Origin of the sequence: Pseudomonas sp. 2957, from assembly GCF_031456345.1 — a bacterium.
Classification (GTDB): domain Bacteria; phylum Pseudomonadota; class Gammaproteobacteria; order Pseudomonadales; family Pseudomonadaceae; genus Aquipseudomonas; species Aquipseudomonas siliginis.
Map to the genome: position 1 here is coordinate 284,632 of NZ_JAVDUL010000007.1, position 56,955 is coordinate 341,586.

At 60.2% G+C, this 56,955-nt stretch carries 50 protein-coding genes and 4 tRNA genes (1 of these 54 only partly in view); 28 read left to right on the forward strand and 26 right to left on the reverse strand.

The features are described 5' to 3' along the window. The first annotated feature begins 180 nt into the window (after positions 1 to 180). The 3 genes from cgtA to J2Y39_RS24405 all read left to right on the forward strand — a co-directional run bounded on the left by cgtA (position 181) and on the right by J2Y39_RS24405 (position 3,138). Entirely contained in the window at positions 181 to 1,404 is a 1,224-nt protein-coding gene (cgtA, locus tag J2Y39_RS24395; protein WP_016773122.1) for an Obg family GTPase CgtA, read from the forward strand. Between the two features lie 137 nt (positions 1,405 to 1,541). Next, on the forward strand, positions 1,542 to 2,660 hold the full coding sequence (gene proB, locus J2Y39_RS24400; protein ID WP_039761700.1) for a glutamate 5-kinase: 1,119 nt from the start codon (positions 1,542 to 1,544) through the stop codon (positions 2,658 to 2,660). 10 nt (positions 2,661 to 2,670) lie between these two features. Next, positions 2,671 to 3,138: a CreA family protein gene (locus J2Y39_RS24405; RefSeq protein ID WP_039761698.1), complete on the forward strand. Its 468-nt coding sequence runs from the start codon at positions 2,671 to 2,673 to the stop codon at positions 3,136 to 3,138. A 184-nt stretch (positions 3,139 to 3,322) separates the two neighbouring features. Here the strand turns inward: J2Y39_RS24405 and rpsT are convergent, their stop codons facing one another. Beyond that, positions 3,323 to 3,595 (reverse strand): 30S ribosomal protein S20, encoded by a 273-nt coding sequence (gene rpsT, locus J2Y39_RS24410; RefSeq protein WP_003228351.1) that lies wholly within the window; start codon positions 3,593 to 3,595, stop codon positions 3,323 to 3,325. Positions 3,596 to 3,847: 252 nt separating this feature from the next. Between rpsT and murJ the strand changes: the two genes are divergently transcribed. The 6 genes from murJ (at position 3,848) to ispH (ending at position 11,401) form a co-directional block, all read left to right on the forward strand. After that, positions 3,848 to 5,386, forward strand: coding sequence for a murein biosynthesis integral membrane protein MurJ (gene murJ, locus J2Y39_RS24415; protein ID WP_310220174.1), 1,539 nt, complete (start codon positions 3,848 to 3,850; stop codon positions 5,384 to 5,386). 129 nt (positions 5,387 to 5,515) lie between these two features. Further along, complete coding sequence (gene ribF / locus J2Y39_RS24420) at positions 5,516 to 6,454, forward strand: bifunctional riboflavin kinase/FAD synthetase (RefSeq protein WP_016773125.1); 939 nt, start codon at positions 5,516 to 5,518, stop codon at positions 6,452 to 6,454. 13 nt (positions 6,455 to 6,467) lie between these two features. Next, positions 6,468 to 9,299: an isoleucine--tRNA ligase gene (gene ileS / locus J2Y39_RS24425; RefSeq protein ID WP_056790497.1), complete on the forward strand. Its 2,832-nt coding sequence runs from the start codon at positions 6,468 to 6,470 to the stop codon at positions 9,297 to 9,299. Beyond that, positions 9,292 to 9,804, forward strand: a complete 513-nt coding sequence (lspA, locus tag J2Y39_RS24430; protein WP_150742253.1) for a signal peptidase II — start codon at positions 9,292 to 9,294, stop codon at positions 9,802 to 9,804. The genes ileS and lspA overlap by 8 nt, the downstream gene beginning before the upstream one ends. Further along, positions 9,797 to 10,249, forward strand: a complete 453-nt coding sequence (gene fkpB, locus J2Y39_RS24435; protein ID WP_056790492.1) for an FKBP-type peptidyl-prolyl cis-trans isomerase — start codon at positions 9,797 to 9,799, stop codon at positions 10,247 to 10,249. The genes lspA and fkpB overlap by 8 nt, the downstream gene beginning before the upstream one ends. A 207-nt stretch (positions 10,250 to 10,456) precedes the next feature. Next, the gene (gene ispH, locus J2Y39_RS24440; RefSeq protein WP_016773129.1) at positions 10,457 to 11,401 is read left to right on the forward strand and encodes a 4-hydroxy-3-methylbut-2-enyl diphosphate reductase; all 945 of its coding nucleotides are present in this window, start codon (positions 10,457 to 10,459) and stop codon (positions 11,399 to 11,401) included. Here the strand turns inward: ispH and J2Y39_RS24445 are convergent. Further along, positions 11,358 to 11,927, reverse strand: coding sequence for a GspH/FimT family protein (locus tag J2Y39_RS24445; protein WP_056790489.1), 570 nt, complete (start codon positions 11,925 to 11,927; stop codon positions 11,358 to 11,360). The two genes, ispH and J2Y39_RS24445, sit on opposite strands and share 44 nt — an antisense overlap. A 130-nt stretch (positions 11,928 to 12,057) precedes the next feature. On the opposite strand from J2Y39_RS24445, the gene J2Y39_RS24450 reads away from it, so the two are divergent. Genes J2Y39_RS24450 through thiO form a run of 7 tightly spaced genes read left to right on the forward strand, consistent with a single transcriptional unit; the run spans position 12,058 to position 18,828 of the window. Continuing rightward, positions 12,058 to 12,531: a GspH/FimT family pseudopilin gene (locus tag J2Y39_RS24450; protein ID WP_041477800.1), complete on the forward strand. Its 474-nt coding sequence runs from the start codon at positions 12,058 to 12,060 to the stop codon at positions 12,529 to 12,531. Further along, a complete protein-coding gene (gene pilV, locus J2Y39_RS24455; RefSeq protein ID WP_024014356.1) occupies positions 12,528 to 12,977 on the forward strand; it encodes a type IV pilus modification protein PilV in 450 nt (149 codons plus the stop codon). The genes J2Y39_RS24450 and pilV overlap by 4 nt, the downstream gene beginning before the upstream one ends. Beyond that, positions 12,974 to 13,687, forward strand: coding sequence for a prepilin-type N-terminal cleavage/methylation domain-containing protein (locus tag J2Y39_RS24460; protein WP_310220182.1), 714 nt, complete (start codon positions 12,974 to 12,976; stop codon positions 13,685 to 13,687). The genes pilV and J2Y39_RS24460 overlap by 4 nt, the downstream gene beginning before the upstream one ends. 10 nt (positions 13,688 to 13,697) lie before the next feature. After that, a complete protein-coding gene (locus tag J2Y39_RS24465; protein ID WP_095181844.1) occupies positions 13,698 to 14,177 on the forward strand; it encodes a PilX N-terminal domain-containing pilus assembly protein in 480 nt (159 codons plus the stop codon). After that, entirely contained in the window at positions 14,164 to 17,253 is a 3,090-nt protein-coding gene (locus J2Y39_RS24470) for a PilC/PilY family type IV pilus protein (protein ID WP_310220185.1), read from the forward strand. The genes J2Y39_RS24465 and J2Y39_RS24470 overlap by 14 nt, the downstream gene beginning before the upstream one ends. Before the next feature lie 15 nt (positions 17,254 to 17,268). Continuing rightward, the gene (locus tag J2Y39_RS24475; protein ID WP_310220187.1) at positions 17,269 to 17,670 is read left to right on the forward strand and encodes a type IV pilin protein; all 402 of its coding nucleotides are present in this window, start codon (positions 17,269 to 17,271) and stop codon (positions 17,668 to 17,670) included. A 57-nt stretch (positions 17,671 to 17,727) separates the two neighbouring features. Beyond that, a complete protein-coding gene (gene thiO, locus J2Y39_RS24480) occupies positions 17,728 to 18,828 on the forward strand; it encodes a glycine oxidase ThiO (RefSeq protein WP_310220189.1) in 1,101 nt (366 codons plus the stop codon). A 92-nt stretch (positions 18,829 to 18,920) separates the two neighbouring features. Here the strand turns inward: thiO and J2Y39_RS24485 are convergent, their stop codons facing one another. From J2Y39_RS24485 to J2Y39_RS24500, 4 genes are all read right to left on the reverse strand, one after another. Then, positions 18,921 to 20,267, reverse strand: coding sequence for a sigma-54 dependent transcriptional regulator (locus tag J2Y39_RS24485; protein WP_310220191.1), 1,347 nt, complete (start codon positions 20,265 to 20,267; stop codon positions 18,921 to 18,923). Further along, positions 20,264 to 21,853, reverse strand: coding sequence for an ATP-binding protein (locus tag J2Y39_RS24490; RefSeq protein WP_310220193.1), 1,590 nt, complete (start codon positions 21,851 to 21,853; stop codon positions 20,264 to 20,266). Before J2Y39_RS24490 ends, J2Y39_RS24485 begins: the two co-directional genes overlap by 4 nt. After that, positions 21,843 to 22,076, reverse strand: coding sequence for a PP0621 family protein (locus J2Y39_RS24495; protein WP_236168696.1), 234 nt, complete (start codon positions 22,074 to 22,076; stop codon positions 21,843 to 21,845). The genes J2Y39_RS24490 and J2Y39_RS24495 overlap by 11 nt, the downstream gene beginning before the upstream one ends. 126 nt (positions 22,077 to 22,202) lie before the next feature. Then, on the reverse strand, positions 22,203 to 23,219 hold the full coding sequence (locus J2Y39_RS24500; RefSeq protein WP_056790462.1) for an outer membrane protein assembly factor BamD: 1,017 nt from the start codon (positions 23,217 to 23,219) through the stop codon (positions 22,203 to 22,205). 151 nt (positions 23,220 to 23,370) lie between these two features. On the opposite strand from J2Y39_RS24500, the gene rluD reads away from it, so the two are divergent. From rluD to J2Y39_RS24540, 8 genes are all read left to right on the forward strand, one after another. Beyond that, positions 23,371 to 24,333: a 23S rRNA pseudouridine(1911/1915/1917) synthase RluD gene (rluD, locus tag J2Y39_RS24505; protein ID WP_016773140.1), complete on the forward strand. Its 963-nt coding sequence runs from the start codon at positions 23,371 to 23,373 to the stop codon at positions 24,331 to 24,333. Next, complete coding sequence (pgeF, locus tag J2Y39_RS24510; RefSeq protein WP_310220195.1) at positions 24,330 to 25,052, forward strand: peptidoglycan editing factor PgeF; 723 nt, start codon at positions 24,330 to 24,332, stop codon at positions 25,050 to 25,052. The genes rluD and pgeF overlap by 4 nt, the downstream gene beginning before the upstream one ends. A 130-nt stretch (positions 25,053 to 25,182) precedes the next feature. Continuing rightward, on the forward strand, positions 25,183 to 27,747 hold the full coding sequence (gene clpB, locus J2Y39_RS24515; RefSeq protein WP_056790458.1) for an ATP-dependent chaperone ClpB: 2,565 nt from the start codon (positions 25,183 to 25,185) through the stop codon (positions 27,745 to 27,747). Between the two features lie 297 nt (positions 27,748 to 28,044). Further along, a tRNA-Asn gene (locus tag J2Y39_RS24520) sits at positions 28,045 to 28,120 on the forward strand. A 9-nt stretch (positions 28,121 to 28,129) separates the two neighbouring features. Continuing rightward, positions 28,130 to 28,206 (forward strand) — tRNA-Pro (locus J2Y39_RS24525). A gap of 5 nt (positions 28,207 to 28,211) precedes the next feature. Then, positions 28,212 to 28,287 (forward strand) — tRNA-Lys (locus J2Y39_RS24530). 97 nt (positions 28,288 to 28,384) lie between these two features. Beyond that, a tRNA-Pro gene (locus J2Y39_RS24535) sits at positions 28,385 to 28,461 on the forward strand. A 161-nt stretch (positions 28,462 to 28,622) separates the two neighbouring features. Beyond that, positions 28,623 to 30,248, forward strand: a complete 1,626-nt coding sequence (locus tag J2Y39_RS24540; protein ID WP_310220197.1) for a methyl-accepting chemotaxis protein — start codon at positions 28,623 to 28,625, stop codon at positions 30,246 to 30,248. 208 nt (positions 30,249 to 30,456) lie between these two features. On the opposite strand, the gene J2Y39_RS24545 is transcribed toward J2Y39_RS24540, so the two are convergent. The 4 genes from J2Y39_RS24545 to J2Y39_RS24560 all read right to left on the reverse strand — a co-directional run bounded on the left by J2Y39_RS24545 (position 30,457) and on the right by J2Y39_RS24560 (position 33,194). Next, complete coding sequence (locus J2Y39_RS24545) at positions 30,457 to 31,755, reverse strand: NAD(P)/FAD-dependent oxidoreductase (RefSeq protein WP_016773144.1); 1,299 nt, start codon at positions 31,753 to 31,755, stop codon at positions 30,457 to 30,459. Between the two features lie 63 nt (positions 31,756 to 31,818). Next, positions 31,819 to 31,992: a DUF3094 domain-containing protein gene (locus J2Y39_RS24550; RefSeq protein ID WP_007909875.1), complete on the reverse strand. Its 174-nt coding sequence runs from the start codon at positions 31,990 to 31,992 to the stop codon at positions 31,819 to 31,821. Between the two features lie 51 nt (positions 31,993 to 32,043). Then, positions 32,044 to 32,571 carry an MOSC domain-containing protein gene (locus J2Y39_RS24555; protein WP_256811015.1) on the reverse strand — a complete coding sequence of 176 codons (528 nt, stop codon included), beginning with the start codon at positions 32,569 to 32,571 and terminating at the stop codon, positions 32,044 to 32,046. Continuing rightward, a complete protein-coding gene (locus J2Y39_RS24560) occupies positions 32,568 to 33,194 on the reverse strand; it encodes a DUF1780 domain-containing protein (protein ID WP_007909887.1) in 627 nt (208 codons plus the stop codon). Before J2Y39_RS24560 ends, J2Y39_RS24555 begins: the two co-directional genes overlap by 4 nt. A gap of 190 nt (positions 33,195 to 33,384) precedes the next feature. On the opposite strand from J2Y39_RS24560, the gene J2Y39_RS24565 reads away from it, so the two are divergent. After that, positions 33,385 to 34,074 (forward strand): energy-coupling factor ABC transporter permease, encoded by a 690-nt coding sequence (locus J2Y39_RS24565; protein WP_041477814.1) that lies wholly within the window; start codon positions 33,385 to 33,387, stop codon positions 34,072 to 34,074. A gap of 65 nt (positions 34,075 to 34,139) precedes the next feature. Then, entirely contained in the window at positions 34,140 to 34,355 is a 216-nt protein-coding gene (locus tag J2Y39_RS24570; RefSeq protein ID WP_016773148.1) for a hypothetical protein, read from the forward strand. A gap of 7 nt (positions 34,356 to 34,362) precedes the next feature. On the opposite strand, the gene yacG is transcribed toward J2Y39_RS24570, so the two are convergent. The 5 genes from yacG to pilB are packed head-to-tail and all read right to left on the reverse strand — an operon-like array spanning position 34,363 to position 38,974. Next, the gene (gene yacG / locus J2Y39_RS24575; protein WP_016773149.1) at positions 34,363 to 34,563 is read right to left on the reverse strand and encodes a DNA gyrase inhibitor YacG; all 201 of its coding nucleotides are present in this window, start codon (positions 34,561 to 34,563) and stop codon (positions 34,363 to 34,365) included. Further along, positions 34,560 to 35,183 carry a dephospho-CoA kinase gene (gene coaE, locus J2Y39_RS24580; protein ID WP_122610924.1) on the reverse strand — a complete coding sequence of 208 codons (624 nt, stop codon included), beginning with the start codon at positions 35,181 to 35,183 and terminating at the stop codon, positions 34,560 to 34,562. Before coaE ends, yacG begins: the two co-directional genes overlap by 4 nt. Further along, positions 35,180 to 36,052, reverse strand: coding sequence for an A24 family peptidase (locus J2Y39_RS24585; protein ID WP_217865200.1), 873 nt, complete (start codon positions 36,050 to 36,052; stop codon positions 35,180 to 35,182). Before J2Y39_RS24585 ends, coaE begins: the two co-directional genes overlap by 4 nt. Position 36,053: 1 nt before the next feature. Then, positions 36,054 to 37,271 carry a type II secretion system F family protein gene (locus J2Y39_RS24590; RefSeq protein WP_252876913.1) on the reverse strand — a complete coding sequence of 406 codons (1,218 nt, stop codon included), beginning with the start codon at positions 37,269 to 37,271 and terminating at the stop codon, positions 36,054 to 36,056. 2 nt (positions 37,272 to 37,273) lie between these two features. After that, positions 37,274 to 38,974 carry a type IV-A pilus assembly ATPase PilB gene (gene pilB / locus J2Y39_RS24595; protein WP_056790439.1) on the reverse strand — a complete coding sequence of 567 codons (1,701 nt, stop codon included), beginning with the start codon at positions 38,972 to 38,974 and terminating at the stop codon, positions 37,274 to 37,276. Positions 38,975 to 39,200: 226 nt separating this feature from the next. On the opposite strand from pilB, the gene J2Y39_RS24600 reads away from it, so the two are divergent. Both J2Y39_RS24600 and J2Y39_RS24605 read left to right on the forward strand, forming a co-directional pair. Further along, positions 39,201 to 39,617: a pilin gene (locus tag J2Y39_RS24600; protein ID WP_056790436.1), complete on the forward strand. Its 417-nt coding sequence runs from the start codon at positions 39,201 to 39,203 to the stop codon at positions 39,615 to 39,617. Between the two features lie 294 nt (positions 39,618 to 39,911). Next, on the forward strand, positions 39,912 to 40,265 hold the full coding sequence (locus J2Y39_RS24605) for a BON domain-containing protein (protein ID WP_236168693.1): 354 nt from the start codon (positions 39,912 to 39,914) through the stop codon (positions 40,263 to 40,265). Positions 40,266 to 40,529: 264 nt separating this feature from the next. On the opposite strand, the gene J2Y39_RS24610 is transcribed toward J2Y39_RS24605, so the two are convergent. The 11 genes from J2Y39_RS24610 to J2Y39_RS24660 all read right to left on the reverse strand — a co-directional run. Then, positions 40,530 to 40,829: a DUF2845 domain-containing protein gene (locus tag J2Y39_RS24610; RefSeq protein ID WP_039761633.1), complete on the reverse strand. Its 300-nt coding sequence runs from the start codon at positions 40,827 to 40,829 to the stop codon at positions 40,530 to 40,532. Beyond that, positions 40,826 to 43,777 carry a DUF748 domain-containing protein gene (locus tag J2Y39_RS24615; protein ID WP_252868296.1) on the reverse strand — a complete coding sequence of 984 codons (2,952 nt, stop codon included), beginning with the start codon at positions 43,775 to 43,777 and terminating at the stop codon, positions 40,826 to 40,828. The genes J2Y39_RS24610 and J2Y39_RS24615 overlap by 4 nt, the downstream gene beginning before the upstream one ends. Before the next feature lie 222 nt (positions 43,778 to 43,999). Continuing rightward, entirely contained in the window at positions 44,000 to 45,016 is a 1,017-nt protein-coding gene (locus J2Y39_RS24620) for a class I SAM-dependent methyltransferase (RefSeq protein ID WP_310220209.1), read from the reverse strand. 135 nt (positions 45,017 to 45,151) lie between these two features. After that, entirely contained in the window at positions 45,152 to 47,089 is a 1,938-nt protein-coding gene (acs, locus tag J2Y39_RS24625; protein ID WP_150638513.1) for an acetate--CoA ligase, read from the reverse strand. Between the two features lie 201 nt (positions 47,090 to 47,290). Next, positions 47,291 to 48,955: a glucose-6-phosphate isomerase gene (gene pgi, locus J2Y39_RS24630; RefSeq protein WP_016773160.1), complete on the reverse strand. Its 1,665-nt coding sequence runs from the start codon at positions 48,953 to 48,955 to the stop codon at positions 47,291 to 47,293. A gap of 358 nt (positions 48,956 to 49,313) precedes the next feature. Further along, positions 49,314 to 50,174: a pantoate--beta-alanine ligase gene (gene panC / locus J2Y39_RS24635; RefSeq protein ID WP_310220211.1), complete on the reverse strand. Its 861-nt coding sequence runs from the start codon at positions 50,172 to 50,174 to the stop codon at positions 49,314 to 49,316. Then, positions 50,171 to 50,971 (reverse strand): 3-methyl-2-oxobutanoate hydroxymethyltransferase, encoded by an 801-nt coding sequence (gene panB / locus J2Y39_RS24640; RefSeq protein WP_041477826.1) that lies wholly within the window; start codon positions 50,969 to 50,971, stop codon positions 50,171 to 50,173. The genes panC and panB overlap by 4 nt, the downstream gene beginning before the upstream one ends. A gap of 436 nt (positions 50,972 to 51,407) precedes the next feature. Further along, complete coding sequence (folK, locus tag J2Y39_RS24645; RefSeq protein WP_310220213.1) at positions 51,408 to 51,893, reverse strand: 2-amino-4-hydroxy-6-hydroxymethyldihydropteridine diphosphokinase; 486 nt, start codon at positions 51,891 to 51,893, stop codon at positions 51,408 to 51,410. Positions 51,894 to 51,896: 3 nt separating this feature from the next. Then, complete coding sequence (locus J2Y39_RS24650; RefSeq protein ID WP_056790418.1) at positions 51,897 to 53,297, reverse strand: polynucleotide adenylyltransferase PcnB; 1,401 nt, start codon at positions 53,295 to 53,297, stop codon at positions 51,897 to 51,899. 733 nt (positions 53,298 to 54,030) lie between these two features. Then, on the reverse strand, positions 54,031 to 55,467 hold the full coding sequence (locus tag J2Y39_RS24655) for a sigma-54 dependent transcriptional regulator (RefSeq protein WP_039761623.1): 1,437 nt from the start codon (positions 55,465 to 55,467) through the stop codon (positions 54,031 to 54,033). A 22-nt stretch (positions 55,468 to 55,489) separates the two neighbouring features. Further along, a protein-coding gene (locus J2Y39_RS24660) for an ATP-binding protein (RefSeq protein ID WP_310220217.1) crosses the window boundary here: on the reverse strand, positions 55,490 to 56,955 show its final stretch. The gene runs 1,489 nt beyond the window's last position; the window shows 1,466 of its 2,955 coding nt (coding positions 1,490-2,955); its start codon lies off the right edge, out of view; the stop codon is at positions 55,490 to 55,492.

A 56,955-nucleotide genomic window follows, 5' to 3' on the forward strand; every position in this document is an offset into this window, starting at 1 on the left:
GGAGAAGCCCTGTCTTGCGACGGGGCTTTTTCGTTTGTGGGGTGAGTCTCTTGCAAAGCTGTTTGTATGGGCTGTCGGCGTGCGATGCAGGTCGTGTCTTGGGGTCGCTGCGCTCATTTTTGCAAGAGTCTTATGTCTTGATTGTTTTTCGGCTCGTCCGTACGGCGAGAGGCGTTGGTTATGAAGTTTGTTGATGAAGTATCGATTCGCGTAAAGGCCGGTGACGGTGGCAACGGTGCCATGAGTTTCCGCCGGGAAAAATTCATTGAAAACGGCGGTCCGAACGGCGGTGATGGCGGTGACGGCGGTTCCATCTACATGATGGCCGACGAAAACCTCAACACCCTGGTCGACTACCGTTACACCCGTCACTTTGATGCCGAGCGTGGCTCCAACGGCGGCAGCACCGACTGCACCGGCAAGAAGGGCGAAGACCTGATCCTGCGCGTGCCGGTCGGCACCACCGTGATCGACTCTGCCACCCAGGAAGTCATCGGCGACCTGACCAAGGCCGGTCAGAAACTGATGGTAGTGCAGGGCGGCTGGCACGGTCTGGGCAACACCCGTTTCAAATCCAGTACTAACCGTGCACCGCGTCAGACCACGCCAGGCAAGCCGGGCGAGCAGCGCGACCTGAAACTGGAAATGAAAGTGCTGGCCGACGTCGGTCTGCTGGGCTTGCCGAACGCCGGTAAAAGTACCTTTATCCGTTCGGTCTCGGCGGCCAAGCCGAAAGTCGCCGACTACCCGTTCACCACGCTGGTGCCGAACCTGGGTGTGGTCAGCGTCGATCGTTGGAAGAGCTTCGTCATTGCCGACATTCCGGGTCTGATCGAAGGCGCTTCCGACGGTGCCGGCCTGGGCATTCGCTTCCTCAAGCACCTGGCGCGTACGCGTCTGCTGCTGCACCTCGTCGACATGGCGCCGCTGGATGATTCCAGTGCTCCGGACGCGGCTGAAGTGATCGTCAACGAGCTGATCAAATTCAGCCCGTCGCTGGCCGAGCGTGATCGCTGGCTGGTGCTGAACAAGTGCGACCAGATTCTTGAAGAAGAGCACGATGCTCGCGTCAAGGAAATCGTTGATCGCCTGGAATGGACCGGTCCGGTGTACGTGATCTCGGCCATCGCCAAGATCGGTACCGAGCGTCTGTGCCACGACATCATGCGTTACATGGAAGACCGTGCCGATCGCCTCGCCGCAGATCCTGCATACAAGGAAGAGCTGGCCGATCTCGATCAGCGCATCGAAGACGAAGCCCGTGCGCAGTTGCAGGCGCTGGACGACAAGCGTGCCCTGCGTCGCAGTGGCGTGAAGTCGGTCCATGACATCGGCGACGATGACTGGGACGAAGAAGATGTGGATGACGAAGACGGTCCGGAAATCATTTACGTGCGTGACTGATCCGTTGCGATAAACTTGAACGCCGCTCAATCGAGCGGCGTTTTAGTATCCGGAAATCGATCGTTGGTCAGCAATCGCCACGATTAACGTCACGGGCAGTGCCAGGTCGCGCTGCCCTCAAGCTAAGGTTGAAGATGATGCGGAGCAAGGTGACAGGTGCGCAGCGTTGGGTCGTGAAGATCGGCAGCGCTTTGCTGACAGCTGACGGCAAAGGGCTGGATCGCGCGGCAATGAGTGTCTGGGTCGAGCAGATGGTGGCGCTGCATGAGGCGGGCGTCGAGCTGGTGCTGGTGTCCTCCGGGGCGGTAGCGGCCGGCATGAGTCGCTTGGGCTGGACCGCACGACCCAGTGCCATGCACGAGCTCCAGGCGGCCGCTGCAATCGGTCAGATGGGGTTGGTGCAGGCGTGGGAGTCGAGCTTCGCCGAGCATGGCCGGCACACTGCACAGATTCTCCTGACCCACGACGACCTGTCCGACCGCAAGCGCTACCTCAATGCCCGAAGCACCTTGCGTGCACTGGTCGAGCTGAAAGTCATTCCGGTGATCAACGAAAACGACACTGTGGTCACCGATGAAATCCGTTTCGGCGACAACGACACGCTGGCGGCGCTGGTGGCCAATCTGGTCGAGGCCGATCTGCTGGTGATCCTCACTGATCGCGACGGCATGTTCGACGCCGATCCGCGCAACAATCCCGATGCGCAGCTGATTTATGAAGCGCGCGCCGATGATCCGACGCTCGATGCGGTTGCAGGTGGTACCGGCGGTGCGCTGGGGCGTGGCGGCATGCAGACCAAGTTGCGTGCGGCACGCCTGGCAGCGCGTTCCGGTGCGCACACCATCATCGTCGGCGGGCGCCTTGAGCGTGTGCTCGATCGCCTGAAGGCGGGCGAGCGCATTGGCACGCTGCTATCGCCGGAGCGTGGCATGCTCGCGGCGCGCAAGCAGTGGCTAGCCGGTCATCTGCAAACCCGTGGAACTCTGGTGCTGGATGAGGGGGCGGTGTCGGCGTTGTCCAAGGGCAACAAAAGTCTGCTGCCGGTGGGGGTGAAACTGGTTCAAGGCAGTTTCCGTCGCGGTGAGATGGTCGTCTGTGTGGCGCCGGACGGTCGGGAGATCGCTCGGGGTCTGGCCAATTACAGCGCCCTGGAAGCGCAAAAAATCATCGGTCAGTCGTCGGATGCGATTGTCGGTTTGCTCGGTTACATGGCGGAGCCGGAACTGGTTCACCGTGACAACCTGATTCTGGTCTAAGGAAAATTCGATGCGTGTAGCGAAAGGATTGTTGGGTCTGCTGATGGCCATGCCATTGCTGGCCTCGGCCGAGGAAATCGGTCAGGTGTCGACGGTGTTCAAGTTTGTCGGGCCGAATGACCGGATCGTGGTCGAGGCCTTCGACGATCCGAAAGTCGAGGGCGTGACCTGCTACCTGTCGCGCGCCAAGACTGGTGGAGTGAAGGGTGGTCTTGGTCTGGCCGAGGATCGCGCAGAAGCGTCGATCGCTTGTCGCCAGGTCGGGCCGATCAAATTCAAGGGTGAGCTGAAGGATGGCGATGAGGTGTTCAAGGAGCGCACTTCGCTGGTGTTCAAGACCATGCAGGTGGTGCGTTTCCTCGACAAGAAGCGCAACACGCTGGTGTACCTGGTCTACAGCGATCGCTTGATCGAGGGTAGTCCGCAGAATGCGGTGACTGCCATCCCGATCCTGCCGTGGGTGCCGGTCCAGCAATAAGCGCCACCAATCCGAACTGTGGGAGCGAGCCTGCTCGCGAAGAGGTCATGTCGGTCGATAGAAGTATCAACTGGCAGATCGCATTCGCAAGCAGGCTCGCTCCCACACTTTTTTGCCTGTAGCTTGTTAAATCACAGGCAATAAAAAACCGACCCTGAGGTCGGTTTTTTAATGACTACGTCGATTAAGCGGCTTCTTTCAGCGCTTTGACGTGGCCATTCAGACGGCTCTTATGACGAGCAGCCTTGTTCTTGTGGATGATGCCTTTATCGGCCATACGGTCGATAACTGGCACAGCCAGAACGTATGCAGCTTGAGCTTTTTCAGCGTCTTTTGCGTCGATGGCCTTAACTACATTCTTGATGTAGGTACGAACCATGGAACGCAGGCTGGCGTTGTGGCTGCGACGCTTCTCAGCCTGTTTTGCACGTTTTTTGGCGGAAGGTGAGTTGGCCACCGTCGAGCTCCTCGAAAGACTTTTTAGGAAATAGCAAACAAAATAGGCCGCGAATCATGCCGATGAAGACTTGTCTTGTCAAGGGCACTTGAATCGTTCCGCTAAGTGGTAGGTATAAAGAGGCGGGATATTTATTTCCGGCGCTTGACCTGTAAACTCGCGAGCTTTGGCTCTGTGCTGTTGCGGCGCGGAGTATCGCACAAGTAGGCGCATTGTTCGCCTGCTGTTTATCGACAGGCACAAACTCTCTCAATGAATCTGCTCAAATCGTTGGCCGCCGTCAGCTCTATCACGATGCTTTCCCGGATTCTGGGTTTTGTTCGTGACACGCTGATCGCGCGGATATTCGGCGCCGGGATGGCCACGGATGCCTTCTTTATTGCGTTCAAACTGCCCAACCTGCTGCGGCGCATCTTTGCCGAAGGGGCTTTCTCCCAGGCGTTCGTGCCGATCCTGGCCGAATATAAAAGCCAGCAGGGCGAAGAGGCGACGCGTACCTTTATTGCCTATGTATCGGGCCTGTTGACGCTGGTGTTGGCGGTTGTGACTGCACTGGGCATGATCGCCGCCCCTTGGGTGATCTGGGCCACGGCGCCCGGTTTTACCGATACCCCGGAAAAATTCCAGCTCACCTCCGATCTGTTGCGGGTGACCTTTCCTTATATATTGCTGATCTCGCTGTCGTCGCTGGCCGGCGCGATTCTGAATACCTGGAACCGCTTCTCGGTGCCGGCCTTCGTACCGACTCTGCTCAACGTCAGCATGATCGTGTTTTCGCTGTTCCTCACGCCGTATTTCGATCCGCCGGTCATGGCTCTTGGCTGGGCGGTGCTGGTAGGTGGTCTGGCGCAGTTGCTGTATCAGCTGCCGCACCTGAAAAAGATCGGCATGCTCGTGCTACCACGCCTGAACCTGCGCGACAGCGGCGTGTGGCGGGTGATGAAGCAGATGCTGCCGGCGATTCTCGGCGTGTCGGTCAGTCAGATTTCGCTGATCATCAACACCATCTTCGCCTCGTTTCTGGTCGCAGGTTCGGTGTCGTGGATGTATTACGCCGACCGCTTGATGGAATTGCCGTCGGGCGTATTGGGCGTGGCGCTCGGCACGATTCTTCTGCCAACGCTGGCCAAGACCTACGCCAGCAAGGATCGCCACGAATACTCGCGGATCCTCGATTGGGGGCTGCGCCTGTGCTTTGTGCTGGTGTTGCCGTGCGCGCTGGCACTGGGGATTCTTGCCGAGCCGCTGACTGTTTCGTTGTTCCAGTACGGTCAGTTCAGTGGCTTTGATGCCGAGATGACCCAGCGCGCGCTGATTGCCTATTCGGTCGGCCTGCTCGGGATTATCGTGATCAAAGTGCTGGCGCCGGGCTTTTATGCGCAACAGAACATTCGCACCCCGGTGAAAATCGCAATTTTCACGCTGGTCTGCACGCAGTTGTTCAACCTGGCGTTGATCGGCCCACTAGCCCACGCCGGCCTTGCCTTGGCGATCAGTGCCGGTGCTTGCCTGAACGCCGGGCTGCTGTTCTATCAACTGCGCAAGCAAAAGATGTATCAACCGCAACCGGGCTGGGGCAAATTCGGCTTCAAGCTGGTCGTTGCGGTGACCGTGATGTCGGCGGTGTTGCTGGCCGGCATGCATTTCATGCCCGCCTGGGATGAGGGCCATATGCTTGAGCGCTTCTTGCGCCTGGGTGCGCTGGTGGTGGCCGGTGTGGTGGCGTATTTCGGTATGTTGCTGCTGCTGGGTTTCCGTCTGCGCGACTTCAATCGCAAGGCCTTGAGCTGAGGTTTCAGCCTTTATGAGCAGGCATGGGCCGGCGGTTTTGTCGGCTCGTTCACTTTGCGTTACGGTGTTGCCTGTCGTCGGCCGTCGGGTGTGGTTATAATCGACCACTTTATGAGCAAGAAGCGCGTTATGCAGCTGGTTCGAGGCCTCCACAACTTGCGCCCCCAGCATCGGGGCTGCGTCGCCACTATTGGCAACTTTGACGGTGTTCACCGTGGTCACCAGGCTATCCTGGCCCGGCTGCGTGAGCGTGCGCTCGAGTTGGGCGTACCCAGCTGCGTGGTGATTTTCGAGCCGCAGCCACGGGAGTTCTTTGCGCCCGACACCGCTCCGGCGCGTCTGGCGCGGTTGCGCGACAAGCTGCAATTGCTGGCCGCTGAAGGCGTCGACCGGGTCTTGTGCCTCGCTTTCAACCAGCGGCTGAGCAAGCTCAGCGCCAGTGAGTTCGTCGATACCATTCTGGTCGATGGCCTTGGCGTGCAGCATCTGGAGGTCGGTGACGATTTCCGTTTCGGTTGCGACCGCCTCGGCGATTTCGATTTTCTGATGCAGGCCGGGCAGGTTCACGGTTTCACCGTCGAAGCGGCGCAAACCGTCGAGCTGGACGGCATTCGCGTCAGCAGCACGCAGGTGCGCAACGCCTTGGCTGCGGCCGATTTTGCCTTGGCCGAACGCTTGCTCGGCCGTCCGTACCGCATCGCCGGTCGCGTGCTGCATGGGCAGAAACTGGCCCGGCAACTGGGCACGCCCACTGCCAACATTCAACTCAAGCGTCGTCGCGTGCCGTTCACCGGGGTGTATCTGGTGAATGTCGATATCGACGGCAAGACCTGGCCCGGCGTCGCCAATATCGGCGTGCGCCCAACGGTGCAAGGGGATGGCAAAGCCCACCTCGAGGTCCATCTGTTAGATTTTGCCGGCGATCTGTATGACCGGCGTTTGACGGTGGTTTTCCACCAAAAGCTGCGTGAAGAGCAGCGCTTCGCCTCTCTGGAGGCATTGAAAACGGCGATCAATGCGGATGTCGCCACCGCCCGTGCACTAGCCGCACCTAGCGCCCATCGCTAATGAAGAGCCTTAAATGACCGACTATAAAGCCACGCTAAACCTTCCGGACACCGCCTTCCCAATGAAGGCCGGCCTGCCACAGCGCGAACCGCAGATCCTGCAGCGCTGGGACAGTATTGGCCTGTACGGAAAGTTGCGCGAGATTGGCAAGGATCGTCCGAAGTTCGTCCTGCACGACGGCCCTCCGTACGCCAACGGCACGATCCACATCGGTCACGCACTGAACAAGATTCTCAAGGACATGATCATCCGCTCGAAAACCCTGTCGGGTTTCGACGCGCCGTATGTCCCGGGCTGGGATTGCCATGGCCTGCCGATCGAGCACAAGGTTGAAGTGACCCACGGCAAGAACCTCGGCGCGGATAAGACCCGCGAGCTGTGCCGTGCCTACGCCACCGAGCAGATCGAAGGGCAGAAGTCCGAGTTCATCCGTCTCGGCGTGCTCGGCGATTTCGCCAACCCGTACAAGACCATGGACTTCAAGAACGAGGCCGGTGAAATCCGCGCCCTCGCCGAAATCGTCAAGGGCGGTTTCGTCTTCAAGGGCCTCAAGCCGGTGAACTGGTGCTTCGATTGCGGTTCGGCTCTGGCTGAAGCGGAAGTCGAGTACGAGAACAAGAAGTCCTCGACCATCGACGTTGCGTTCCCGATCGCTGATGAAGCCAAACTGGCTGCCGCGTTCGGTCTGGCCTCGCTGAGCAAACCTGCTGCGATCGTGATCTGGACCACCACCCCGTGGACCATCCCGGCCAACCAGGCGCTGAACGTGCACCCTGAATTCAACTACGCCCTGGTCGATATCGGCGACAAGCTGCTGGTGCTGGCTGAAGAGCTGGTCGAAGCCTGCCTGGCGCGCTATGGCGTGGAAGGTTCGGTCATCGCCACCACCACCGGTAAAGAGCTGGAGCTGATCAACTTCCGTCACCCGTTCTACGATCGTCTGTCGCCGGTGTACCTGGCTGACTACGTCGAACTGGGCGCAGGCACCGGCGTGGTTCACTCCGCCCCCGCTTACGGCGTGGACGACTTCGTGACCTGCAAGAAATACGGCATGGTCAACGATGACATCCTCAACCCGGTGCAGAGCAACGGCGTATACGTGCCGTCGCTGGAATTCTTCGGCGGCCAGTTCATCTGGAAGGCCAACCCGGCTATCGTCGAAAAACTGACCGAAGTCGGTGCGCTGATGCACACCACCGTCATCGAACACAGCTACATGCACTGCTGGCGCCACAAGACCCCGCTGATCTACCGCGCTACTGCGCAGTGGTTCATCGGCATGGACAAGGAGCCAACCAGCGGCGACACCCTGCGCGTGCGCTCGCTCAAAGCCATCGAAGACACCAAGTTCGTTCCGGCCTGGGGCCAGGCGCGTCTGCATTCGATGATCGCCAACCGTCCGGACTGGTGCATCTCGCGTCAGCGCAACTGGGGCGTGCCGATCCCGTTCTTCCTCAACAAGGAAAGCGGCGAGCTGCACCCGCGTACCGTCGAGCTGATGGAAGAAGTCGCCAAACGCGTTGAAGTCGAAGGCATCGAAGCCTGGTTCAAACTCGACGCCGCCGAACTGCTGGGCGATGAAGCGCCGCAATACGACAAGATCAGCGACACCCTCGACGTCTGGTTCGACTCCGGCACCACGCACTGGCACGTTCTGCGCGGTTCGCACCCGATGGGCCACGAGAGCGGCCCGCGTGCCGACCTCTACCTGGAAGGTTCCGACCAGCACCGTGGCTGGTTCCACTCCTCGTTGCTGACCGGTTGCGCCATCGACAACCACGCGCCGTACCGCGAACTGCTGACGCACGGCTTCACCGTGGACGAGTCCGGCCGCAAGATGTCCAAGTCGCTGAAAAACGTGATTGAGCCGAAGAAGATCAACGATACGCTGGGCGCCGACATCATGCGTCTTTGGGTCGCGTCGACCGACTACTCTGGCGAAATCGCTGTGTCGGATCAGATCCTGACCCGCAGCGCCGATGCCTATCGTCGTATCCGTAACACCGCGCGCTTCCTGCTTTCCAACCTGACCGGTTTCAACCCGGCCACCGACCTGCTGCCGGCCGAAGACATGCTGGCGCTGGATCGCTGGGCGGTGGATCGCACGCTGCTGCTGCAACGCGAGTTGCAAGAGCATTACGGCGAATATCGTTTCTGGAACGTCTACTCGAAGATCCACAACTTCTGCGTGCAGGAGCTGGGCGGTTTCTACCTCGACATCATCAAGGACCGCCAGTACACCACCGGTGCCGACAGCAAGGCCCGTCGCTCGTGCCAGACCGCGCTGTTCCACATCTCCGAGGCGCTGGTGCGCTGGATCGCGCCGATCCTCGCCTTCACTGCCGACGAGCTGTGGCAATACCTGCCGGGCGAGCGTAACGAGTCGGTCATGCTCAACACCTGGTATGAAGGCCTGACCGAGCTGCCGGAAGGCTTCGAGCTGGGGCGCGCCTACTGGGATCGCATCATGGAAGTGAAAGTCGCGGTCAACAAAGAGATGGAAATCCAGCGTGCGGCGAAAGCCGTCGGTGGCAACCTGCAGGCCGAAGTGACGCTGTTTGCCGAAGAGGCGCTGAGCGCCGACCTGGCCAAGCTGAGCAACGAGCTGCGCTTTGTCCTGATCACCTCGACTGCCAGCGTTGCACCATTCGTGCAGGCTCCGGCCGATGCAGTGGCCACCGAAGTCAGCGGTCTGAAACTGAAGATCGTCAAATCGGCGTTCCCGAAATGCGCGCGGTGCTGGCATTGCCGCGAAGACGTCGGCGTGAACCCGGAGCATCCGGAAATCTGCGGTCGTTGCGTCGACAACATCAGCGGTGCTGGCGAGGTTCGTCACTATGCCTGATGCCATTGGCCGTTTCGGACGGCTGAGCTGGCTGTGGTTGAGCCTGCTGGTCCTGGTCATTGACCAGGCCAGCAAGTTCTACTTCGAAGCCAGGCTCGAAATGTTCCAGCAGATCGTGATCATTCCCGATCTGTTCAGCTGGACGCTGGCCTACAACACCGGCGCTGCGTTCAGCTTCCTCGCCGACAGCTCCGGCTGGCAGCGCTGGCTGTTTGCGCTGATCGCCATTGCCGTCAGTGCCGTGCTGGTGGTCTGGCTCAAGCGTTTGGGGCGCAACGACACCTGGCTGGCCGTCGCCCTGGCACTGGTGCTGGGTGGCGCGCTGGGCAACCTGTATGACCGCATTGCCCTGGGCCATGTGATCGACTTCATTCTGGTGCACTGGCAGAACCGCTGGTATTTCCCGGCGTTCAACATTGCCGACAGCGCGATCACCGTTGGCGCGATCATGCTGGCACTGGACATGTTCAAATCGAAGAAAACCGAAGAGGCTGCTCATGACTGAACCGCAATCGACTGAGCAACGCATCGGCCAGAACACCGAAGTCACCCTGCACTTTGCCTTGCGCCTGGAAAACGGTGACACCGTCGACAGTACCTTCGACAAGGCCCCGGCGACCTTCAAGGTCGGCGATGGCAACCTGCTGCCGGGTTTCGAAGCCGCACTGTTTGGCTTCAAGGCCGGCGACAGGCGCACAGTGACCGTTGAGCCGGAAAACGCTTTCGGACAGCCAAACCCGCAGAACGTGCAGACCATCCCGCGTTCGCAGTTCAACGACATGGAGTTGTCGCCGGGTCTGCTGGTGATCTTCAACGATGCGGCCAATACTGAATTGCCAGGTGTAGTGAAGGAATTCGACGACACGCAAGTCACCGTCGACTTCAACCATCCACTGGCGGGCAAGACGTTGACCTTTGACGTGGAAATCATTTCCGTCAAAGCGATCTAAAAATGCAGGAGTGAGCTTCTGTGGCGAGGGGATTCATCCCCGCTGGGGTGCGAAGCGCCCCCAGACCAGTCAACGGATTCTGAGATAAGTCCGTTGAAGGTCTGCGACTGCTACGCAGCCGAGCGGGGATGATTCCCCTCGCCACAACAAGCAGGTCTCCACAGTCTGTTTTTCCATTGTTTTCGCGCGCAAGACACGAGGCACAGCATGCAAATCAAACTCGCCAACCCCCGTGGCTTCTGCGCCGGTGTGGACCGGGCGATCGAAATCGTCAACCGCGCCCTGGAAGTCTTCGGGCCGCCGATCTATGTGCGTCATGAAGTGGTGCACAACAAGTTCGTCGTCGAAGACCTGCGCAGCCGTGGCGCGATTTTCGTCGAAGAGCTCGATCAGGTGCCCGATGACGTGATCGTCATCTTCAGCGCCCACGGTGTTTCCCAAGCCGTGCGCAACGAAGCTGCAGGTCGTGGCCTGAAAGTCTTCGATGCAACCTGCCCGCTGGTGACCAAGGTGCACATCGAGGTCGCCAAATACAGCCGCGACGGTCGCGAGTGCATCCTGATCGGCCACGCCGGTCACCCGGAAGTTGAAGGCACCATGGGCCAGTACGATGCCAGCAACGGCGGCGCGATCTACCTCGTCGAAGACGAAAAGGACGTGGCCGCATTGCAGGTGCGCGATCCGGAAAGACTCGCCTTCGTCACCCAGACAACCTTGTCGATGGACGATACCAGCCGTGTGATCGATGCCCTGCGCACGCGCTTCCCGGCCATCGGTGGTCCGCGCAAGGACGACATCTGCTACGCCACACAAAACCGCCAGGATGCCGTCAAGCAACTGGCCGACGAGTGCGACGTGGTACTGGTGGTCGGCAGCCCGAACAGCTCCAACTCCAATCGCCTGCGCGAATTGGCTGAGCGCATGGCGACTCCGGCGTACCTGATCGACGGTGCCGAGGACCTGCAACAGAGCTGGTTCGACGGCGTCGAGCGTATTGGCATTACCGCTGGCGCCTCGGCACCGGAAGTGCTGGTCCGGGGCGTGATCCAGCAATTGCAGGCCTGGGGCGCGACCGGTGCCGATGAGCTGGCTGGCCGTGAGGAAAACATCACGTTCTCGATGCCGAAAGAGCTGCGCGTCCGTTCGATCTGACGCTTCTGCCTTTGTCGCACAGCGCCTGTTCAGTCTCCTGACTGCCCAGGCGCACGCGACCGGTCGCCGCCAGCACGATCTGCCGCTGGCTGACCGGTTCGCGCGGCGAGCAGATGTGTATTGTCCCCGCCTGAAATCGCCGTCCCGGCATCAGCGGTTGCCCCAAATGACTGAACCGCACGTAGCGGCTCACCCACCAATTGCCGACAATCGCCACCTTCGCCTCACTGGCGCGCTCCACCAGCAGCGGATTGCTGCTGTCCTCCGGCCCCTTGCCGCTAAGATCCAGAATGATTCGCCAACCCTGACTCCAGTCGCCGTCAATGCCATGGATCACCACACTTTGATTGTGGGTCATAGCCAGGGTGCGAGCGTGGCGGATGCCCTCGAGCAGCGACTGCGCTGCGTGGTCGCGCTGAGTCGCTTGCTTGAGCGCGGCGAACGCCGGGCTGACCAGCAGCAGAACAATTGCGCCAATCGCCAGTCCCATAAGCAGTTCAATCAGGCTGAAACCGTGTTGCGGCATGAAAAATCCCTCCGTGGAATGGTATGAGCAGCGCAATCCGTGCGCCGCGCAGGGCAAATCAGTCGGCGCGTGCCGAGCGAATGTTCTAGCGTGTAAAAGCAGGTATAGCCGACGGCAACGGAGGGCACCGATGGATCTTCGTACAAAAGGTTTCACGCTGGTCGAGTTGCTGGTCGCCATTGCGGTGTTCCTGATACTGATCACGCTGGCGGTGCCGGCCTTTACCCGTACGATCCAGAGCAGCAAGGCGGATACCGAAGTCGGCGACTTGCAGCGGGCAATCAATTTCGCTCGCCTCGAGGCAATCAATCGCGGCGTGACCACGCGTCTGCGTCCGACCGCTGGCGGCAGTGTCTGGACCGGTGAACTGGCGGTCTACGACAGTACTGGCAATCCGGCCAATGTGTTGCGGGTTGTTCCAGCAATGAGCAGTGGCGCGACTCTGACGCTACCCTCAGGAGTGACCGCACTGGATTTCAACAACCTCGGCGGTCTGGCGGCACCGTCGACGGCGGTGGTCATCGGTTACACGCTGGGCACGCAAAGCAGGACGCTGAACGTGTGTTTGAACGGACGCATTCAACTGGGTGGAAATTGCGGATGAGGGCAGGGAGCAAAAACGCACAGGAGGGCATGACGCTGATCGAAGTGCTGGTCGCGTTGCTGATTCTTACCGTCGGGCTGTTGGGCGCAGCGGCGGTGCAGCTCAATGCGCTGAAGTACACCGACAGTTCGCGGATGACCAGTCAGGCCAGTTTCATCGCCTATGACATGATGGATCGCATCCGCGCCAATTCCGGCGCCAACTACACCGTTACGCCGCCGACCTCGGGCAATCTGAGTAATGCGCGGGACCAGGACCTCTACGACTTCACCACCAATATCGCCAACTTCGGCGGCCCGACCGCGACGGGCAGCATCACCCTCAATCAGCGGGTCTACACCATCACCATTACCTGGAGCGATGCGCGCGCGGCCAACTCTGCCAGTGCCCAGCGCAGTTTCGTCCTGACCAGCCGGGCGGCGGTCGATCCGGTGGCCACGCCATGAAGCACACCAGCCGTGGTTTCGGCCTGATCGAGTTGCTGATTGCCCTGGCTTTGGGGCTGATCGTCGTGCTCGGCGTGGTACAGATTTTCATCGCCGCAAAAAACACTTACGTCAGTCAGAACAGCGCCGCAGCGATGCAGGAAGATGCGCGCTTCGTCCTCAGCAAAATGATTCAGGAAATCCGTATGGTCGGCATGTTCGGCTGCCTCGGCACCATCGTCGACTCCAGCTCAGCAGGGGATTTCAACACTGCGCAACTCATCCCGATCAGCTGGGATAACGCCAGTCTCAAGCTGACCATGGTCACCGCCGATGTCGGCAGCGGCGGGGGAACGCCGACCTGGACAGTGATTTCCGATTGTCGTAACAGCGCGGTCGCCTACAGCGGATTGCGCAGCCCGACCACGGGGCAGATCGCGTTCCCGATCCGGCGCCTGATCTACAGCTTCAGCAATAACCAGATCCTCATGGGCACCGGCAGCGGCAATCCGGCGCAGCAAGTGCTGGTGAACAACGTCAGCGCCTTCAACGTCACATTCGGTCTGGCCAGCTCCGCGACCGACGTCGCAGCTTCAACGTACAGCAGCAACCCCGGCGATCCGGCGCGCATCCGCAGCGTGCGCCTGAGCCTGACCCTCACCGACCCGAACAATCGGGTGCGCAATCAAACCTTCAACGTGGTTGCGGCATTGCGCAACCGCTTGCCATGAGGGGGCGGCGATGAGGATTTCCTTGCAACAACGTCAGGCCCAGCGCGGCATGGTCCTGTTGGTGAGCCTGGTGTTTCTGCTGTTGCTCACATTGATCGGTTTGTCCTCGATGCAGAGTGCCAACCTGCAAGAGAAAATGGCCGGCAGCGTAAGCCTGCGCAATCAATCGTTTCAGGCTGCGGAAGCGGCGTTGCGTATCGGCGAAAGTGCGGTGCAGCTGGACAGTTACTCGTTGGCGGTGTGCAGCGGCACGACCCAATGTCTGCCGCCGGCGGAGTCGTCAGTGGTCAGCTCGGCCGGCTTCAATTCGACCTCCGGGGTGACCTGGATCGCCGCCGGTAATGGCTTTTATGGCGTGCAGAACATCGGCACGACCCTGACGGCGGTGAACGTACCAAGTAACACTTCGGCGACGTTGTATCGAGTCACTGCGGTCGGCATCGCCGGCAATTCGCGTAGCGTGGTGGAGAGTGTCTATGCGAAGTATTGAGCGCGGCCTGTCGCTGCTGATCGGCATGCTCCTGAGTTGCTACCTGGCGGCACCGGCCTGGGCTTTCACGCCTTCCGATTCGCCATTGCTGAGCGCGGCTGCGGTGGCGCCAAACGTGATGCTGCTGATCGACGACTCCGGCAGTATGAACAGCATCATCTACGCCGCCGGATTCGACCCGAACGTCAACCGCACTCCCGCCCGGCAGTGCAATGCCTTCCTCGGCTTGTGCTCTGCACTCAACGCGCCGCAGATTACCGGCGACACGGTGTTTCTATCGAGCCTGCCGACTTCCGGGTGCTCGGGAGGCGCCTATGCGTTCTACAACAACAGCGTGGCGCCGTTGTGCCTCAAGCTCCCAGACCCGGTAGGCAACGAGAACACTCGGTATTCCGCCGATTACATTTCCTACATAGTCAGCCTCGCCAACAGCACCGGCACCCGCGACTTCACTACGGGGGCGATTCCCAACGATTACCGGATGAACGTGGCGCGCAACGTTTCCACCGCACTGGTGAGCAGCAACCGCACCTTGCGCATGGGCCTGTCGACATTCAATCCGGCGACCAGCAGCAACCCGGGCAACGGCGGTTTCATCGCTCGCTCGATCACCGATTTGTCACCCGTCGCGGGCAGCGTCACCCAGGCCCAGGCAGACACCAACTACAACGCGCTGATCTCATCGATCAACGGCTTGAACGCCGTGGCCAACACGCCATTGGCCGAGAGCTATTACGAAGTCACGCGCTACATGCGTGGGTTGGCGCCTTACTACAACGGCACGCCGGCGAGCTATACCAGTCCGATTCAATACCGCTGCCAGAAAAACTACGGCGTGGTGATTACCGATGGCTTGCCAACCTATGACCGTACCTTCCCGACCAACGATCCGCTGGGAGGCAGCCGGCTACCGAACTGGGATGGCGTGAATAACGATGGCGACAACCTCAACGGTGACGGTGAAGGCGACACGCTTTATCTGGATGACATCGCCAAATTCGCCTTCGACATCGACATGCGTACGACCGGTACTGACGCAGCAGGCAAGAGCTGGAACGCGGTGGATTTTCCCCGGCAGAACATGAACACCTACACCGTGGGTTTCGCGGCGGATAACGACATGTTGTCCGACGCCGCCAGTTACGGGCAGGGCAGGTACTACCAGGCGACCGACAGCTCCGGGCTCAATGCGGCGTTATCGTCGGCATTGAGCGATATCACTTCCAAGGCCGGCTCCGGTGGTGCCGGTGTTGCCAGCAGCAGTACGTTGACCAGTGGCAGCAGTTTTTACCAGTCAACCTACGATCCCAAGGATTGGCGCGGCACGATCAGGTCGTTCGGCTTTACCTCGACTGGCACGGTAAATACCTCGGCGGCGCAATGGTCGACCGACACCACCATCGTGCCCTCTGCCACAGCGCCGACTTTCCAGTCATGGAACACCTTGAGCAACACGCCCATTGCTCTGGCATTCGGCAACTTTTCCCCAGCCCAGCAGAACACGCTGAATCAGGGCCTGCCCACCGGTATCAGCGGTACTGAACTGGTGGAGTGGAGCAAGGGGACCAACAAGGCCGGGCTCAAAGTGCGCACTGCGCTGCTGGGCGACATCATCAATTCGCCGCTGGTGCTCGCGTCGCCTTCAGACAAGACCGCATCCGATCTGACGGGTGACAGCAGTTACACCAACTACCTGACGACCAAGGCTGCGAACATGAACACCAGTCTGGTGGTGAACGCCAACGACGGTTTCGTCAACGTGATCAATTCGACGAACGGCACCCGCCGTTATGCCTATATGCCCTCCAGCGTGCTGCCTTTCCTGCGACTGATCGCGGACACCAACTACATCAACGGCGTCAGCCACAAATTTCTGGTGGATGGTCAGGTCGGCGTGTTCGATGCGCAGGCCGGTACCACCTGGAAAACCCTGGCCATTGGCGGAACGGGGGCCGGCGGCAAAACCTTCTATGGGCTGCAACTGTTCGATGCCTCGGCAGGTAACGTGATCAGGGCACTGTGGGAAGTCAGTGCGCCGGCCACGGCCAACACGGCGAATGCTTTCAATGATCTGGGTTACGCCTACGCGCGTCCGGAAGTGGCACGCTTGGCCAATGGTCGCTGGGCGACATTCATCGCCAATGGTTACGGCAGCAATTCGGGGGTTGCAGCGTTGTATGTGCTGGATGCGCTGGATGGTTCGCTGATCAGGAAAATCGTCATCGACAGCACGGAAACCGGCAACGGTCTGTCTTCGGTAAAACTCAGGGTCAATTCCTCGAACGTGGTGCAGGCTGCCTACGCTGGTGACCTGAAGGGGCGTATGTGGAAATTCGACTTGAGCGCACCCGGGGCAGAAAACTGGGGCGTGGCGTTTGCCGGCAAGCCTTTGTTTACAGCCCCGGGTGGGGCAACGCAGCCGATCACTGCGCAACCGCTGCTGGCGGATAACCCACAGGGCGGCAAGCAGGTGTTTTTCGGCACCGGCAAGTTCAACGAAACCGCCGACAAGACCAACAAGGATCTGCAGGCGTTCTATTCGATCTGGGATGCGGAAGGAGGCTCAGGGCAAATCACCGTTAGCAGCTTGCAGGCACAGGCGATTACCGGCTCGTTCTCCGGCAGTTCCGGGCAGTTTCTGACCACCAGCCAGAATGAAACGACGTATCCGGCAGAGAAAGGCTGGTATCTGCCGCTGGTGTATAACAACGTGCAGACCGGTGAACGCGTGATCAATCAGGCCAGTATTGTATTGGGGCGAGTTGTTTTCACCACTGCCAGCGTCGATACCACCGACCCTTGTTCGAGTTTTGGTACGGGCCGACTGGTCGAACTCGATGCGTTCAACGGTAAGATGCTCAACTACGCCGTGATCGACACCACCGGTGACCGTTTGGTCGACAGCAACGATACGATATCCAGTGGCGTGATTTTTACCGGCGGCATTCCGACCCTGAACTTCATCTCCGCTAACGGCGAGCGCAAGGGCACGACTGACACCAGCGGCGCGGTCACGGTCATTGTGGAAAAAGGTGGCGGCGGCAGCCGTCGTATCATGTGGCGACAAATCCAGTAAGCGAGAATTTGAGGCATGCGCAGAACCAGCCGAGGTTTTACCCTGATCGAGATCATGATCGTCATCGCGATTATCGGGATCATCCTCACCATCAGTATCCCCAGCTACAACGAATACGTGAGGAAGGGCCGTCGCGCCGAAGTGGTCTCGCTGCTCTCGGAGCAGGCGCAGACCCTCGAACGCTTCTACACCCGCAACAATGTCTACACCGGCGTCACCGGACTGAGCCCGGGCAATGATTTCTACACCATCACCCCGACGCTGACCGACCAGACCTTTGTGCTGACCGCGGTGCGTAAAACCGGCTCGGCCATGGCCACCGACAAATGCGGGGATTTCACCCTGACCAATACCGGCGTGCGAAGCATGAACAACGCGACCACCGGAGTGACCGCCAAGGATTGCTGGGGCCGCTGACGCATTCTTTTTCGGGCGCCTTTTGCGCCCACTGTCTTTTTTACGGTTGGATCAAACATGACCAGGCAACAGCAAGTGGTGATTGTCGGCGGCGGGGTGATTGGCCTGCTCACTGCCTACAATCTCGCCTCCGAAGTGCGCAGCGTGGTGCTGCTGGATCGCTCGAATGTCGGCCAGGAATCGTCCTGGGCTGGCGGCGGCATCGTCTCGCCGTTATACCCGTGGCGCTACAGTCCGGCAGTCACCGCGCTGGCGCATTGGTCGCAGGATTTTTATCCACAGCTCGGCGAGCGGTTGTTTGCCGACACTGGGGTTGATCCTGAGGTGCACACCACTGGTCTGTATTGGCTGGATCTGGACGATGAAGCCGCAGCCCTGGCCTGGGCCGCGCGGGAAAATCGGCCGCTGCGGGCTGTGGATATCTCGGCGGCACATGACGCGGTGCCGGTGCTCGGCAGCGGTTTCAGCCGAGCGATCTACATGGCCGAAGTCGCCAACGTGCGCAATCCACGGCTGGTCAAATCGCTGAAAGCCGCGCTGCTGGCGCTGCCGAACGTGACGATTCACGAGCAATGCGAAGTCAGTGGTTTCGTCCGCGAGGGCGAGCGCGTGGTTGGCGTGCAAACCTCCACTGGGGTGATGAGCGGCGACGAGTTTGTGCTGACGGCGGGGGCGTGGAGCGGCGATCTGCTCAAGACGCTGAGCCTGACGTTGCCGGTCGAGCCGGTCAAAGGCCAGATGATTCTCTATAAGTGCGCGGCTGATTTCCTGCCGAGCATGGTGCTGGCCAAGGGACGTTATGCGATCCCGCGTCGCGACGGTCACATTCTGATCGGCAGCACGCTGGAGCACGAAGGTTACGACAAGACCCCGACCGATGTAGCGCTGCAAAGCCTCAAGGCCTCGGCGATCGAATTGCTGCCGGCGTTGGCGGATGCCGAGGTAGTCGGGCACTGGGCCGGGCTGCGGCCGGGGTCGCCGGAAGGGGTTCCCTTTATTGGCCGGGTGCCGGGGTTCGAGGGGTTGTGGCTGAACTGCGGGCATTACCGCAACGGGCTGGTGCTGGCGCCGGCATCGTGTCAGTTGTTTGCCGATGTGATGTTGGGGCGAGCGCCGATTATTGATCCGGCGCCGTATGCGCCTGAGGGCCGGATTTAGTCAGAGGCTGGTAGACCGCCTTCGCGAGCAGGCTCGCTCCCACAGGAATACTCATTCCAAATGTGGGAGCGAGCCTGCTCGCGAAGGGGCCTTCAATCCAGTCCCAATTTCTTCAGCCGATAACGCATCGACCTGAACGACAGACTCAACCGCTGCGCCGCCGCCGTGCGGTTCCAGCGGGTTTCCTCCAGCGCCTGCAAAATCAGCTTCCTCTCGACGCTCTCCAGATAATCCTCGAGATTGTCGATCTGCGTCAGATCGGCCATCGCCCCGTCCGCCGTGCAATTGCCTTCGCTCAAACGCAGATCCTGCGCTTCGATCGTGCGGTTTTCACACAGGGTGTGCGCGCGTTCGAGAACATTCTCCAGTTCGCGCACGTTGCCGGGAAAGCGATAGTTCTTCAGCGCCTCCAGCGCTTGCGGGTGCAGGCGCGCTTCGGGTTGTCCGGTGTCTTTGGCCAGGCGCTTGAGTACGTGCATGGCAAGCGCCTCGATGTCGTCGCGGCGTTCGCGCAGGGACGGCACGCGCAGTTCGATGACGTTGAGCCGGTAATACAGATCCTGGCGGAAGCGTTCGGCCGAAACTTCGGCTTCAAGGTCTTTGTGCGTGGCGCAAAGGATGCGTACGTCGACCACCGTTTCTTGCTGGCCGCCGACGCTGCGCACGGCTTTTTCCTGAATCGCCCGCAGCAGTTTTACCTGCATCGACAGCGGCAGGTCGGCGACTTCATCGAGAAACAGAGTGCCGCCATGGGCCGCCTGGAATAGCCCCGGCTTGTCTTCGACGGCACCGGTGAAGCTGCCTTTGCGGTGGCCGAAAAATTCGCTTTCCATCAGTTCCGACGGAATTGCCCCGCAGTTCACCGGCACAAACGGCTGGCTGGCGCGCGGGCCTTGTTCGTGAATCAGACGCGCGACCAGTTCTTTGCCGCTGCCGGATTCACCACTGATGTACACCGGCGCCTGACTGCGTGCGAGCTTGTCGATCTGCTTGCGCAGATTGGCCATCGGCGGCGAATCGCCCAGCAAGCGTCGCTCGATTGCCGTGCTCAAGCCGACCGCTGTCGGCAGGCGCAGCGCCGAGCTGACCAGTTCACGCAGGCGCGGCAGCTCCACCGGTTTGGTGAGGAAATCGAACGCCCCGGCCTTCAATGCATTGATGGCCGTTTCCAGGCTTCCGTACGCAGTGATCATCGCCACTGGCAGGTTTGGATCGCGTTGCTGAATGTGTTGCACCAGCTCCAGCCCGGTGCCGTCGGGCAGGCGCATGTCGGTCAGGCACAGGTCAAAGTGCTCGCGCTGCAACAGCGCCTGAGCCTCGCCCAGATTGCGTGCGCTGAAGGTCTCGAGTTTCATCCGTCCCAGGGTGATTTCCAGGAGCTCGCGGATATCCGGTTCGTCGTCGACGATTAGAATTTTTTGCCGTGGGCTTGTATTCAACTTTGTTTCCGTCCGTGAGCAAAAGTGATGCAAAAGCAGCCGCCGCCTTGGCGTGATTTGAAGTCTAGGCGTGCCTGGTTGCTTTCGCACAGCTCACGGGACAGATAAAGGCCAAGACCGGTGCCCTGACTGCTCGTAGTGAAGAACGGCTCAAACAGATGCGCCTGTTCATCGGCCGACACGCCGGGGCCGTTGTCCTGCACTTCGAGCACTGCCAATTGGCTGTCGGGGTCGACGAACAGTGCCAGCCAGACGTCGGCCTGCTCGTGCAGTTGGGCACTGTGACGCCAGGCGTTGCGGATCAGATTGTCGAGAATCTGCCGCAGCTGGTTGGGGTCCATCAGTGTGGTGAAATCGCCGGAATTGATTCGCAGATGAATGTGCTGGCGTTCGGTGGCCTGCTCGCGGGTTTCGCCGACGAAGTCTTCCAGCCACGGCTTGAGGTCCAGCCGTTGCGGCGCGCTTTGCTGGCGGCGGGACAGTTGCAGGACGTTTTCGATGACTCGGTTCATGCGCTGGGAGTGGTCTTGAATAATCTGCGTCAGACGTCGATCTGCGCTATCGAGTTCCTCGGACTCGGCCAACAGCTGCGCGGCATGACTGATCGCGCCCAGTGGATTGCGAATTTCATGGGAGATGCCGGCGGTCAAACGCCCGAGCGCAGCGAGCTTGAGTTGCTGGGCTTGTTGGGTGATTTGCGCGAGGTCTTCGAGAAACACCAGCGTCTGCTGGTTCGGACTCTGCTCGAGAGCGATGAAGCTGGGTTGCAGCTCAAGGCCATTGCCGGGGATTTTCAGACTCTGCGGGCGCAAGGTCGGGTTGTTGCGCCACAGTTGCAGGCGCTCGACGAGTGCTGGCGAATATTCGTCGATCAAATGACCTTGCAGGTGACTATGGCCGAGCAGACTCTGCGCACTGTGATTGGCCAGTTGTACCCGGCGTTGTTCGTCGAGTACCAGAATGCCGGTGCGCATGCGTTGCAGGATCAACGCATTCAACGCCTCCAGGCTGACCACCTCGCTGGCGCGTTGTTCGGCCAGGGTCTCGCTGACTTCGAGGCGACGAATCAGCCCTTGCACCAGCAATGAGGCGGCGAAGCACAGCGCGCCGAGGGTGCCGGCTTGCAGGTACGCGTTGGCGCTCAAGGGGCGGCTGAGCCCCAGCAGAAAACTCAGGCCGACAATGCCGATCGCCGCGATGGCGGCAATCAGCAGGCCGATGCGTCGGCGCAGCAGGGTGTTGCTGATTGCCACCGAGACCACCAGCAGATTGCCCAGCGCACTGGCCACGCCGCCGGCCGCATAGAACAGGCCGCACAACAGCAGCACGTCGACGAGGGCCAGGGTGAACAACTGCGCCGGGCGCCGGGTGTTTTCGAGAAACACCACCAGCAGCATATTGATGATCAGGTACAGCCAGCTGCCACCGCGCAGCAGATCGTCGTTGGCCGACGTCAGCAGGCGGTTGTCCATGTTGCTGGAGATCAGCAACACCAGAGTGATGCCGACACTTAAACGGTACAGGTGATAAAGGCGCAGCAGACGCTGCGCCTGTTTCTGGTCGGCGTTGACGGCCTCAGCGACCACTGGCGCCCGGGCCTTGCTCGAGATGAGCCTGGCTGCAATACCACAGTTGCTGGTTGCCCAGCGCGCGGTCGCGCGGCAGGTGCACGCCGCAGTGGGCGCAACGCACCATCGGCGGCGCGTCCTGTTCGCGCGGCGATCGGGCGGACGAGGCGGGGGCCTTGAGTTTGCGCCAGAGCCAGATGGCGGCGAAGATCAGGGCAATCCAGAACAATAAACGAAGCATGATGAGCGGCTTTTCGACTGATGATCCGGCAGTTTAGCCAAGGACCCGATCAGCGCACAGCCTATTAAAGTGCGGCAATAAAAAAGGGAGATCCGCAGATCTCCCTTTTTCGTACAGCCGGTGTGATCAGTCGAACACGCCGAAGGTCATGTAGCTGAACCACGAGCGATCGGTGTCGCTGGATTCCGGCTCTGGCTCTTCGATCACGTCGCCGTTTTCGTCTTTAGGCTTGAGCTCGTTCGGGATCGCATCTTTCGCGTCCTGGAACTGCTTCTGCACGTCCTGGTTGGCGCGGGTTTCGCCCGGCGGCAGCGGTGGACGCGATTCGATCAGGCCCAGAGTCGCCTTGCTCAGGAACGAACGGTTGTCAGCTTCGGCTACGCGTGGCACGAACTGGCCATCTTCCAGGCTCGGGTGATCCGGGTAGTTGAGCTTCAGGGTTTCCAGGCTGGTGGCTGCCAGATCGTCGAGGTGCAGACGCTGGTAGGCTTCGGTCATCACCGCCAGGCCGTCGCCGACCGATGGGGTTTCCTGGAAGTTTTCCACGACGTACTTGCCACGGTTGGCAGCCGCTACATAAGCCTGACGGGTCAGGTAGTAGTCGGCGACGTGGATTTCGTAGGCGGCCAGCAGGTTGCGCAGATAGATCATGCGCTGCTTGGCGTCCGGCGCGTAGCGGCTGTTCGGGTAGCGGCTGGTCAGCTGCGCGAACTCGTTGTACGAGTCGCGGGCGGCGCCCGGGTCACGCTTGGTCATGTCCAGCGGCAGGAAGCGCGCCAGCAGGCCGACGTCCTGGTCGAACGAAGTCAGACCCTTGAGGTAGTACGCGTAATCCACGTTCGGATGCTGCGGATGCAAACGAATGAATCGCTCGGCGGCAGACTTTGCAGCTTCCGGCTCGGCGTTCTTGTAGTTGGCGTAGATCAACTCCAGCTGAGCCTGATCGGCGTAGCGACCGAACGGATAACGCGACTCCAGAGCCTTCAGCTTGGCTGTGGCGCTGGTGTAGCTGTTGTTGTCCAGGTCAGTCTGAGCCTGCTGATACAGCTCGGCTTCGCTGAGGTTTTCGTCTACGACTTCCTTCGATGAGCAAGCAGCGGTCAATGCGAGGATGGCGATCAGCAGCAGGTGTTTCACTTGCATGGCGGCTTGCGTCCCTATGACGGCCGCTGTCTTGGGCGGGGCCGTCCTGTTATGATGAGCGCCCCGTTGAAAAGCCTCGGGGCAAAAGACGCCGTATTTAACCACAAGCGCGCAGCCGAAACCAAAGGCTGTGCCGACGCCCAGTCCGAGCATGTCCGATAAAATTGAACTTCGCGCAGAGGTGCCGTCCGAATTGGGCGGCCAACGCCTCGATCAAGTCGCCGCCCAACTCTTCGCTGAGCACTCACGCTCGCGCCTTTCCGCCTGGATCAAAGAAGGTCGCCTGACTGTGGACGGGGCGGTGATCCGCCCGCGCGACATTGTGCATGGCGGTGCCGTCCTTGAGCTGACTGCCGAGCAGGAAGCCCAGGGCGAGTGGATCGCCCAGGACATCGAGCTCGACATCGTCTATGAAGACGACGACATCCTGGTGATCAACAAGCCTGCGGGTCTGGTGGTTCACCCGGCCGCCGGTCACGCCGATGGCACCCTGCTCAACGCTTTGTTGCACCATGTGCCGGACATCATCAATGTCCCGCGCGCCGGTATCGTGCATCGTCTGGACAAGGACACCACCGGTCTGATGGTGGTGGCCAAAACCATTCAGGCGCAGACCAAACTGGTTGCGCAATTGCAGAGCCGCAGCGTTAGCCGCATCTATGAGTGCATCGTCATTGGCGTGGTCACCGCCGGTGGCAAGATCAACGCACCGATCGGTCGTCACGGCCAGCAACGCCAGCGCATGGCAGTGATGGAAGGCGGCAAGCCTGCCGTCAGCCACTACCGCGTGCTCGAACGCTTCCGTTCGCACACCCACGTTCGGGTGAAGCTGGAAACCGGTCGGACCCACCAGATCCGCGTGCACATGGCGCACATCAACTTCCCATTGGTCGGCGATCCGGCGTACGGCGGGCGTTTCCGCATTCCGCCTGCGGCCAACCCGACCATGGTGGAATCGCTCAAGCACTTCCCGCGTCAGGCGCTGCACGCGCGTTTCCTTGAACTCGATCACCCGACGAGCGGTGAGCGCATGAGCTGGGAATCGCCGCTGCCGGAAGATTTCGTCTGGCTGCTGACCCTGCTCAAGCAGGATCGCGAGGCCTTCGTCGGATGAACTGGCTGACGCCGGACTGGCCTGCGCCGGCCAGCGTCAGGGCCTGTGTCACCACCCGCGAGGGCGGTGTCAGCGAGGCGCCGTTCGACAGCCTGAATCTGGGCGATCATGTCGATGATCGTCCGCAGGACGTCGCTGAGAACCGTCGACGCTTGACCGATCACTTCTCCATACAGCCTGCCTGGTTGCAGCAAGTGCACGGGATCACCGTTGCCCATGCTGATCCGGGCATCGTTGCGACTGCAGATGCCAGTTGGACGGCAACGCCGGGTATTGCCTGTGCGGCGATGACGGCAGACTGTTTGCCGGCATTGTTCTGCGATCGTGCCGGCACGCGTGTCGCGGCCGCTCATGCCGGTTGGCGTGGTCTGGCGGCGGGTGTGCTTGAGGCAACTCTCGACAGCCTCGATGTTCCTGCTGACGAGGTACTGGTCTGGCTCGGCCCGGCCATTGGCCCCAAAGCCTTTGAAGTCGGTCCGGAAGTACGGGAAGTCTTCATCAATCAACTGCCTGAAGCAGCAGAAGCGTTCGTACCGAGCAACAATGCCGGCAAGTTCATGGCTGATATCTATCTGCTGGCGCGCCTGCGTCTGGCTGAACGGGGTGTCACGGCTGTTTATGGTGGCGGTTTCTGCACCGTGACCGATCCGCGCTTCTTCTCCTATCGCCGTGCGTCGCGCACCGGTCGTTTCGCCTCCCTTGTTTGGCTCACCCGCTAAACTCTCTGATCTGCATCAACTCTCCGACGCTTGAATCTCCCAGAATCGACCGCATCTACAGTGGTATCTGGCAGGTTTCTTTATTCAGGATGGTTTCTTAGGTCCGGCCTGCTCAAAAGGAAGGTGACCCATGCGTATTGACCGTTTAACCAGCAAATTACAGTTGGCCCTGTCCGACGCCCAGTCGTTGGCGGTTGGCCACGATCATCCGGCCATCGAGCCGGCGCACTTGATGCAGGCCATGCTTGAACAGCAGGGCGGTTCGATCAAGCCGTTGCTGATGCAAGTAGGCTTCGACGTCAACAGCTTGCGTAAAGAGCTGACCAAAGAGCTCGATCAACTACCGAAAATCCAGAACCCGACCGGCGACGTCAACATGTCGCAGGATCTGGCGCGCCTGCTCAATCAGGCTGACCGTCTGGCTCAGCAGAAGGGCGACCAGTTCATTTCCAGCGAACTGGTGCTGCTCGCCGCGATGGACGAGAACAGCAAGCTCGGCAAGTTGCTGCTCGGCCAAGGCGTGAGCAAGAAAGCCCTGGAAAACGCGATCAACAACCTGCGTGGTGGCGAAGCGGTAAATGACGCCAACCACGAAGAGTCGCGGCAGGCGCTGGACAAGTACACCGTCGACCTGACCAAGCGCGCCGAAGAAGGCAAGCTTGATCCGGTGATCGGCCGTGACGACGAGATCCGCCGCACCATTCAGGTTCTGCAACGCCGTACCAAGAACAACCCGGTGCTGATCGGTGAACCTGGCGTGGGTAAAACCGCGATCGCCGAGGGGCTGGCGCAGCGCATCATCAACGGCGAAGTGCCGGACGGCCTCAAAGGCAAGCGCCTGCTGTCGCTGGACATGGGCGCGTTGATCGCCGGCGCCAAGTATCGCGGTGAGTTCGAAGAGCGCCTGAAATCGTTGCTCAACGAACTGTCGAAGCAGGAAGGGCAGATCATTCTGTTCATCGACGAACTGCACACCATGGTCGGCGCCGGTAAAGGCGAAGGCTCGATGGACGCTGGCAACATGCTCAAGCCTGCGCTGGCTCGCGGCGAGCTGCACTGCGTCGGCGCGACCACGCTCAATGAGTACCGCCAATATATAGAGAAGGACGCGGCGCTCGAGCGGCGTTTCCAGAAAGTTCTGGTGGACGAGCCGAGCGAAGAAGACACCATCGCGATTCTGCGTGGCCTCAAGGAGCGTTACGAGGTCCACCACAAGGTGGCGATCACCGACGGCGCGATCATCGCTGCGGCCAAGCTCAGCCATCGCTACATCACGGATCGACAGCTGCCGGACAAGGCCATCGACTTGATCGATGAGGCAGCCAGCCGTATCCGCATGGAGATCGACTCCAAACCGGAAGTGCTCGATCGTCTGGAGCGGCGCCTGATTCAGCTGAAGGTGGAATCCCAGGCGCTGAAGAAAGAAAGCGACGACGCGGCGAAGAAACGCCTGGAAAAACTCCAGGAAGAAATCGAGCGTCACGAGCGTGAGTATTCCGATCTGGAGGAAATCTGGAACTCGGAGAAAGCCGAGGTGCAGGGTTCTGCGCAGATTCAGCAGAAGATCGAACAGTCGCGCCAGGAACTGGAAGCCGCGCGCCGTAAAGGCGACCTGAATCGCATGGCCGAGTTGCAATACGGGGTGATCCCCGATCTGGAACGCAGCCTGCAGATGGTCGACCAGCACGGCAAGAGCGAAAACCAGTTGCTGCGCAGCAAGGTGACTGAAGAAGAGATTGCCGAAGTCGTGTCGAAGTGGACCGGCATCCCGGTGTCGAAAATGCTCGAAGGCGAGCGCGACAAGCTGATGAAAATGGAGAGCCTGTTGCACAAACGGGTAATCGGTCAGGAAGAAGCGGTCGTGGCTGTGGCCAATGCCGTGCGGCGTTCCCGCGCCGGACTGTCCGACCCGAATCGTCCGAGCGGCTCGTTCATGTTCCTCGGCCCGACCGGTGTCGGTAAAACCGAGCTGTGCAAGGCGCTGGCCGAATTCCTTTTCGATACTGAAGAGGCGATGGTGCGGATCGACATGTCCGAGTTCATGGAGAAACATTCCGTGGCTCGTCTGATCGGTGCGCCACCAGGCTACGTCGGCTATGAAGAGGGCGGTTACCTGACCGAAGCGGTGCGTCGCAAGCCGTACTCGGTGATCCTCATGGACGAAGTCGAGAAGGCGCACCCGGATGTGTTCAACATCCTCCTGCAAGTGCTTGAGGATGGCCGTCTGACCGACAGTCACGGGCGTACGGTGGACTTCCGCAACACGGTGATCGTGATGACGTCCAACCTCGGGTCGATGCAGATCCAGGAACTGGTCGGTGATCGTGAGGCGCAGCGTGCTGCTGTGATGGACGCGCTGACCTCGCACTTCCGTCCTGAGTTCATCAACCGCGTTGACGAAGTGGTGATCTTCGAGCCGCTGGCGCGGGATCAGATCGCCGGCATTACCGAGATCCAGTTGGGCCGCCTGCGCAGCCGCCTGGCGGAGCGCGAGCTGAAGCTGGAGCTGAGCCCGGAGGCGATGGACAAGCTGATCGCCGTCGGTTACGACCCGGTGTATGGCGCACGTCCTTTGAAACGGGCGATCCAGCGCTGGATCGAAAACCCGCTGGCGCAGTTGATCCTGTCGGGTCATTTCATGCCGGGCGACACCGCCACCGGCAAGGTCGAGAACGACGAAATCGTTTTCGGCTAAGCCTCAGCGGCAATGAAACCGGGAAGGCCTCGCATTGCGAGGCCTTTTTTTCGCCAGGCTGTTGAACTCAAAGGAAAAGGCTTGTAAAGTGCGCCCCGCAGTCAGTCACCGGCAGCGTTTCAACCCACCGGGTTGGAATCTGAAATAAGTTGCAAATCATTAACTTGAAAGCAATTTAGGGGGTTGACAGAGGTGTTCTAGGTTGTAGAATAGCGCGCCTCAGACACACGAACGCAGCGATGCGAACGGGTGGCGAGATGCAACAAAGCTTCACCGTTGTAAATTGAAATATGTAGTTCCGTGATAGCTCAGTCGGTAGAGCAAATGACTGTTAATCATTGGGTCCCAGGTTCGAGTCCTGGTCACGGAGCCAATTTCAAACCGGGGTATAGCGCAGTCCGGTAGCGCGCCTGCTTTGGGAGCAGGATGTCAGGAGTTCGAATCCCCTTACCCCGACCATATTTGGGTCGTTAGCTCAGTTGGTAGAGCAGTTGGCTTTTAACCAATTGGTCGTAGGTTCGAATCCCACACGACCCACCATTTTTGAAACCAGTTTGCGCTGGGATCGAATCTTAAGATCAGAGGCCAAAAGCGCTGATCGAAGAAGGCGATCTTTGAAAGGTCGCCTTTTTTTTACCGGGGTATAGCGCAGTCCGGTAGCGCGCCTGCTTTGGGAGCAGGATGTCAGGAGTTCGAATCCCCTTACCCCGACCATATTGAAAATCCTCGTATCGAAAGATACGGGGATTTTTTTTGCCTGCCGAAAGCTGAATCCCTTCAAGTCGTCATACAACCTGCCGATAGCCCGCTAACACGAGGGGACTGCCAACGCTTCGCCCCTTGATCTGGCCATTACAAGAATAAGGGCGTTCGTCATGTTGCTTCGTCAGTTGAATATTGCTCCCCGGGCTGCCCTGGGATTTGCCCTGATCGCGGTGTTGGTGGCCTTGCTCGGCGTGTTTGCGCTGGGGCAGATGTCGAGCATCCGCGACAGTGAGTTGGCGGTGGAGAACCGCTGGTTGCCGAGCATTCGTGGCGGCGACGAGATCCGCGAGCTGATGTTGCGCATCCGCACCATCTCCCTGCGCATGGCGCTCGATCAGGATCCGGCCAATATCGCCACCTATCGCGGCCAGATGGACACCCGCGACAAGGAACTGAGCGAGAAGATCGCCGCCTACGACAAACTGGTCGACACTGCCGAAGGTCAGCAGCTGTATGACCAGTTCAAGAAAACCTTCGCCGCCTATCGCACCGGCATCGCCCAGTCATTCACCCTTGCCGAGCAAGGCAAGCGTGACGAGTTGACCAAATTGTTGCTGGTTGACATGAAGACCGTGGTCGACGGCTCCGGCAAGCAACTCAACGATCTCGCCGATCTGTTCGCCCGCCAGGTCGCCGCCGAAAGCGAGAAGTCCGCCGCGCATTATGAAACCTCGCGGACCATCGTCAGCCTGTTCATTGGTCTGGCAGCGCTGGCCACGGTGGCGCTGGCGATGTTGCTTACGCGCAGTATCGTGCGCCCGCTGAGCAGCGCCGTGGATGCCGCAGAAAGTGTCGCCAAGGGCGATCTCACGCGGCCGATCGAAACCCATGGCAACGACGAAGTCAGCCGCTTGCTCAAGGCCTTGGCAACGATGCAACAGAACCTGCGCGAGACGCTGCAAGGTATCAGCGGCTCAGCCACACAACTGGCCACCGCCGCTGACGAACTGAGCGCCGTCACCGTCGACAGCACCCAAGGCCTGCAGGAGCAGAACAACGAAATCGAACAAGCTGCCACTGCGGTCAACGAGATGACCGCTGCGGTGGAGGAGGTCGCGCGCAACGCGGTGTCGACGTCCGATGCCACGCGCCAGTCCAGTCAATCGGCGCAATTGGGCCAGGAGCGCGTCAGCGAAACCGCCAGTGCGATCAACGCCCTGGCCAGTGATGTACAGAACACCGGCGAACTGGTGCAGTCGCTGGCCAATCAATCGCAAGACATCGGCAAGGTTCTGGACGTGATTCGCGCAATCGCCGAGCAGACCAATCTGCTGGCGCTCAACGCTGCCATCGAGGCAGCACGTGCGGGCGAAAGCGGTCGAGGTTTTGCGGTGGTAGCCGATGAGGTGCGCGCGCTGGCGTATCGCACCCAGCAATCGACGCAGGAAATCGAACAGATGGTGCAAGGCATGCGCAGCGGTTCGAGCCAGGCGCTGGAGTCAATGCAGGCCAGCGCATCTCGTGCGGCGAGTACGCTGGTTCTCGCAGAGCGGGCAGGTGAGGCGTTGGTGACGATCACGGCGTCGGTGCACGAGATTCACGAGCGCAACCTCGTGATCGCCAGCGCCGCCGAGGAGCAGGCGCAAGTGGCGCGGGAAGTGGATCGCAATCTGGTGAACATTCGCGACCTGTCGGTGCGTTCGGCTGCGGGTGCTGATCAGACAAGCGCGTCGAGCCATGAGCTGTCGCAACTGGCCAATGCGCTACAGGGCATGGTGCGACGCTTCCAGCTCTGATCGACAGCCAATAAAAAGCCCCGCGCGATGCGGGGCTTGGAATAAAGATCAAAGGTGGGAGCGAGGCTGCTCGCGAATGCGCCGGATCTTCGAGCAGCACGAAAACCTGTGGGAGCCGGGCTTGCCCGCGATAGCGGTGGGTCAGGCGACAGAAATATCAACTGACCCGGCGCCATCGCTGGCAAGCCAGCTCCCACAGATGTTGGCCCTAGTGCAGTTTCAGACGCGGTTCGGTGCCACGACCAATCTTGCTGCCCAGCATCAACATCGCCGTGCGGAACGGCCCGTACAGCGCCATCTGGTGCATGCGGTACAGCGACACATAGAACATCCGCGCCAGCCAGCCTTCGAGCATGACGCTGCCGGTCAGGTTACCCATCAAGTTACCCACAGCAGAAAAACGCGACAGTGAAATCAGCGAGCCGTAGTCGGTGTACTTGTACTCCGGCAGGGTCTTGCCTTCGATGCGCAGTTTCAGCGACTTGGCCAGCAACGAGGCTTGTTGATGCGCCGCTTGTGCCCGTGGCGGCACGTTGCGATCGGTGCCCGGTTGCGGGCAGGCCGCGCAGTCGCCGAAGGCAAAGATGTTTTCGTCGCGAGTGGTTTGCAGAGTCGGCAGCACTTGCAGCTGATTGATGCGGTTGGTCTCCAGACCGTCGATGTCCTTGAGGAAACCCGGCGCGCGAATGCCGGCAGCCCAGACCTTCAGGCTGGCCTTGATCTCGTTGCCATCGGCGGTGATCAGGCTGTCGGCAGTCACTTCGCTGACTGCTGCGTTGGTCATCACATTGACCCCGAGCTTCTCCAGGGTCTTGTGCACCGGCCCGCTGATGCGCTCCGGCAGGGCAGGCAGCACCCGTGGGCCGGCTTCGATCAGCGTGATGTGCATGTTTTCCGGTTTGATCCGGTCCAGACCATACGCGGCCAATTCATGGGCGGCGTTGTGCAACTCTGCCGCCAGTTCGACGCCAGTGGCGCCAGCGCCGACGATGGCCACGCTGATCTGCTCGACCACGTCGGTCTGCCCGGCGTGGGCGCGCAGATAATGGTTGAGCAATTGCTGGTGGAAGCGCTCAGCCTGTTTGCGCGTATCAAGGAACAGACAATGCTGCGCCGCGCCCTGGGTGCCGAAATCGTTGGTGGTGCTGCCGACGCTGATCACCAGCGAGTCATAAGCCACTTCACGCGCCGGCACCAGCTCGACGCCGTTTTCGTCATAGGTCGCGGCCAACTGGATTTTCTTCTGCGCGCGATCGAGCCCGCTCATGCGCCCGAGCTGGAACTCGAAGTGGTTCCATTTCGCCTGCGCGACATAGTTGAGTTCGTCTTCGGAGGAGTTCAGGGAACCGGCGGCCACTTCGTGCAGCAGCGGCTTCCAGATGTGGGTCAGGTTCGCGTCGACCAGCATCACGCTGGCCGTGCCGCGCTTGCCCAGAGTCTTACCCAGGCGGGTAGCCAACTCCAGACCGCCGGCGCCGCCGCCGACAATGACAATACGATGGGACATAGGGATAACTCGCAAGGTTTTTAAAGGAAATCGGTGCGGTTACCCGAGGGAGCGCAAGGCAGCTCATAACGTCAGGTAACTGATAAATCGGCTCAACAGGCCCAGACCAATGGTCACTGCCAGCACCAGCACCAGGAGCATCCACGGCCGGAAAGGCCGGCGCTCGACACGGTGTTGGGACAATTGCAGGTACTCTTCGACATGCTTTTGGTCTTCGGGGTTCAGGCGGCTGGTCATATTTGCCTCGTCAGGTAGACGTTACTGAATGAGCACAGGCTACAGCGGTTTTCAGCCCGGATTGAACGCAGCGTAGCCGCTGTCCGGAACCGGTTCGACGCACACGCTATCGTCGAGGCGAATGATGCCGCTTTGTAACACCCGGGCGGTGATCCCGCCATGCCCGCGCACGGCTTGAAACGTGCCCGGCCCGAGATTGTCCTGCAAGCGTGCGCAGGGCTGACACCAGCCAGTGGTTTCGAGTATCGCTTGCCCGATGCGAAAGCGCCGCCCCTTCAGGCTAAACAAATTGATTCCGCTTATAACGAGATTGCGCCGCAGATCTTCAGGCCGGACCGGCTGGTCATCGGGACGGCCCATCAATGCGCTGATCACCGCCAGGTGCTCCCACTGAATCAGCGTCACCTGTCGCGCATTGCGAACGCCCGGGCGGGCGTGGTCGCCGGTGAGCCCGGCTTCCAGCCGCGCCTCGACCGCGTCCAGCTCAAGCATCGGCCCACGGGATTCTGGACGCACACCGATCCAGCGCACACGACCGGTTTGCGGAACCTCGGCGATCAACTGCTGCAGCGGCGTCACAGGCTGATGCCCACGTCGAACACAATGCTGCGGCCGAGGTTGCTGCGCAGAAAGTCCGGTGCGTCGGGATGGGCGAACAGCACACGGGCGAATGTCGGGCCGACCAGCGACAGCGAGCGCCAGCCCTGACGCAGATATTCGGTCGGTGGCGGGAAATGACTGTTGAGGTCGAGCACTTCGCGCTTGAGGCTGGCGAAGGCGATGATGTCCAGTTCACCCAGATCCATTCCGCGTTCCTTGTAGTTGTGCGCCTTCTTGCGCAGGGTCGGCGCCAGACGCAGGAGAAATTCGTTGGCCGGGATGCGTTTGGGCTTGGCTTCGCGGCGCACCAGTTGGCTCAGGGAGAACGCACTGCGCCGACGCTGCAATTCGTCGCGCCATTCATCATTGAGACGGCGGCCTTCGTCGAGGACGAAAAAAACTTCGAAATTGGCATCGCGGAACAACACGTCCGGCGGCTCACCGGCCGGGGCGAATTCGTCGGCGCGGTAGGGGATGTTCAGACCTTGCAGCAGGCGCTGGCAGACCCAACGCTCACGCTCCCATTTGCGGGCATTGGACAGGAACGCGTTGGCTTGCTCGGCCGCGATGGTCAGCAGGCGTAAATAATCTGAATCATCCATAAGCCCAAGCTTAGCGTCCAAATGCGACAAGCAGATAGCTTTGCATCGGCTCAGACATAAACGTCGCGCGATTGCGCCCTTGTAGGAGCTGCCGAAGGCTGCGATCTTTTGCTTTTATAAACAAGATCAAAAGATCGCAGCCTTTGGCAGCTCCTACAAAAAAGCGTGTCGAGTAGCAGGTGAGGGAATCATGATCGGTGCCGAACTGCTTTCAACGGCAAGCCTGACACTCGGCTGGCTGATTTATCTGCCGGCGCTGCTCTGGGCGATCATGCGTGCGCCATGGGTCGAGCTGTTCAGCGACAGTCGTCGGCAGCACTTGCTGTTCGGCACGGTGTTCGCGCTGTTTCTGCTGTGGCTGGTGCGCAGGGATTTCGACACCGGTGTGTCTTACCACTTTATCGGCATGACGGCGGTGACGCTGCTGCTCGATTGGCCGCTGGCGATCGTCGGCGGGCTGGTTGCGCAGATCGGCCTGGTGTTGTTGGGTCGACAGGATCTCGCAGCGGTCGGTGTCAATGGCGCGTTGCTGATTCTGCTGCCAGTGCTGATCACCGAATGCGTGGCGATTCTGGTCGAGCGTGCGCAGCCACGAAATCCATTCGTTTACATCTTCTGTTCCGGTTTCTTCGCCGCCGCGTTGTCCGGCCTGTTGTGCCTGATCCTCAGCCTGACGCTGCTGTGGTACGACGGCCTCTTCGCCATGCCGGAATGGCTGGAAGATTTCGTCGGCTACCTGTGGTTGCTGCTGTTTCCCGAGGCCTTTATCAACGGCATGGTTGTCAGCGCGTTGGTGGTGTTCTGCCCGGAATGGCTGGAGACCTTCAACCGCACCCGTTACCTTTCGGCGCCGTGGAAGGACGACGATCCGAAGTCTTGATCCACATCAAACCGGCCATGCCGCAGAGATTTCATGCTCGCGCAAATTCCTTCAGGAGCAGTGGCATGGGCGTGTACGAATGGGCGCGGCAGGAAACCCGGCAGAGTCTGGAGCTGGCGCAGGAAGTGGGCTTTGACCCGGGCCTGAGTTTGCGCGCCCTGCTCAGCGCCGTGGTGCAGCAGAGCAAGGCAGTGCGCAATGCCGAAGACCTGGCCGACGAGTTGCGCTTTCTTGCGGAGAACCTCGACGACAGTCAGGACTACGGCTTTATGCGGCCCTGATCAGCGATCAGTGACGCGGATCGAAATCGCCGGAAAACAGCTCGTCCTCGGCATCCGGGGCGACCGGAATCTTGTGTTCTTCCGAGGCCCAGGCGCCGAGGTCGATCAGTTTGCAGCGGTCGGAGCAGAACGGACGGAATTTGTTCGCCGGGGTGAATTCGACGGGGGCGCCGCAGGTCGGGCATTCAACGGTTGGAATCTGGCTCATGCTTGGCCTCCGGATAAAGTCAGATAAAAGTGATGCAGACGCTCGACCTCGCTGTGCAGCCAGGCGAGGTCGCGGTCGTTGACGATCACGTCGTCGGCACGGCTCACGCGGTCTTCACGGCTCGATTGCGCCTTGAGGATCGCCTGCACCTGCGCTTCGCTGGTCTGGTCACGCTGCAAGGTGCGTTCGATCTGCAGTTGTTGCGGCGCATCGATGACCAGGATGCGCTGAGTCATCGCGTATTGCCCGGACTCGATCAGCAGCGGTGAAACCAGAATCGCGTAAGGCGATTTTGCCTGCGCCAGATGATCAGCGATTTCTTCGCCGATCAACGGATGCAACAGCGCCTCTAGCCAACGCCGCTGTTCAGGGTCTTCAAAAATCAGTTTGCGCAGGGCGGCACGGTCCAGTGTGCCGTCGGCCTGCAACACGCCGGAACCGAAATGCTCGGCGATTTTCGCCAGCGCTGGACGCCCCGGCTCGACTACCCAGCGCGCCGCATGATCAGCGTCCACCACGTGCACGCCGAGGTCGATGAAGTGCTGCGCCGCCGCGCTTTTGCCGCTGCCGATGCCGCCGGTCAGGCCGAGGATCCAGGGTTTTTCCACAGGGGTATTCATTTCAAACCGACAGACTGCCAATAGAAGTCGGTTATTTGACCACCCCAGAGCAAGGCAATCCAGCCGGCAATTGCCAGAAAGGGTCCGAAGGGGATCGGCGTCGAGGTTGCCTGGGCGCGCAGACGCAGCATGACGACGCCCAAAATCGCTCCCACCAAGGATGACAACAGAATTGTCAGCGGCAGAATCTGCCAGCCACCCCAAGCGCCAAGCAAGGCCAACAGCTTGAAATCGCCATGACCGATGCCGTCCTTGCCGGTGAGCAGTTTGAACAGCCAGAACACCGACCACAGCGCCAGATAACCCGCGACTGCGCCCCACAATGCATCGGGCAACGCCACGAACACGCCGAAGCTGTTGACGATCAGCCCCAGCCACAGCAGCGGCAGCACCAGCACATCGGGCAGCAGCTGATGTTCGCAGTCGATCAGACTCATCGCCAGCAAGCCCCACGTCAGCAAAATCAGCAAGCCCGCCGGCCAGCCGAAGCCCAGATGCCAGGCGATGAATGCCGACAGCAGGCCGCAGGCCAGTTCGGTCAGCGGGTAACGTTTACTGATCGGCGCCGAACAGGCCGAGCAGCGCCCGCGCAGCAGCAGATAACTGAGCAGCGGAATGTTTTCCCAAGGGCGGATCCGGTGTCCGCAATGCGGGCACGCGGAGTGCGGCAGCATCAGGTTGTAGGTCGGCACAGGCGTTTCAGTAGGCAGGCCGAGCACATCATGGGCCTGCTGGCGCCAGTCGCGCTCGAGCATTTTCGGCAAGCGCCAGACCACAACATTGAGGAAGCTGCCGACCACCAGCCCGAGCAGCAGCGCGCTGACCACAAAGGCCAGCGGATACACAGCAAACAGTTCTTCGATAGGCATGTCAGATCGCTGAGCCGAGTTGGAAGATCGGCAGGTACATGGCCACCACCAGTCCACCGACGATGACCCCCAGCACCACCATGATGAACGGCTCCATCAGGCTGGTGAGGTTGTCGACCATGTTATCGACTTCCGCTTCATAAAAACCGGCGACCTTGTCGAGCATGTCATCCAGCGCGCCCGATTCCTCGCCGATGGCGGTCATCTGCACTGCCATGTTGGGAAACACACCGGTGCTGCGCATTGAGAAATTGAGCTGCATGCCGGTCGAGACGTCCTGCCGCACCCGCAACACCGCGCGCTTGAACACCACATTGCCGGTGGCACCGGCGACCGAATCCAGCGCTTCCACCAGCGGCACACCGGCTGCGAATGTGGTCGACAGGGTGCGGGCAAAACGTGCGACGGCGGACTTGTACATCAAGGTGCCCACCAGTGGCAGCTTCAACAGCCAGGCATCGCGGCGGTCACGCAGGGCCTGCGATGTCTTCAGCGCGTGGCGAGTGCCGAAAAACACCGCCACCAGCGCAAAAAGAATGGCCCACCACCACTGCTGCATGAATTCCGACAGGCTGATGATCATCAGCGTAAAGCCGGGCAATTCGGCGCCGAAGCCGGAAAACACCGACTGGAACTGCGGCACCACTTTGACCAGCAGAATGCCTGTTACCACCGCCGCCACCAGCACCACCGCAGTAGGGTAAGTCATGGCCTTCTTGATCTTGGCCTTGAGCGCTTCGCTTTTTTCCTTATAGGTCGCGACCCGTTCGAGCAAAGTGTCGAGGGCACCGGACTGTTCGCCGGCGTCGACCAGGTTGCAGTACAACTCGTCGAAGTATTGCGGTTTCTTGCGCAGGGCCGTAGCGAAGCTGTTACCGGCCGCGACCTCCTGTTTGACCTCGTCGACCAGTTTGCGCATGGCCGGGTTTTCGAAGCCTTCGCCGATGATGTCGAAGGACTGCAACAGCGGTACACCGGCCTTCATCATGGTTGCCATCTGCCGGGTGAACAGGGCGATGTCCTGCGGTTTGATGCGTTTGCCGAAGGTCAGCAGGGAGGCGGATTTCTTGCGCACCTTGCCCGGGTTGATCCCCTGTTTGCGCAGTTGCGCCTTGATCAGTGCGGGGTTCTGTCCGCTCAACTCGCCGCTGACTTTACTGCCTTTGCGGTCCGTGCCTTCCCAAGCGTAAATGCTGACTTTCGCTGCCTTGACCGCCATGTTCAATCCTTGGTGACCCGGTTGATTTCCTCAAGGCTGGTGATGCCTTGCATGGCCTTGTGCAGCCCGGAAGTGCGCAGATCGGCGAAGCCGTCGCGGCGCATCTGAATATCGATTTCCAGCGAATTGCCCTCGGCCATGATCAACCGTTGCAGGTCCGGTGTGTTCTTTACCACTTCATAAATCCCCACGCGTCCTTTGTACCCGCCATTGCAGTGATCGCAACCGACCGGCTCGTAGATCGTGAAATGACCGATGCGTTCCTCAGGGAAGCCTTCCTTGAGCAAGGTTTCGTGGGGGATTTCCAGCGGCCGCTTGCAGTGCGCGCACAATTTGCGCGCCAGACGCTGGGCGATGATCAGGCTGACCGAGGTGGCGATGTTGAAACCGGGAATGCCCATGTTGTGCAGGCGCGTGAGGGTTTCCGCCGCGCTGTTGGTGTGCAGGGTCGACAGTACCAAGTGGCCGGTCTGCGCGGCCTTGATCGCGATCTCGGCGGTTTCCAGATCGCGGATCTCGCCGACCATGATCACGTCCGGGTCCTGACGCAGAAACGAGCGCAGCGCCTGGGCAAAGTCCAGCCCTTGGCGGGGATTGACGTTGACCTGGTTGATGCCTTCCATGTTGATTTCCACCGGGTCTTCGGCGGTGGAAATGTTGATGTCGACGGTGTTGAGGATATTCAGCCCGGTGTACAGCGACACGGTTTTACCGGAGCCGGTGGGGCCGGTGACCAGAATCATCCCTTGCGGCTGTTTCAGCGCGGCGAGGTACAAGGCTTTTTGTTCGGCTTCGTAACCCAGTGCATCGATGCCCATTTGTGCACTGGACGGGTCGAGAATCCGGATCACCACTTTTTCGCCCCACAGAGTCGGCAGGGTGTTGACGCGAAAATCGATGGATTTGCTTTTCGACAGGCGCATTTTGATGCGGCCGTCCTGAGGTTTGCGCCGTTCCGAGATATCCAGACTGGCCATTACCTTCAAGCGCGCGGCAATGCGCCCGGCCAACTGGATCGGCGGCTTGGCCACCTCGCGCAGCATGCCGTCGGTGCGCATGCGCACCCGATAGTTTTTTTCGTAGGGTTCGAAATGCAGGTCGGAAGAGCCGCTTTTGATCGCATCGAGCAGCATCTTGTGCACAAAACGTACGACCGGGGCGTCGTCGGCATCGAGGCCGCCGATCACGTCCTGTTTGTTGTCATCAATGGACTCGACGTCGAGGCCGTCGAGATCGACATCGGCCATTTCCTCCAGGCCCGAGGCATGGCTGTCGAAGAACTTGTCGATGGCGTCGCTGAGCTTGTCGTCCTCCACCAGAATCGCTTCGGTGCTCAGGCCGGTGCTGAACTGGATGTCGCTGATCGCCTGCTGATTGCTTGGGTCGGAAAGGCCCACGAACAATTTGTTGCCGCGCCGCCAGAGGGGCAGGGCGCAGTGCTGGCGAACCAGTTTCTCACTGACCAGGCCCTTGGGCTGAGTCTCTTTGTCGAGGCAATGCAGATCGAGCAGCGCCATGCCGAAATGTTCGGAAGCTATTTCGGCGATCTGCCGGCTGTTGACCAGTTTGTTGTGCACCAGGTAATTGACCAGCGACACGCGATTGCGCTGGGCCTGCGCCCAGGATTGCCGGGCGCTTGTTTCCGTGAGCAGTTCGGCCTGGACCAATTGCTTGGCCAGACCGCTCAGAGCGATGTCATTCATGGGGATTCCGCACGCTTGCCGTTCATGACTTATAGCCTAGTCAAGTGACAGCGCCAAACATGGCCGGTGCAGGTGACAAAAAGTGTCAGATAGTGCGGTTGCGGGTTGTAGGAAACGGCGCAGGCGATTGCGCGCGCCCAGCAGGCGGGGCCTGAAAGGCGTTGGCATGGGCTGTGCTGAGCCTTGTTCAGATCATGAGATTTCGACTCATGCATGGAGCGTGTCTATGAAAAAACAACAAGGTTTCACATTGATCGAGCTGCTGATCGTTGTGGCGATCATCGGCATTCTGGCGACTATCGCCCTGCCGCAGTATTCGAAGTATCAGGCGCGGTCGAAGGTGACCGCTGGGATTGCGGAAGCATCAGCTCTTAAGGTCAATTTTGAAGACGTGATCAATGCCGGATCGACTGACCCGAGCATTACCAACGTGAACGGCGGCACAGCGGCCACGCAGAATTGCACGTTGGCGGCCTCCGGAAAAGTCGCCGATGGGACGGGTACTATTACTTGTACGCTGCTCAACGCTCCAGCGCCTGTTCTCGGCCAGACCGTAACGCTGACACGCAGTCCTACCACTGGCTGGACCTGTAAGTTCTCCGGCTCGAAAGAATATACAACTACGAGCTGCCCGGGCGTTTGACACGCACCTGCAACTTAAAAAGCTCCGCAATTGCGGAGCTTTTTATTACGCAACGGTTTTTAAAAGCTCCAATAATTTCAGCAGCTTATGAACTTTCCAAAAAACCGCAACTTGCATGTGATTTTCACGCACGTCATGCATTTTGCATGAAAATGAAAATCAGCGTTTTTCATAACTGTTTGTTTTTAAACGATTTTATGCGGTCGAAAAAGTTGGCACAGCGTTCGCAATATCTCCGGTAACCCTGCTGACAAGCGTTACAGCAGACTTCCAGTAAAAACAGGAGTTACTCGTATGAAGAAGTTCGCTATCACTGCCGCTGCTACCGCTCTGACCCTGACCATGGCTGGTGGCGCTTTCGCCCAGTCCGCTCAGGCTACCCAGTCGCCAATGGTTCTGGCTGCCGGTGAAGTTACCGAAATGAAACAAGATACCAACGACACCTGGATCACCACCAAGGTCAAAGCTGACCTGGTTACCGAAAAAGGCATTCCAGGCACCGACATCAAAGTCGAAACCAACAAGGGTGTAGTTTCCCTGTCGTCGACCACTGCGGTAACCGAGTCGCAGAAAGAAGTCGCCGTTGGCATTGCCAAGAAAATCAAAGGCGTTAAAGCGGTCTCCGCTGACGGCCTGAAAGCCGAGTAAGGCAAGACTTCTCGCCTGAACCGGGAGAAGACGCGACAGACGGGCCGAGCAATACGTCTGCCGCAACTTTAGAGTTCATGCGAACGGTCACACGGATGTGACCATTACAGGCCCCGGCACTTGTGTCGGGGCCTGTTCTATTTTGGGCAATACCAATGTGGGAGCGAGCCTGCTCGCGAATGCGTAGTGTCAGCCGACAAGTTCGTCAGTAGACAGACCGTATTCGCGAGCAGGCTCGCTCCCACAGGGCGAATTTCGTTCGGCTTAGTTACCGCGTTTGCTGTTGATCTGCCGCAAGCGATTACCTTCGAAGCGCAGGTACTGGTACATGCCGTTGTTTGGTCCGTAGGTCCATTCCTCGACCTGAAACTCTTCGCGGCGATTGGCACTGCGCTTGTAGCCGAGCACATCGCGACTGACCGGCTCACCACATTTTTGCAGCACTTCGCTGGCGCGGTCGCCGAGGCTGATCAATTGGCTGCCGCAGCGCAATGTATCCGACGCCGACGCATGGCCGGCGGCGCACGTCAGAGCAAGCACAGCCAGCCAGTTACGCACGGTCATTCGGCATCCAGGTGCATTTGCGTCACCACGCGGCCGTCGCTTTCGGCCTCGCCGAGGTTGGCGTCGATGAAGTACACGCGGTCATCCTCGAGCTTGCCCTTGTCGACCAGGTAATCCTTGATGGTGCTGGCGCGGTCCTGGCCCAACTGGCGCAACAGCACCTCGCTGCCACTCCAGAATGCGATCACGCCCTGGCGCATTTTCGCCGTGCGTTCTTCTTTGCCGAGGTCTTTCCATTCTGCCGGTGGCTGGGTTTTCAAGCGGGTGCGGTAGATGCCTTCGAGCAACGCGCCTTTCTCGCTTTCGGGCACTTGCAACAGCGAGGCCTGGGCCGGGACTTTGTCGCCACGGCGCTGGAGCATCTTGTAGTAGTTGTACTGATATTCGCGTTCCAGACGTTGCTCGGCCAGCAGTGGCCCATCGCTGCTCTTCGCGGCCGTGCCTTCGATTTCCAGGCGCAGCGCCGGACGTTCCTTGAGTGCCTGCGACAGTTTCACCAGCGCCGCTTCGGCGTCTTTGCTCAGATCGCTGGAGCCCGGCGCGAAGGACACCGTGCCGAGGTCTTCGGAGCCGCCGCCACTGACCAGCCCGCCGATCATTTTGAACGGTGCGGCGGCCGCTTTGACGATCAAATTGCGCAGGGTTTGCCAGACGATCGGCATCACGCTGAACTGTGGATTATTCAGGTCGCCGGTCACCGGCAATTCGATGGAGATCTTGCCGTCGACGTCCTTGAGCAGGGCGATCGCCAGTTTCAGCGGCAGACTCACTGCATCAGGGCTGTCGACCTTCTCGCCCAGTTGCAGCTGCTCGACGACGACTTTGTTCTCGGCTTTCAGCTGGCCTTTGGTGATCAGGTAGTGCAGATCAAGGTTGAGCCGGCCCTTGCGGATGCGGTAGCCGGCGAATTTGCCGGAGTAGGGCGTCAGGGTCGTCAGTTCGACGCGCTTGAAGCTGGTGGCGATGTCGAGGCTGGCCATCGGGTCGAACGGATTGACCGCACCCTTGATGGTCACCGGCGCATAACGGTCGACCTTGCCTTTGATATCGACGCTGGCCGGCTTCGCCTGACGACTGTCAATGGTGCCGATCTGACCGTTGAGCTGCTGCACGGCGGTGGCGAAATTCGGCGTCAGGCTGAAGTCGGCGAAGTTGGCCGAGCCGTCGTTGATCGCAATCGCGCCGATGTGAATACCCAGCGGTTTGTCCTTTCCTGCCGGTTTGGCTGCGGTGCTTTTTGCTCCGCTGTCGGCCGGTTGCGGGATCAGCAGGTCGTCGACGTTGGTGGTGCGATCGTCGTTGATCATGAAGCGTACATAGGGCTGCAACAGGTTGACCTTGTCGATCGACAGGCTGTCGCCGTGCTGATAGTTGATGCCGTCGACCACTACTTGCTGCCATTTGAGAAAATCGCGGGTCTTGAGCGTATCGAGGGTGTGCAGTTGATCGATCTGCGCGCGGCCGGTGACGCTGAGGGCCAGTGGTTCGGTGCTTTTCAGGTTGACCTTGAGGTCACTGCCGAGCATGCCGCTGCGCAGTTCCAGGCGAATGAACGGGTTGATATAGGACTGCGCGACACGCAGGTCGACGTCCTGGGTTTTCACGTTGAGCTGCGCGTTGACCGGGGCCAGATTGACCGTGCCGTCGGCGCTGATCTTGCCTTGCTTGCCCAGGCCGCTGTCGAGCTTGAGCTTGAAAGGCGAGCCGTTGAGGCTGTCGAAATCCTGCAGATCGACGTTCAGCGGGGTGATGTCCAGCGCTACTGCCGGTTGCGCCGAGCGGTCGGCGAGATGGACCGTGTAGTTGCGCAGTTGCACATCCTTGACCAGCACCTGCCATGGCTTGCTCGGCGCGCTTGGCTCAGGTTTCGGCGAGTCGGCGGCGGCCGGTGTATCCGCCGGTTCGGCAGCGGCTTTGGCAGCCGGTTTCGACGGTTGGCTGGCGAACAGCTTCTGCCAATCCAACTGGCCGTCGGCTTCCAGCGCCGCCCAGGTTTCCAGTTTGTTGCTGCGGATCTTGCCGACCACCACTTGCTGCTTGGCCAGGTCCAGCGAGGTTTCGCTGACGTCGAGGCGTTCGAGCCTGGCCAGCGGACGTCCGTCCGGAGCCTTGATGGCGAACGGCGCAATGCTCACCGCGACGTTGTTCAGCAGCAGTTCGGTCTGTTTCGACAGGTTGAGTTTGTACTCGGTGCTGAGGCTGACCACGCCGTTTTCCAGCACTAGCGGCACGGCGTCGCGCACGTAGGGCCAGAAGGATTTCATCTGGCCATCGGTGACTTTCAGGGTGCCTTCGGAGGTGAACGGGATCAGGCTGAAATTGCCGGTCCAGTCGATCCGCCCGCCAGCGGGGCCGATGGCGACGAGGGTCATGTCGGCGCTGTCCTCGGGCAGGGTACTGAGGTTTTTCAGCTCGAAACTGAGGTCGTCGTAAAGAAATTCGATCGGCTCGCTGGGCCGCATATCCTCGAAATGCACCACGCCGCCGGCCAGTTTGATGTTGTCGATACGCAGCGGGAATGGCTTGGCGTCGGGATCGGCGGGTGTCGGCTCGCTCGGCGGCACGTTGAACAGGCCGAGCAGGTTGAGCTTGCCGTCCTTGGCGAAGAGGATTTCGCTTTTGGGTTTGTCCAGTTCGATGTCGGACAGATGCAGCGCTTTGGTCCACAGGCTGTCGATTTGCAGGTTGGCATAGAGGCGATCGAAGCCGACCTGCTCCTTGCCCGGCTCGCCGATCACCAGCCCCCACAGGGTGACCTCAAGGCTGAAGGGGTTGAGTTCGATGCGCTGCAGATGCGCCGGCATCGTCGCGTAGTTCGCCAGTTGCTGGTTGGCCACGCGCAAGGCAATGCCCGGCAGGATCAAAAACCCCAGCAGGCTGTAGAGGGCCAGGGCTGTCAGCAGTGCGCCAATCGCGCGAATCAATCCTTTGGGCATGTGCGGCTTCATCTGTCTGAATCGGAGTGCCTTGGAGTATGGCACGCGATTCTGGTTCCGAAGTGCTTGATGTGGGACAGGATTGTTCAGAAATTTCTGTAGGAATAGATCTCCCCGGTGGGAGCGAGCCTGCTCGCGAATGCGCTGGTTCAGTGAAAAACAAGTCGACTGACACTGCGCTTTCGCCAGCAGGCTCGCTCCCACAGGGAAATGAAATCGCTCATGCCGGAGGGATCACAGCTGCAAAATCAGTGTCTTCAACGGTGGCTGCTGGTCCCGCGAGGGGAAGTCCGCACCCGGGGTCATCACGCTCCATTCGCGCACCGGGCGACCGGCCTTTTCGGCGCAGCGCAGCACTTGTTCGCGCCAATCGTCCATGCTGACTTTCGCCAGGTTGTTGCAGCAGATCAGTACGCCGTTGTCGGCGGTGGCCAGCAGCGCGGGTTTGAGCAGGCTCTGATAATCGCGTAGCAGGTCGACGGTGCCGAATGCGCTTTTGGCCCACGCCGGCGGATCGAGCAGGACCAGATCGTGTTGGCGCTGTTCGAGGCGCTGATAGCTCGGCAGCTTCTGCCCGCGCCGCACGCTGATCGGCAGGCCAGCGAGCTGGCGGATCGCCGGGAAGTAATCGGACTGAATGAATTGCATCGGCGGCAGTTGCGGGTTGAGCAAACCATTCTCGCGACCGACCGCCAGGTTGCCCTCGGCAAAATCGAGGTTGCACACCTCACGTGCACCGCCGGCCGCTGCACTGAGGCCAACACCACAGGTGTAAGCGAACAGGTTGAGCACGCTTTTGCCTTGCGCGTGATCCTTGACCCAGCCACGGGTGTTGCGCAGGTCGAGGAACAGCAGCGGATCCTGCCCGGCATGACGCCCGCGCACGCGGTAGTTCAGGCCCCATTCACGCCCGACCAGATCCGCCAGTGCGGCGTCGTCGGCTTTATAGACGCTGTCCTCGCGATCGATCCGTGAATTGCCACGGGAGCGGTCGTTGTAGACCAGCAGGCTGTCGAAGCCCAGGGTCTGGTTGACCATGGCGTGCAGTTGCAACAGTTCATCACGTTCGAGCGTCTGGTGAAAACTCTGCACCAGCAATTGCGGGCCGTAGCGGTCGATGGTCAGGCCGCCGGCGCCTTCCTGGCTGCCGTGGAACAGCCGATAGCAATCGGTGCCCTGGCTGTGCAGCGCAGCGAGCAGGTCCTGGCGTTGATCGAGGGCGGCGCGCAGCGCCTGATTCAAGGAAGACATGCGGGCGCCTTGCTGAGGGGATTGGGGCGCGGGAGTTTAACAGTTTGCCGGGGGATCGCGTGATGGCCCTTCGCGAGCGAGCTCGCTGCCACATGTGCAATGCGATCACCTGTGGCAGCGAGCCTGCTCGCGAAGCTATTGATTCAAACGTTTATCAACGAGGTCCTGCACCACACTCGGATCTGCCAGCGTCGAAGTATCGCCAAGGCTGTCGAGCTCATTGCAGGCAATCTTGCGCAGAATACGCCGCATGATCTTGCCCGAACGGGTCTTTGGCAGCGCCGGCGCCCACTGGATCAGGTCCGGTTTGGCGAAGCTGCCGATCTCCTTGCTGACATGCGCCAGCAGGTCTTTCTTCAGCTCTTCGTTGGCCTCGGTGCCGTTCATTGGCGTCACGAATGCGTAGATGCCCTGGCCTTTGACGTCGTGGGGATAACCGACCACGGCGGCTTCGGCGATGCTGTCGTGCAGCACCAGGGCGCTTTCCACTTCGGCGGTGCCGATGCGGTGGCCGGAGACGTTGATCACATCGTCGATGCGTCCGGTAATCCAGTAATCGCCGTCCTCGTCACGGCGGGCGCCGTCGCCGGTGAAGTAATAGCCGGGGTAGGGTTTGAAGTAGGTGTCGATCATCCGCTGCGGATCGCCGTAGACGCTGCGAATCTGCGCCGGCCAGCTGGATTTGATCGCCAGCACGCCGCTGCCGGCGCCTTTGATTTCCTTGCCGGCTTCGTCAAGCAATACCGGTTGCACGCCGAACATCGGTTGCGTCGCGCAGCCGGGTTTGATCCGTTGGGCGCTGACCAGCGGGCTGAGCATGATGCCGCCGGTTTCGGTCTGCCACCAGGTGTCGACGATCGGGCAGCGCTGTTCACCGACAGCATTGAAATACCATTCCCACGCTTCCGGGTTGATTGGCTCACCGACGCTGCCGAGCAATCTGAGGCTGGCGCGTGAAGTTTCCTTCAATGGTCCGGCGCCTTCGCGCATCAGCGCGCGCAGGGCGGTGGGTGCGGTGTAGAAAATGTTGACCTTGTGCTTGTCGATGACCTGCCAGAAGCGCGAACTGCTCGGGTAGCTCGGCACGCCTTCGAACATCAGTGTGGTCGCACCGTTGGCCAGCGGCCCGTAGACGATGTAACTGTGGCCGGTGACCCAGCCGACGTCGGCGGTGCACCAGAACACTTCGCCGTCGCGGTAGTCGAGCACGTACTTGAAGGTCATCGCCGCTTGCAGCAGGTAGCCGCCGGTGGTGTGCAGCACGCCTTTGGGTTTGCCGGTGCTGCCGGAGGTGTAGAGGATGAACAGCGGATCTTCGGCGTCCATCGGTTCCGGCGGGCAGTCATCGCTGACCTCGCGCACGGCCTGGTGATACCAAAGGTCACGGCCTTCGACCCAATCGACTTGGCCCTGAGTGCGCTCGACGACCACCACGGTGCTGACGTTCGGGCAACTTTGCAGGGCTTTGTCGACGTTGTTTTTCAGTGGCACGAAGCGGCCGCCGCGCACGCCCTCATCGGCGGTGATCACGGTACGGCAGTCGGCGTCGAGAATTCGATCACGCAGGGAATCCGGGGAAAATCCGCCGAACACCACCGAATGAATCGCGCCGATTCGCGCGCAGGCGAGCATGGCGTAGGCGGCTTCGGGGATCATCGGCATGTAGATGCACACCCGGTCGCCTTTCTTTACGCCACGGCTTTTCAGCACGTTGGCCAAACGGCAGACGTGGTGATGGAGTTTGTTGTAAGTGATCTGCGCCGATTCGGCTGGGTCGTCGCCTTCCCAGAGCAGGGCGGTCTGTTCGCCGCGTTGCTTGAGGTGACGGTCGATGCAGTTGTAACTGACGTTGAGCTTGCCGCCGGCAAACCAGGCGGCTTCTCCGGTTTTCAGGTCATAGCGCTGAACGGTCTGCCACGGCGTGCTCCAGTCGAGGAAACGCGTGGCCTGCTCGGCCCAGAAGGCGCTGGGGTGTTCAATCGATTCGCGGTACAGGCGCCGATACTCGTCCTGGCTCAACTGAGCGGCCTGGCGCACGGCATCGGCTTTGGGGAACGTGCTGATATCGAACATGACGGTTCCTTATTCTTGTGGTGCGACACGAATAAAGATGCGCCGAGCGCTGCACAGGTTCAAGTCATGTGCCAAAACAACTGTGGGAGCGAGCCTGCTCGCGAAGGCGGAATGTCAGTCAACGAAGGTGTTGAATGACGAACCGCTTTCGCGAGAAGGCTCGCTCCCACAGGGGAACAGCGTTGTGCCCGAAGGCTTTTATCAGCCGCGATGGCGCCCGCGGAAGTAGTTGATCAGGCCTTGAGTCGAGGCATCGTCAGCCACGGTCTCGTCGCTGCCGACCAGGCGGTTGTAGACGCCTTTGCCCAATTCCTTGCCCAGTTCCACACCCCACTGGTCGAAGGCGTTGATGCCCCAGACCACGCTTTGCACGAACACTTTGTGCTCGTACATCGCAACCAGGGCGCCGAGGCGACGCGGGCTGATGCGTTCGACTACCAAGGTGTTGCTCGGGCGATTGCCCGGGATCACCTTGTGCGGCGCCAGTTTGCGCACGTCGTCTTCGCCCATGCCTTTGTCGCGCAGTTCGGCTTCGGCTTCCGGCAGGGTCTTGCCGAGCATCAGCGCCTGGCTCTGCGACAGGCAGTTGGCGTACAGCCACTGGTGATGATCGGAAACCGGGTTGAAGCTGACGATCGGCACAATGAAGTCGGCCGGGATCAGTTGGGTGCCCTGGTGCAGCAACTGGTGATAAGCGTGCTGACCGTTGCAGCCGACGCCGCCCCAGATCACCGGGCCGGTATCGGTCGACACCGAGGTGCCGTCCTGACGCACGCTCTTGCCATTGGACTCCATGTCCAGCTGTTGCAAGTGCTTGGTGATGTTGCGCAGGTAGTGGTCGTACGGCAGGATCGCGTGGCTCTGCGCACCCCAGAAGTTGCCGTACCACACGCCGAGCAGGGCCAGCAGCACCGGCATGTTCTGTTCGAACGGCGCGGTCTGGAAATGCTGGTCCATGGTGTAGGCACCGGACAGCAATTCCTTGAAGTTGGACATGCCGATGGCCAGGGCGATCGGCAAACCGATCGCCGACCACAGCGAATAACGCCCGCCGACCCAGTCCCACATCGGGAAGATGTTTTCTTCGCGGATACCGAAGGCCACCGCTGCGGCATTGTTGCTCGACACAGCGATGAAGTGGCGATACAGCTCGGCTTCCGAGCCGCCCTGCGCCAGGTACCAGGCGCGTGCAGCCTGTGCGTTTTTCAACGTTTCGAGGGTGTTGAACGACTTCGACGAAACGATGAACAGCGTGGTCTCGGCGCGCAGTTTTTGCGTCAGCTCATGGAACTCGCTGCCGTCGATGTTTGCCAGATAGTGGCAACGTACGCCTTTCTGCGCGTAGGACAGCAGTGCTTCGGACACCAGCTCAGGACCGAGGAACGAACCACCGATACCGATGTTGACCACGTCGGTGATCGGCTTCTCGGTGTAACCGCGCCACAAGCCATCATGAATTCGGCCAACCAGATCGGTGATCTGGTTCAGCACTTTGTGCACTTCCGGCATCACGTTGACGCCGTTGACCGACAATTTGTCGCCGACCGGGCGGCGCAGGGCGGTGTGCAGTGCCGGGCGGCCTTCGGAGGCATTGACGATTTCGCCGTCGAACAGCGCTTTGATCGCGCCCTTCAGATCGACTTCATTGGCCAGGCCCACGAGCAGGTTGCGGGTCTCGGCGTTGATCAAATTCTTCGAATAATCGAGAAACAGACCGCAGCTGCTGAGGGTGAACTGATTGAAACGCTGCGGATCGGCGTTGAAGGCTTCGCGCATGCTGAAATCCTGCATGGCTTGGCGGTGGTCTTTCAACGCTTGCCAGGCGGGCAGAGCGGTAACGTCGTGAGGAGTGCGGTAGTACGCCATCGCTGCGGTTTTCCTTTTTACTTGAACGGCCTTTTGAACACGGTACAGATCAACCACGGGTTTTAGCGCATGGGATCAACTGCGTCGACACGAGATCTGGACACAGGGCGAATACAGTAAACCTCGCGCTGCGTTCTGTCTTGACTTTGTCTGACCAGATCCCTGTACTTTTTTAACATCCGCAGAGGAATCTGGCCGACAAACGGAGGTGCCCGGAAGACTTTCGCCCAACCGGCATGCACCGGAAACACATGTGGGAGCGAGCCTGCTCGCGAAGGCGTGGTGTCAGGCAACTTATAAGTCGCTGATACACCGCCTTCGCGAGCAGGCTCGCTCCCACAGGGAAATTCGTTGCTGCTTAAATCTGGCTATCGAGATTCAGGTGCAGGTTGTCGATCAACCGCGTGGTGCCGAGGAACGCCGCTACCAGAATCACCAGATCGCGATCCTCCGCCGTCGCCGGACGCAAGGTCAGGCCATGACGGATTTCCAGATAATCCGGACGCAGCCCCGCTGATTCCAGCACCTGCAACTGCGCAGCGATCAGCGCCGGGTAATCACGCTCACCTTGCTTGATCGCTTCGGCGATGCTGCTCAGCACGCGGTAGACCACCGGCGCCACGGCGCGCTGGTCTTCATTGAGGAAGCCGTTGCGCGACGACAGCGCCAGACCGTCCGCAGCACGTACGGTTGGCTCGCCGATGATCTGGATCGGCATGTTCAGGTCATGCACCAGTGCGCGGATCACCGCCAGTTGCTGGTAATCCTTCTGGCCGAAAATCGCCAGGTCCGGCTGGACCATATTGAACAGCTTGCTGACCACCGTCGCCACACCTTCGAAGTGCCCCGGACGGCTGGCACCACACAGGCCTTCGGACAATTGCGGCACGCTGACCCTGGTTTGGCCGGCCATGCCGTCCGGGTACATCTCTTCAACCGTCGGCGCGAACAACAGGTCGCAACCGGCTTCGAGGAGCTTTTCCTGATCGGCGGCGAGAGTGCGCGGGTATTTGTCGAGGTCTTCGCCGGCGCCGAATTGCAGCGGGTTGACGAAAATACTCGCGACGACGAAATCCACTCGCTGGGTAGCTTTGGTGATCAATGCGACGTGGCCGCTGTGCAGGTTGCCCATGGTCGGCACGAAGCCGATGCGCTTGCCTTCACTGCGCGCGCGAGCGACGGCGGCACGCAGTTCGCGTACGGTTTTGACGGTGTTCATGCAGAGAATCCGTGTTCGATGCCGGGAAACGTGGTGGCTTTGACTTCACTGACGTAAGCCTTCAGCGCGGCCTGGATGCTGTCCTGACCTTGCATGAAGTTCTTGACGAATTTGGGGACGCGGCCGGTGATCGACAGGCCGAGCATGTCGTGCAATACCAGTACCTGGCCGTCGGTGGCGTTGCCGGCACCGATACCGATCACCGGAATGCCCACGGCCTGGCTGATTTCTGCCGCCAGTTCGCTCGGCACGCACTCAAGCAAGAGCATGGCCGCACCGGCCTGCTCCAGCGCGATCGCATCGGCACGCATCTGCCGCGCCTGGTTCTCGTTGCGGCCCTGCACTTTATAGCCACCGAGAATGTTCACTGCTTGCGGGGTCAGGCCCATGTGCGCACACACCGGCACACCGCGTTCGGCGAGCAGACGGATCGACTCCGCCAGCCACAGCTGACCTTCAACCTTGACCATGTGCGCGCCGGCCTGCATCAGCATGGCGCTGTTGTTCATGGTCTGTTCGAGGGTGGCGTTGGCCATGAACGGCAGGTCGGCGAGGATCAGGGCATCGCCATTGCCACGCTTGACGCTGGCGACGTGATAGGCCATTTCCGCCGTGGTCACTGGCAGGGTGCTGTCGTGCCCCTGCAGGACCATGCCCAGGGAGTCGCCGACCAGCAGCACTTCGACACCGGCCTCGTTGCAGGCGTGGGCGAAGGTCGCGTCATAGCAGGTCAGCATGGTGATTTTTTCACCTTTCTGCTTGAGGCTCTGGAGCGTGGTCAGGGTGATGGCTGGCATGTAAAAAATCCTCGTTCAGGCGCTCTGGAAACTGCTGCGAGTCACGCGCGTGATTCTTCATCTACTCAGGCGCACGGTCTTGTGTCGTGCTTTGAAAGGCCTGGATTGCGCCCGTTCATGCCGGGTTGGCGGCAGCGGGACGCCTATAGTCGTGATGAGCCAACAGGAAGTCAATTGCGTGTGTTACCGCCTTGTTACGCGGGCGGTGTTACCGGCGTTACTGATGCGATTCAGCGGCGCGGCGGGCCTGATTCGGGGGATTTTTGTCTGACAAAAACTGGAGATTGGCAGGTAACCTGTGGCGAGGGGATTTATCCCCGTTGGGTCGCGGAGCGGCCCCATGTTTGTATACGGCTTGGTCAGATTTGGGCCTGCTTCGCAGTCCAACGGGGATAAATCCCCTCGCCACATAACCACATTTCACAGAAGATTTTTGTCAGGGCTGGGAGATGCGTTCAAGGCCGACAAACGGGCAGGCGGCCAGCAGGTCTGTCAGCGTGCGGCCATCGGCGAGACGCAGATCCTGCGGTGCCAGTTCAGCGAGGGGATAGAGAACGAACGCCCGCTCCTGAATCTGGTAATGCGGGACTTTCAGCCGTGGCTCGTCGATCAGGCGATCGCCGAACAGCAGAATATCCAGATCCAGCGTGCGTGGCCCCCAGCGCTCAAGACGCTCGCGGCCCTGAGCGTTTTCGATCGCCTGCAAGGCGTCGAGCAACTCAATCGGTGCGAGCGAGCTGTCGAGGGCGGCGACAGCGTTGGTGTAGCGCGGCTGGCCCGGCAACAGTGAATCGCTTTGATAAAAGGCTGAAACGCCGGCAAGACTTGTCTGCGGCAATTGCCCCAGCGCCGCAATGGCGCTGCGCAATTGGTCGGCCGGGTCAGCGAGGTTGCTGCCCAGACCAATGTAGATGCGTTCCATCGCTTACTCGCCCGTCGCGCTCGAGGCGCCGGCGCGCTTGCGCTTGGAACCGCCGCTGCGGCGCCGTTTGCGTGGCGCGCCGCTGGCATCGTCACCCTTGCCGCTGAGGTCGCGGATCATGTCGCGACGCTCGCTGTCATTGGCGTCCTGATAATCGGTCCACCATTCGCCGAGGCCATCGGTCTCCTCACCGGCGCTTTCACGCAGCAGGAGGAAATCGTAGCCGGCGCGGAAGCGCGGGTTGTCCAGCAACAGATCGGCGCGTTTGCCACTGCGCCGTGGCAGGCGTTCCTGCATGTCCCAGATTTCGCGGATCGGCATGGTGAAGCGCTTCGGAATCGCGATGCGCTGGCACTGTTCGGCAATCAGCTCGTGAGCGGCTTCCTGCATCGCTGGAATCGGCGGCATGCCACGTTCCTGCAGACGCAACACGCGGGCCGGCAGTGCCGGCCAGAGCAGGGCGGCAAACAGGAACGCCGGGGTCACCGGTTTGTTCTGCTTGATGCGCAGATCGGTGTTGGTCAGCGCTTCGCTGATCAGCGTGTGGGTGTATTCCGGGTTGTATTCCAGCGCCTCGGCACTGGCCGGGAACAGCGGGGCGAACAGTTGCAGATCAACCAACATTTCAAAGGTGATCGCGCCGTGCCCGGAGAGGAACAGCTTGAGCACTTCTTCGAACAGCCGCGCCGACGGAATCTCGCGCAGCATCGGCGCCAGCTCACGGATCGGCTGCACGGTGTGCTTCTCGATGCCGAAGTTGAGCTTGGCGGCGAAACGCACGGCCCGCAGCATGCGTACCGGGTCTTCCTGGTAACGCTGCTTCGGGTCGCCGATCAGACGGATCAGGTGATTGCGGATGTCGTGCACGCCATTGGCGTAATCGAGAATGCGCTCACTGACCGGATCGTAATACAGAGCATTGATGGTGAAGTCGCGGCGTTGCGCGTCTTCTTCCAGGGTGCCGTAGACGTTGTCGCGCAGAATCCGCCCGCTCTCGTTGCGCGAAGACTGGTTGCTGTCTTCCTCGTCTTCGTTGATCGGGTGATTGGCGCGGAAGGTCGCGACTTCAATGATTTCGCGACCGAAATGGATGTGCACCAGTTTGAACCGGCGACCGATGATCCGCGCATTGCGGAATTCGGCACGGACCTGCTCGGGGGTGGCGCTGGTGGCGACGTCGAAATCCTTGGGCGTGATGCCCAACAGCATGTCACGCACGCAACCACCGACCAGATAAGCCTGGTAACCGGCACCTTGCAGGCGTTCGACGATATTCACCGCATAGCGGCTGAACTGCGTTTTCTGCAGCGAATGTTGGCCGCTGTTGAGCACTTCAGGGGTGCTGCGGATGTGTTGCGTACGACGCACGGGAGTTCGGAATGACTGGAACAGCTTCTTCAGCATGGGATGCACTGTTTGAAGGAATGTTCGGCCATACCAAAAGAATGACCGCATGATGGGCGCAGATTCTAGCATTTAGTCGGGGGATGGTGTAGGACGCAGCAGATATGAGCTGCAAGCCGCAAGCTGCAAGGGTCGAACGCGGGAAACGGGGGGATTTCACGGAGGGGAGAAACTACAAGGGGAGCCGAAGCTCCCCAAGAAGTAGTTGCGTGCTCTTTTTATTATTGATTCGGGCTTCTTGTTTTTGTTGAGTGCCCTCGCCACGAAGCGTTTCCTTCGTGACCCTCCCAATCGGGAGCCAAGAGCAAACGGATTGCTTTGGTCGCTGAATTGCAGTGATCTGTCGATCCAACCAGTACAGGCTCTGTCTTAGGACAGTTTTTGTTGTTCTCGGCCTGGTCGTGGGGCAAGCCCCAAATACAACGCCTCTCCAAAAGAATCAGTTAGCTGCGCCTCTCGCCGTCTTGTTTTTATTGTGCGTGAGTCGATTCGTCTTATTTTTATTGTCTTGTGCATTGCTTGTTATTGTTCTTGTACCAAACATATAGCAGGGTGCGTGCCAACTTTTGCCAAGCCCAGTAAAATAAGGGGTTAGGTCGATATAACCGTTTTGCAGGGGCGAAAAAAAGCCGGGGTTTCGTTACCGATAACCCCGGCTTCTGTTACGTGAATCGACTGCGGTAACAGTTTTTTCACATTGTCATGCGTTACCCGCGCACGCGGTGGGTAACGCTCAGCTCTCGCTGGCGACCCCGGTCTTGCGCCGTGGAATGCCCAGACGCTGGCGGCGTTCCCACAGGCACTTGCGGCTGACGCCCAGTTTGCGTGCCAGTTCGGTCTCGGTCATGTGGTCCTGATGCTCGAGGACGAAGTGCTGGAAATAGTCTTCCAGCGACAGATCCTCGGTCGGCTCATGGCTGCTGTTGCTGGCGTTACCGCCTGTTTGCGGCGGCAGACCAATGAACTCGTCGTCTTCCAGATCGCTCAGCTCGATGTCGATGCCCAAAAGGTCGGCCGAAATCTCCGGGCTTTCGCTGAGAATCACCGCGCGCTCGACAGCGTTCTCCAGCTCACGCACGTTACCGGGCCACGAATAGTGCCGGATCGCCTGTTCAGCGTCGGCAGCGAATTTCAGGTCGGTGCGATTGATCCGCGCGCTCTGGCGAGCGAGGAAGGCATTGGCGATTTCGTTGACGTCGGCGCCACGCTCGCGCAGCGGCGGCAGCTTCAGGGCAATCACGTGCAGACGGTAATAAAGGTCTTCACGGAACTGGCCGATTTTCGCCAGGCTCTTCAGATCGCGGTGCGTTGCAGCGATCAGGCGCACATCGACTTTCTGCGACTGCACCGAACCTACGCGGCGGATCTCGCCCTCCTGCAGAACCCGCAGCAAGCGAGCCTGGGCTTCGAGGGGCAGTTCGCCGATCTCATCGAGGAACAGGGTGCCGCCGTCCGCCGCTTCGACCAGACCGGCGCGACCGGCGCTGGCGCCGGTGAACGCGCCTTTCTCGTGGCCGAACAGTTCGGACTCGATCAGGCTTTCCGGAATCGCCGCGCAGTTTACCGAAATCATCGGCGCCTTGGCGCGTTTCGACAGATTGTGCAGGGCGCGGGCCACCAGCTCTTTACCGGTGCCGGACTCACCCTGAATCAATACGTTGGAATCGGTTGGCGCGACTTTGCGGATCTTGCTGTACAGGTCCTGCATCGGCGGGCAGGAGCCGATGATGCCGATTTCGCCATTGCTGTTATCCACAGCGGCTTTGCCATTGCCGGCGGCAGGCTTGCTCGCCGTGGCTTCGCCGGCAGCTGGCGCCGACTGGCGATCGCGCAGGATCCGTGCAACCGCCTGGAGCATTTCATCGTGGTCGAACGGCTTGGCGATGTAATCGACCGCGCCCATTTTCATCGAGTCGACCGCCGAGCGCAGGCTGGCGTAACTGGTCATGATCAGCACCGGTGTGCCTTGCCCGAGCTTGATCAGCTCGGTGCCCGGAGCGCCCGGCAGGCGCAGGTCGCTGACGATCAGATCGAACGTAGGAATGGTGAAGCGTTCTTGTGCTTCCTGCACTGATCCGGCTTCGCTGACCTGGTACTGGTTGCGTTCCAGCAGGCGGCGCAAGGCGGAGCGGATAATGGTTTCGTCTTCGACGATCAAAATGTGCGGCATTGATTCGATACTCTCGACGGTCTCAGTTCACAGCGGACGTCGCTTCGACATGACGCGGTAAGGTCACCCGGATACGGGTGCCGCGTTGGCTTTGTACATCAGCCGGGCTGTCGATGGTGATTTGTCCATAATGCTCTTCAACGATGGAATAGACCAGTGCAAGGCCCAGACCGGTGCCTTCACCCGGATCCTTGGTGGTGAAGAAAGGTTCGAACAATCGGTCCATGATGCTCGACGGAATACCGCTGCCTTCGTCTTCGACGATCAGATCGACCGTGTGTTCGCCGGCTTCGCTCTTGACCCGTACCGCACTGTGCGGCGGCGAGGCGTCGCGGGCGTTGGAGAGCAGATTGATCAGCACCTGGGCAAGCCGTTGCGGGTCGCCTTCGACCCAATGATCGGGATCGCACAGGTTGTAGAACTGCACTTCGAAATTGCGCCGGTTCAGCGCCAGCAGGCCGATGGCATCCTGCGCGACTTCGGCCAGACACACCGGTTCGTCGTTGTGCTGATGACTGCCGGCATGGGCGAAGCTCATCAGCGACTGGACGATGCGCGAGACGCGTTTGGTCTGCTCGAGAATCTGCCCGCTGATTTCCGTCAGCTCGCCGTCGTCTTCGCGCTCTTCGCGCAGGTTCTGCGCCAGGCAGGCGATGCCGGTGATCGGGTTGCCGATTTCGTGGGCCACACCCGCTGCGAGTCGACCGATGCTGGCCAGCCGTTCGGAATGCACCAGTTTATCTTCGAGCATCTGCGTTTCGGTCAAATCCTCGACCAGTAACACCAGGCCACTGTTACCCGGGGCCAACGGCTCGTCGATTGCCGCTTTGTGCAGATTCAGCCAGCGGGTCTGACCATCGAGGGCCAGATGCTGTTTGTGCAAATGCTCGTCGGGCAGGTTGATGAAGCCTTGCAGCAGCTCTTTCCACGGGTTGGCGATGGTACTCAGACGCGAACCGACCACTCGCTGCGCAGCGATGCCGGTCAGCTCTTCCATGGCCTTGTTCCACATCAGGATCTCCTGATCCTTGGCCAGCGAGCAGACGCCCATCGGCAGTTCCTGCAAGGTCTGGCGGTGGTAGCGGCGCAGGGCGTCGAGTTCGGCGGCCAGGCCGGTGAGGCGCGAGTGGTAATCCTCGAGACGGCTTTCAATGAAGTGAATGTCTTCGGTGACGTAGTTTTCGCCGCCAGCCTTGTAGGGCAGGAAGGTTTCCACCATGTCCTGCGCAACGCTCGGACCCATCAGGCCGGACAGGTTGGCCTCGATGCGGTCGCGCAACCGGCGCAAGGCATACGGCCGGCGTTCATCGAAGGGCAGATACAAGTCGCGCAGCGCTTGCTCGACCTCCTTCTGCGCGGCCTTGGCACCCAGCGGCTTGGCCAGTTGCGTGGCGAACTCCTGCGGCGAAGCGGCGTGCAGTTCGCGGCGTTGCGGGCGGCGCACGTTGTCCACGGCGCAGGCTTCGGCGGCGCTGGCTTCTTCCGGGC

Bases quoted from the DNA above. Each gene is read 5' to 3' on its own strand.
- J2Y39_RS24560 (WP_007909887.1), bottom strand. From the start codon at position 33,194: ATGGATGATTCAGATTATTTACGCCTGCTGACCATCGCGGCCGAGCAA.
- J2Y39_RS24405 (WP_039761698.1), top strand. From the start codon at position 2,671: ATGCGTGTAGCGAAAGGATTGTTGGGTCTGCTGATGGCCATGCCATTG.
- folK (WP_310220213.1), bottom strand. From the start codon at position 51,893: ATGGAACGCATCTACATTGGTCTGGGCAGCAACCTCGCTGACCCGGCC.
- J2Y39_RS24470 (WP_310220185.1), top strand. From the start codon at position 14,164: ATGCGAAGTATTGAGCGCGGCCTGTCGCTGCTGATCGGCATGCTCCTG.
- acs (WP_150638513.1), bottom strand. From the start codon at position 47,089: ATGTTCGATATCAGCACGTTCCCCAAAGCCGATGCCGTGCGCCAGGCC.
- J2Y39_RS24545 (WP_016773144.1), bottom strand. From the start codon at position 31,755: ATGTCCCATCGTATTGTCATTGTCGGCGGCGGCGCCGGCGGTCTGGAG.
- J2Y39_RS24500 (WP_056790462.1), bottom strand. From the start codon at position 23,219: ATGCAAGTGAAACACCTGCTGCTGATCGCCATCCTCGCATTGACCGCT.
- J2Y39_RS24620 (WP_310220209.1), bottom strand. From the start codon at position 45,016: ATGTCTTCCTTGAATCAGGCGCTGCGCGCCGCCCTCGATCAACGCCAG.
- J2Y39_RS24540 (WP_310220197.1), top strand. From the start codon at position 28,623: ATGTTGCTTCGTCAGTTGAATATTGCTCCCCGGGCTGCCCTGGGATTT.
- pgeF (WP_310220195.1), top strand. From the start codon at position 24,330: ATGAACTGGCTGACGCCGGACTGGCCTGCGCCGGCCAGCGTCAGGGCC.
- ispH (WP_016773129.1), top strand. From the start codon at position 10,457: ATGCAAATCAAACTCGCCAACCCCCGTGGCTTCTGCGCCGGTGTGGAC.
- panB (WP_041477826.1), bottom strand. From the start codon at position 50,971: ATGCCAGCCATCACCCTGACCACGCTCCAGAGCCTCAAGCAGAAAGGT.
- J2Y39_RS24615 (WP_252868296.1), bottom strand. From the start codon at position 43,777: ATGAAGCCGCACATGCCCAAAGGATTGATTCGCGCGATTGGCGCACTG.
- J2Y39_RS24610 (WP_039761633.1), bottom strand. From the start codon at position 40,829: ATGACCGTGCGTAACTGGCTGGCTGTGCTTGCTCTGACGTGCGCCGCC.
- rluD (WP_016773140.1), top strand. From the start codon at position 23,371: ATGTCCGATAAAATTGAACTTCGCGCAGAGGTGCCGTCCGAATTGGGC.
- panC (WP_310220211.1), bottom strand. From the start codon at position 50,174: ATGAACACCGTCAAAACCGTACGCGAACTGCGTGCCGCCGTCGCTCGC.
- J2Y39_RS24585 (WP_217865200.1), bottom strand. From the start codon at position 36,052: ATGCCTATCGAAGAACTGTTTGCTGTGTATCCGCTGGCCTTTGTGGTC.
- fkpB (WP_056790492.1), top strand. From the start codon at position 9,797: ATGACTGAACCGCAATCGACTGAGCAACGCATCGGCCAGAACACCGAA.
- pgi (WP_016773160.1), bottom strand. From the start codon at position 48,955: ATGGCGTACTACCGCACTCCTCACGACGTTACCGCTCTGCCCGCCTGG.
- J2Y39_RS24655 (WP_039761623.1), bottom strand. From the start codon at position 55,467: ATGCCGCACATTTTGATCGTCGAAGACGAAACCATTATCCGCTCCGCC.
- murJ (WP_310220174.1), top strand. From the start codon at position 3,848: ATGAATCTGCTCAAATCGTTGGCCGCCGTCAGCTCTATCACGATGCTT.
- J2Y39_RS24460 (WP_310220182.1), top strand. From the start codon at position 12,974: ATGAAGCACACCAGCCGTGGTTTCGGCCTGATCGAGTTGCTGATTGCC.
- clpB (WP_056790458.1), top strand. From the start codon at position 25,183: ATGCGTATTGACCGTTTAACCAGCAAATTACAGTTGGCCCTGTCCGAC.
- J2Y39_RS24445 (WP_056790489.1), bottom strand. From the start codon at position 11,927: ATGCCGCAACACGGTTTCAGCCTGATTGAACTGCTTATGGGACTGGCG.
- J2Y39_RS24565 (WP_041477814.1), top strand. From the start codon at position 33,385: ATGATCGGTGCCGAACTGCTTTCAACGGCAAGCCTGACACTCGGCTGG.
- J2Y39_RS24475 (WP_310220187.1), top strand. From the start codon at position 17,269: ATGCGCAGAACCAGCCGAGGTTTTACCCTGATCGAGATCATGATCGTC.
- proB (WP_039761700.1), top strand. From the start codon at position 1,542: ATGCGGAGCAAGGTGACAGGTGCGCAGCGTTGGGTCGTGAAGATCGGC.
- J2Y39_RS24465 (WP_095181844.1), top strand. From the start codon at position 13,698: ATGAGGATTTCCTTGCAACAACGTCAGGCCCAGCGCGGCATGGTCCTG.
- J2Y39_RS24605 (WP_236168693.1), top strand. From the start codon at position 39,912: ATGAAGAAGTTCGCTATCACTGCCGCTGCTACCGCTCTGACCCTGACC.
- pilB (WP_056790439.1), bottom strand. From the start codon at position 38,974: ATGAATGACATCGCTCTGAGCGGTCTGGCCAAGCAATTGGTCCAGGCC.
- J2Y39_RS24570 (WP_016773148.1), top strand. From the start codon at position 34,140: ATGGGCGTGTACGAATGGGCGCGGCAGGAAACCCGGCAGAGTCTGGAG.
- J2Y39_RS24650 (WP_056790418.1), bottom strand. From the start codon at position 53,297: ATGCTGAAGAAGCTGTTCCAGTCATTCCGAACTCCCGTGCGTCGTACG.
- J2Y39_RS24550 (WP_007909875.1), bottom strand. From the start codon at position 31,992: ATGACCAGCCGCCTGAACCCCGAAGACCAAAAGCATGTCGAAGAGTAC.
- J2Y39_RS24450 (WP_041477800.1), top strand. From the start codon at position 12,058: ATGGATCTTCGTACAAAAGGTTTCACGCTGGTCGAGTTGCTGGTCGCC.
- J2Y39_RS24495 (WP_236168696.1), bottom strand. From the start codon at position 22,076: ATGCTTCGTTTATTGTTCTGGATTGCCCTGATCTTCGCCGCCATCTGG.
- coaE (WP_122610924.1), bottom strand. From the start codon at position 35,183: ATGAATACCCCTGTGGAAAAACCCTGGATCCTCGGCCTGACCGGCGGC.
- ribF (WP_016773125.1), top strand. From the start codon at position 5,516: ATGCAGCTGGTTCGAGGCCTCCACAACTTGCGCCCCCAGCATCGGGGC.
- thiO (WP_310220189.1), top strand. From the start codon at position 17,728: ATGACCAGGCAACAGCAAGTGGTGATTGTCGGCGGCGGGGTGATTGGC.
- cgtA (WP_016773122.1), top strand. From the start codon at position 181: ATGAAGTTTGTTGATGAAGTATCGATTCGCGTAAAGGCCGGTGACGGT.
- J2Y39_RS24590 (WP_252876913.1), bottom strand. From the start codon at position 37,271: ATGGCGGTCAAGGCAGCGAAAGTCAGCATTTACGCTTGGGAAGGCACG.
- pilV (WP_024014356.1), top strand. From the start codon at position 12,528: ATGAGGGCAGGGAGCAAAAACGCACAGGAGGGCATGACGCTGATCGAA.
- ileS (WP_056790497.1), top strand. From the start codon at position 6,468: ATGACCGACTATAAAGCCACGCTAAACCTTCCGGACACCGCCTTCCCA.
- yacG (WP_016773149.1), bottom strand. From the start codon at position 34,563: ATGAGCCAGATTCCAACCGTTGAATGCCCGACCTGCGGCGCCCCCGTC.
- lspA (WP_150742253.1), top strand. From the start codon at position 9,292: ATGCCTGATGCCATTGGCCGTTTCGGACGGCTGAGCTGGCTGTGGTTG.
- J2Y39_RS24600 (WP_056790436.1), top strand. From the start codon at position 39,201: ATGAAAAAACAACAAGGTTTCACATTGATCGAGCTGCTGATCGTTGTG.